Source organism: Pseudomonas entomophila (genome assembly GCF_029478665.1).
Classification (GTDB): Bacteria; Pseudomonadota; Gammaproteobacteria; order Pseudomonadales; family Pseudomonadaceae; genus Aquipseudomonas; species Aquipseudomonas entomophila_F.
Genome location: NZ_JARPQB010000043.1, coordinates 1 through 46,483 on the forward strand (window position 1 = coordinate 1; position 46,483 = coordinate 46,483).

Sequence of the window (46,483 nt, forward strand, 5' to 3'; positions counted from 1 at the left end):
TTCATGGTGTTCTGCGTGGGGCAGGCCTGGTGGTGCTGGAAGGCGCGTTCGGCCGCCGACGTACCGGGCTGGCGCTGGCTGGATGTGGTGTTGATCGCGGCCTTGGGCACGGCGCTGTATGCCGGCACCCAGATGCCCTCGCTGCGTTTCGAACCGCACAAGGTCATCGCGCCACCGGAGCAGCCGCGGGCGTTGTGACAATGGCCAGGCGCGGCAAATTCCTTGACGGCACCGGCCTCTTCGCCGGCAAAGCCGGCTCCTACAGGTGCGGTGCCGTTCTAGAGGTTGTCGCGGTCCCTGTAGGAGCGGGTTTACCCGCGAACACCGGCAAAGCCGGTGCCATGCACCGTGTCGCAGCAAAGTGCTTGCGGCGCAACCGGCTCAGCGCGCCGTTCCCCACTGCACCACCAGCATTCCCACAACGATCAGCCCCACCCCCGCCAGGCGTGCCAGGTTCACGGGTCGCTCCGGCAACCCCATCAGCCCGAACTGGTCGATCAGCAGCGACGAAAGCACCTGCCCGGCAATCACGCAGACGATGAACCCCGCCGCTCCCAGGCGTGGCGTGAGCACCAGCGCGGCGGTGATGTAGAGCACCCCGGCGACGCCGCCGAACCAGGCCCACCAGGGGGCGTTCGCCAGCTGCTGCACCTGCGGCACGGGCGCGCGCATCAGCAGCAGGGCCGGCACCAGCATCAACAGACTGACCAGCAGCGACACCCCCGCCGCCCACAGTGGGTGGCCCAGCAGGCGCCCAAGGGCGGCATTGCTGCCTGCCTGGAACGGCACGGCGGCACCGGCCAGCAGGGCCACGAGCAAGGGCAGGGCGGCAAGGAGGGTAGCGGGCATGGGTTGACTCCTGTTCAGTACCTGGCCCGAGTCTCAGCCATCCACGTGGATGATGGAAATTCAAATACCGTACAGGCTGTATTCGTGTGATGGATAGCGTTGCAGTGCTAGGCTGTGCGGCGTTCCCCCGCGATAAGGAAGAGCCATGTTCAAGCATCACCTGATCGGCGCCGCCGCCTTGCTGGCCATGGCCGGTGCCCAGGCCGACGACTATTCGCCCACCTACATCCAATGCATGGACAAGGCTTCCAGCACCCTGGCCATGGGCGCCTGCATCCAGGCCGAGACCAAGCTGCAAGACGATCGGCTCAACCGGGTGTACAAGCAATTGATGACCAAGCTTGAACCTCAGCAACAGAAGGATCTGCGCGAGGTGCAGCGTACCTGGGTGAAGTACCGCGACGGCAACTGCGCATTCCACGGCACACTGAGCAACGGCAGCCTCTACCGCATTGAAGGCGCGATGTGCCTGATGGACATGAGCAAGGACCGGGCCGCGGAGCTGGAGCGGGTGCTCAGCCCCGGGCTGTAAACGGGGGCGCTCTACTCTCTGTAGGAGCGGCTTCAGCCGCGATCACCCGCGAAGCGGGTGCCAGGTACGGTGTTGCCTGCATCGCTCTGTAGGAGCGGCTTCAGCCGCGATCACCCGCGAAGCGGGTGCCAGGTACCGTGTTGCCTGCATCGCTCTGTAGGAGCGGCTTCAGCCGCGATCACCCGCGAAGCGGGTGCCAGGCACCGTGTTGCCTGCATCGCGGCTGAAGCCGCTCCTACAGGGGCAAGTATCAGCCGAAGCGGTGCTGGCGTCGTGCCCGTGCTTTCAGGTACTCCCGCACCTCCACCCCATCCCCGGCAAACTCGATCCGCCCCGCCTTGGCCTCGCGCTGGTAGGCGTACATCGGGTCGTAGTACTCCTTGAGCAACCCCTCGATCCAGCCACGGTGCAGGCTCACGTCACCGCTGCGCAACTGCTCGCCCAGCGCCTGCCCCAGCAGCTCGGACAAGCGCTGGAAGCGTTCGCCACCCAGGCGCTTGTGGATATTCGCCATGCTCTGGCGCATGCGCTCGGCGAACAGTCGACGGCCGTCCTCTTCGCCATGCACCGCGACGAACTCGGCGCACAGGTTGATCACGTAATCGCGAAGGATGCGCTCGACGCGGTTGTCGAACGCGTCTTCCAGCCATACCAGCGGGTACCGCTGCATCCCTTGGTACAGCCCAAGCGGCACCGTGCAGCTGCCGACGATGCGCCCTTCGTCCTCCAGCACGAACTGCCCGATGCCCCGTGCGCGCTTTTTCAGCACATCGACGGCCAGGCCATTTTCGAAGTCGATCTGCGCCGGTTGCGCGGTGGCGCGTTTGCCGAAGCTCGAACCACGGTGGTTGGCATGGCCCTCGAGGTCCAACACGTTGTCCAGTTGCTGCAGCACGTCGGTCTTGCCGGTACCGGTCAGGCCCCCCAGCAGCACGAAGTCGCACTGTTCGACCGCCTGTTGCGTGGTGTCCAGCAGGAACGTACGCATGGCCTTGTAGCCACCGACCACTTTCGGGTACTGGATGCCGGCGTCCTTGAGCCAGCCCTGGACGATCTGCGAACGCAGCCCGCCACGGAAGCAGTAGAGGTAACCGTCGGGATGGGCCTGGGCGAAGGCCGCCCAGGCTTCCAGGCGCTGCTGCTTGAGCGCGCCGTTGACCAGCTGATGGCCCAGGGCGATGGCGGCCGCCTGGCCCTGCTGCTTGAAGCAGGTGCCGACCTTCTGCCGCTCCTGGTCGTTCATCAGCGGCAGGTTGACGGCGCCGGGGAAGGCGCCCTTGGTGAATTCGATCGGCGCGCGCATGTCCATCATGGGCACGTCGTCGAGGAACAGCGTGTTGAAGTCGGTGCAGTCGGGGCGCATCAGATCACCTCGACCGCGTGGCTCTGTCGCTCGACCAGCGCGCCGATCGGCGCCAGTGCCAGGCCCAGCTCTCCTGCCACCGCGAGGAATTCGGCCTCGCCTTCCGGGGTGACCGCCACTAGCAGGCCACCGCTGGTCTGCGGGTCGCACAGCAGGTGCTTCTGGTCGTCGCTCAGGGCGCCGATCTTGTCGCCGTAGCTGTCGAAGTTGCGCAGGGTGCCGCCGGGGATGCAGCCCTCGGCCAGGTAGTAGTCGACGCTGGGCAGGCGCGGCACGGCGTCGAACTCAAGGCGCGCGGTCAGGCCGCTGCCTTCGGCGACCTCGACCAGGTGGCCGAGCAGGCCGAAGCCGGTGACATCGGTCATGGCCGCCACGCCGTCGAGCTTGCCGAAGCGGCTGCCAGGGGTGTTGAGGGTGCACATCCAGTCGCGGGCCAGGCCCTGGTCCTGCTCGCGCAGCTTGGCCTTCTTCTCGGCGGTGGTGAGGATGCCGATGCCCAGCGGCTTGGTCAGGTAGAGCTTGCAGCCGATGCTGGCGGTGTCGTTGCGCTTGAGGTGGCGCTTGCTCACCACGCCGGTCACGGCCAGGCCGAAGATCGGCTCGGGGGCGTCGATGGAGTGGCCGCCCGCCAGCGGAATACCCGCTTCGGCGCACACCGCGCGGCCGCCACGGATCACCTCGCGGGCGACCTCCGGCGGCAGCACATTGACCGGCCAGCCGAGGATGGCGATGGCCATCAGCGGGTCGCCGCCCATGGCATAGATGTCGCTGATGGCGTTGGTGGCGGCGATGCGGCCGAAGTCGTACGGGTCGTCGACGATGGGCATGAAGAAGTCGGTGGTCGAGACCACGCCGCGCTCGTCGTCCAAGGCGTAGACCGCGGCGTCGTCGCGCGAAGCGTTGCCCACCCACAGCTTGGGGTCGAGTGCCTGGGTGCCGCTCTCGGCGAGGATCACATCCAGCACTTTCGGGGAGATCTTACAGCCGCAGCCAGCGCCATGGCTGTACTGTGTCAGGCGAATCGGCTCGCTCATACGCACCTCGGATTTTCGTGATGGGCGATTGTAGCAAAGCTGGCCTTTGCGCCTGTGCCTCTTATACTTGCCCCGATCAACGCATTGGCCGCGGGCTTGCCCCGCGATGCGATCTCGACTTCTTCCCCGCCCTTGAATCGGAGAACCCCCATGTTCAAACGCCCACTGGCACTGGCTGCCGGCCTCGTGCTGTCCTGCTGCGCCGTTGTCGCACAGGCCGCTGACGTACTGCGCGTCAGCGCCATCCCCGACGAAGCGCCGACCGAGCTGCTGCGCAAGTTCAAGCCGTTGGGCGAGTACCTCTCCAAGCAACTGGGGATGGACGTAAAGTTCGTGCCGGTGGCGGATTACCCGGCCGTGGTCGAGTCGCTGGCCAGCGACCGCCTCGACCTGGCCTGGCTGGGCGGTTTCACCTTCGTCCAGGTACACCTGAAGGATCCCAAGGCCACGCCGCTGGTGCAGCGTGAGCAGGACGCCAAGTTCACCTCCAAGTTCATCACCGCCAACCCGGACGTGAAGAGCCTGGCCGACCTCAAGGGCAAGACCTTCGCCTTCGGCTCGATCTCGTCCACTTCCGGCAGCCTGATGCCGCGCTACTTCATGCTCAAGAACGACAACATCAAGCCCGAGGCGTACTTCAGCCGCGTCGCCTATTCCGGCGCCCACGACGCCACCGCCGCCTGGGTCCAGGCCGGCAAGGCCGATGCCGGCGTGCTCAACGCCAGCGTCTGGGACAAGCTGGTCGCCGCCGGCAAGGTCGATACCAGCAAGGTGAAAGTCTTCGCCACCACCCCAGAGTACTTCGACTACAACTGGACCGTGCGCGGCAACATGGACCCGGCACTCAAGGAGAAGATCAAGCAGGCGTTCCTGCAGCTTGACCCGGCCAACCCCGAGCACAAGGCGATCCTCGACCTGCAGGCCGCCAGCCGGTTCATCGAAACCAAGCCGGAAAACTACGCGGGCACCGAACAGGCCGCGCGCGAGGCCGGCCTGCTCAAGTGAGTATTCGTCTCCAGGGGGCCGGCCTGCGCCATGGCCAGGTTCAGGCCCTGAACAATGTGGACCTGCACATCGACAAAGGCGAACGGGTGGCGATCATCGGCCCTTCGGGGGCTGGCAAGTCGAGCCTGCTGCACCTGATGGCCACCGCCGTGCGGCCTAGCGCCGGGCAACTGGACCTGCTGGGCAAACAACCCTGGTCGCTGGCGTCCGGCGCTCGCCAGCGCTTGCGGGCGCGGGTTGGCCTGGTGCACCAGGCGCCGCCATTGCCGCCCCGCCAGCGCGTGGTCACCGCCGTGCTGGCCGGACGCCTGGGGCAGTGGGGCACGCTACGCGGCCTGCTCAACCTGATCCACCCCAGCGATGTGCCAGGCGCCCGCGAGGTGCTGGCCGAGCTGGGCATGCTCGACAAGCTGTTCGTGCAGTGCGGGCAGTTGTCCGGTGGCCAGTTGCAACGGGTCGGCATCGCCCGCGCGTTGTACCAGCGGCCTGAAGTGCTGCTGGCCGACGAGCCGGTCTCGGCCATGGACCCGGTGCTCGCCGACCACAGCCTGGCGTTGCTCAATCGTCATGCCCAGGCCCATGGGGTGACGTTGGTGGCCAGCCTGCATGCGGTGGAGCTGGCCCTGGCGCACTTCCCAAGAATCATTGGTATTCGCGCGGGGCAGGTCGCCTTCGATTGTCCCGCCGAGGCTGTCACCCCAACCATGCTCGATGCGCTCTACGCCAATGAGCAACTGGGCTCGCCGGTAACGCCGACAGCGACCGTGCTGGTGCAGATCCCAAGATGCTGAGTGCCGACCGCCGCGACCCTGCCGCACTCCCAAGATTGTTGTTGACGCTGGCTTGCCTTGCGCTGCTGTGGCCGGGGCTGCACCTGAGCGAGCTCGACCCCGGCGTGCTGTTCCATGCCGAGAACCGCAAGCAGATGGCCAGTTTCGTCGGCGCGTTCTGGCCACCGGCCCATGACGCCGCTTTTCTCACGCTGCTGCTCGACGCCACGCTGCAGACCTTGGCGGTGGCCACGGCGGGCATGACCCTGGCGCTGTTGCTGGCCGTGCCGGCGAGCTTGCTGGCCAGCCGCGCGCTGTCGCTGCGAGCGGCCTCGAGCGCGGGGCGCCCGGGGTTGTGGTCGCGTACTTTGCGCCTGCCAGTGCGCGGCTTGCTGATCTTCCTGCGCAGCGTGCCCGAGATCGTCTGGGCGCTACTGTTCGTCCGCGCGGTGGGCCTGGGGCCGACGGCCGGGGTGCTGGCCATCGCCATCACCTACAGCGGCATGCTCGGCAAGGTGTATGCGGAAATCTTCGAATCGGTGGACCAGCGCCCGGCCCATGCGTTGTTGCAGGCGGGCAGCGGGCGGTTGTCCGCGTTCTTCTACGGGATCCTGCCCCAGGCTTCGACCGAGGTGGTGTCCTACACCGTCTACCGCTGGGAATGCGCCGTGCGCGCCTCGGTGGTGATGGGCTTCGTGGGTGCTGGCGGCCTGGGCCAGCAGATCGACCTGTCGATGCGCATGTTCGCTGGCGCCGAGGTGGCGAGCATGCTGCTGACGTTCCTGCTGCTGGTGATGCTGGCCGACCTGCTCAGCCGCTTCCTGCGTGGGAGGCTGGCATGAACCGGGTGATCAACGGGTTGGTGATCGTCGCGATCCTGGCGGCGGCGGTGGCGTCGTTCGCCTACCTGGAGCTCGACCTGGCCTCGGTGGTCGGTAATGGCGGGTTGGCGCAGATGGGCGAGTACGCCGCGCGCTTCCTGCATCCGGACCTGTCCGCCGAGCACTTGCGTGCGGTCGGGCGCGGGGCATTGGAGACGCTGGCCATGTCCGGGCTGGGCACGTTGCTGGCGATGGTGCTGGGAATGCTGCTGGCGCTGCCCGCCGCAGGCCGCTTTGGTTGGCCGCTGCAAGGGGCGGCGCGGTTGCTGCTCAATGGGCTGCGGGCGATTCCCGAACTGGTCTGGGCGGCGTTGACCGTGCTCGCGGCCGGCCTTGGCCCCAACGCCGGTACCCTGGCGCTGGCGCTGCACACGGCCGGCGTGCTGGGGCGGTTGTTTGCCGAAGCGTTGGAGAACGCGCCACCGGAACCGGCCGCAGCGATTCGCTTGCAGGGCGGCAGCCAGGTCGCGGCGTTCTGTTTCGGTACCTTGCCCAATCTGTGGCCGCAGTTGCTGGCGTACAGCTTGTATCGGTGGGAGAACAACATCCGCATGGCCAGCGTGCTGGGCTTTGTCGGTGCCGGTGGGTTGGGGCAGATGCTGTACGCGACCCTGAGCCTGTTCCAGGAAGCGCAGGCCAGCACGGTGATCATCGTCATGCTGGTGTTGGTGCTGTTGGTGGATGCGCTGAGCGATGTGTTGCGCCAGTGGTTCGTGCGTGCCTGACGGCAGGCCGTTACCGGCCCGAACACAAAAAACCTGACACTCCCCCATTCCTCTAGGAGCGGGTTTACCGGCGATGGGCTGCAAAGCAGCCACAATCCAGCCAACACAAAACGCAGGTGGTCACCACAAGCGTCAGCCCACTACCTGCTTCATTTGTACCAGCGCCACCCGCCCGCCATCCGGTGCCCGCCGTTCCTCAATCCTGGATAGCACGAAGCCCAGTTGTGGACAAAACAGCAACCCCGCAGTGTTGTGGTAGAAGCACGATACCCACATTTCCCTCGCTGCGAACAGTTCACGAGCCAGCCCGATCATGCTCTGCACCAGATTTAGAGCTACGCCGTTTTCTGAGCTGCCTATGCGGCAGTGAACAACGTGACCGGCATCTGCGCGGATGTGTTCTGTTTCCGAGCTGCCTACACGGCAGTGAACATCATGGCCATGTTGGTGCTGGTGCTGGTGGTTTTCTGAGCTGCCTACACGGCAGTGAACTCGCGCAGCTTTGCCCGGCAGGTACTGACGCTTTTCTGAGCTGCCTACACGGCAGTGAACCCATTTATGAGATGCCTTCGCGACATCATGAATTTCTGAGCTGCCTACACGGCAGTGAACGGCGTAGTAGCTGATCCCGTAGCGGTTGAGCATTTCTGAGCTGCCTACACGGCAGTGAACCCCGAGTCTAGGCGGAAGCCTGTCAGCGCGATTTTCTGAGCTGCCTACACGGCAGTGAACGGTCCAATCAAACAGCGTCTTGAGGAAGTCGATTTCTGAGCTGCCTACACGGCAGTGAACCAGTGATCGTCAGGGCCGCCGAAGCGCTTGTCTTTCTGAGCTGCCTACACGGCAGTGAACATATGCAATAGCGTTTAGCGTACCCACCCAATTTTCTGAGCTGCCTACACGGCAGTGAACGGCGACCAGGCGCGTCATCAGCGGTTGCAGCATTTCTGAGCTGCCTACACGGCAGTGAACCATACGTGAAACTCGGCATCTCAATACCTCCATTTCTGAGCTGCCTACACGGCAGTGAACATCGAGCAGAAGACCGAGGAAGACCGCGAGCATTTCTGAGCTGCCTACACGGCAGTGAACACCGAATCAGCAGGCGCCAGGCCACCTTTCACTTTCTGAGCTGCCTACACGGCAGTGAACCGAATGCCGTACTCGATATTGCCCCAGCACCTTTTCTGAGCTGCCTACACGGCAGTGAACATCGGGCAGGCTGCCGGCGAGATCGAGGTCGCTTTCTGAGCTGCCTACACGGCAGTGAACTGACTGAAGCAGAAGCCTTTGGTCTTGCCGGTTTTCTGAGCTGCCTACACGGCAGTGAACAATCCTCAAGGACTGGCCCCTGAGGCTTCATGCTTTCTGAGCTGCCTACACGGCAGTGAACTGAACCGTGGCGCGGCGGATGCACCCATGATTTTTCTGAGCTGCCTACACGGCAGTGAACATGAGTGCCAGCCCAACCTCGATCAAGGCGGATTTTCTGAGCTGCCTACACGGCAGTGAACCAGCTCAAGGTCGAGAACGAGGCCTTGCGCAATTTCTGAGCTGCCTACACGGCAGTGAACCCGATGGCGGCATCGTCCTCGGCGGCGCTGCATTTCTGAGCTGCCTACACGGCAGTGAACTCGACGATATGTGCGCCCTGTTTATGAGCATATTTCTGAGCTGCCTACACGGCAGTGAACCCGCTCTCACGCACGAACTCGATAGAGTTGGATTTCTGAGCTGCCTACACGGCAGTGAACGTCAGCCCATGGAGCTAGTCGGAAGGTGGTGTTTTTCTGAGCTGCCTACACGGCAGTGAACGCGCGTTGGCGTAAGGCTCGCTTGATCTTCCTTTTCTGAGCTGCCTACACGGCAGTGAACTCTTCTGGGCGCCCGTAGTTGAAGTTGCCGATTTTCTGAGCTGCCTACACGGCAGTGAACTAGAGCCCAAACAACCTAACTGACTGAATGGATTAAGGAATAACTCAGTTCATGTCCTAATACCCTTTTCGCGACCACCCCTGTAAGTAATTGATTTTACGTGGGTGACCACCTACTCAAGAAAAAAGGGTCAGAACCATGGCACGGTCGCGTTGCTACTCAGGCCATAACTCCCAAAGCTCCCTCTCTGTGGTTCATCGACAATTGGGCCGTGGCGCACAAACAGCTTGAACAGTTGCCCAGTTGTGTGACTGCGCAATTGTGCAAATGGGAGGTCACTCAGCTTGCGCTTGCTGTCCGGTATACGCTGCAAGGCCTCTTCTTCACTGATGCCGTGCCGCTTGACCAGCCGCCGACGCAGGCGCTCCGGGTTACTGTCGACCTGCGCGCGCGCGACGCAGCGATGCCGAGCGTCAGCTGGCACCGGTTCAGGGCCTGAGGCCTGAGTATGGTCGCGCATACCGGTGAGCCAGTTAAGCGCTTGCAGTTGTTCCAGCGCAGCATTGCATCCATGTACGCGCAAGCGCGTGCCAAGGGTTTGCGGTTTTGAGCGATGCTCCGGAAAGCTGATGCCGATATCGCTCCTCTGCAGTTGGTGCAGCGCTCGATGGAGCTTCGCCAGTAGTGCGCTCATCAGCATCGCCTGGGGGAAGTCAGGGTCTGGCAGTAGCGTCAGTTCGAGGTACTGATCCATGGTTCAGCCCGCCTCGCCAAACACACCGCCACGGATCAGGGTGGCAATGACAAAGTGCTGTTGCTCCAGGGCTGGCACCTTGTCCTTGAGTACCCAGGCGTCCAGTAGGGAGTAGAAGTCGTCCTTGCTCTTGTTGCGCGGCTGACGATAGGCCTTGCCCTGGGTAGTGACCGACCCATAGGGTTCGACGGCGATCGGACCGTTGCTGTCGGCCTCTTCATACCAGGTGTCGATGCTGCGCACGGCGTTGCCGACCTTCTGCGAGTGAAGCCCGGCAATGCCGCTCACGGTGTACAGGGTCTTGCTCTTGTCGCCACGGCCGCGGTCCATGATCAGTTCCTGGGATGGGAACACTTCCTGGCCGGCACCCAGGCGGGCGAGTGCGGTAATGCGCAGCAGCACATGCTGCTCACCGAGCAGACCGTTGCTGATGATCTGGGCCAGCGCCCTCAACGCCGTGGCATTGTTGCCATGGCTGTCGAAATGGCGCAGGGACAGGCTGAGGGCGTCGAAGGTCCAGGTTTCCCTGGCTTGGCCGTCCACCAGTTGTTCCACCTTGACTTCGACCTGCTCGGCACCAATACGGTTGCGCCAGAGGAAGCGGGCGTTGGCCAGGTTGCAGGCGTAGCGATAGGCCAGCTCGTTGAAGCCGTTCTGTTCGGCATAACCTTTCACGGTTGCTTGAAGTTTGTGCCGGTAAGCCGCGTCGTTACAGGCTGACGGTTGGTCGATACTGCCCAGTACCCGCAGGGTGAACGAAACCTGAAGGGTATCGGCGTCATGGGGCAGGGTGGCGACATCAATAGTTTGCAGGTTTGGTTTCTGTACTTCGGCATCCAGCTTGGCGGGGTCCAGGTCCTTGGTCTTCATGCGGTTGGAAATGGTGCCGCGCACGGACTTTTCACGTACCGCAATCGGCACCCAAGTGTCACGTTTCTCCCAACTGCCGGCATGGAACAGCGCGTCGGACGGGTCGAGCTTGCGCTCGAAAGCCAGAACGGAGGCGGTCTTGAGGGTGTCAGTGGTCATTGGCAAATCCTTCTGTAATGAGATGACGGCTTCAGTCGAAGTTGTATTCGATGTCGGGTTGGTAGTCGTTTCGGCAGCGATAGAGACCGCTTTCCACACAGGCAGTCGGGTACCAGAGCAGTTGCTCTACCGACTCCAGGCGGTGAGGGCTCAGCCATTCACCGATGCTGTAGAGGCTCTCCACCATTCGCATCGGTGTATCGCTGTCACGTGCATTGAGTACCGAACCTGCAGGTAGCAAAGGCGTCAGCGCGCCAAATCCAACCGGGATGGGTACGATCCAGCCGAGACCCTGGCGGTCATTACTCCAGGCTGTCTTGCCGCTTGCATCGGGTTCGCCGGCTCGCCAATTGATTCGTGCCAGTGACAGAAGTGCATCCAAGGCAGTGGAGCCCTGCTGTGAGTTTTGCAGTTCGTCTTGCCGTTGCCTCAACAGGTCATGGCGTTCGACCAGTGTGAAGCCGGGCAGCCAATTGGGCGCAGTGCTTGCAAACACTTCCTGGCGGTCGTCTTCACTGCCACTGAGGGGCATGAAGTAAGGTGTCAGATCGTCATCTGGTTGTATTGACGGTACGAAACTGCCACCTGCGAGTCGCAGGGAGTGGAGCAGGCCCGAAAGCTTTCGGGCGAGTGTATTAGCTTGGGCAGGATCATCCAGCGCAGCCCCCTTCACGCCCAGCAACAGCGTGAGTTCCAAATGAATCCGACCTTCTTCGATGATTGGAGAGGGGGTGCCGTTGCGGTCATTCGGGTTGCGTGTGAGGTGCAGGGCTTTTACATAGCGGTCCGAGCTGGCCTGCTCTTCGTGTTGGTGGACGACGACGCCAACTGCCGGGAACCTCAAGTCGATGCCTGCCGCACGTGCCTTGCGCTCCAGCGCGCACATCAGCCCAGTAAATGCCGTTATGGACGGGAAGCCGTGAGTCAGTGGGCTGGAGAGGGCATTAGCGTTTTGGATGCGCAAGTGAGGCAGAACCAGAAGTGCCTCCAGTTTTGCAAGTTCAGACACGGCTGGCCTCCTTCTGACGGGCTGTGAAGCCTAGGGTGTGCTCGAGCGCTTTACGGGCCCAATGGAAGTGCTCCGTATCGCTGACCGGGAAGCCTTTATGCCGGAGTAAATTGTTGAGCCAGAGCGCAAAGTGTTTTGCAACCTCATCTGGCCAGGTTTGCTGCTCGACCATTCGTTGAAACGCCAGATCCTCCTCCGTGAAGTTTGCGCGAATTTCCAGGCTCGCACGGCCGGGATCCAGCCAAACTTGTTCACACAGGGGGAGGTGGCATTCCGGGGTGCGGGTCCAGCCGGCAGGGAGTTGGGTGCGGATGTTCAACCCGAACGCATTCAGGGCAAGGCCGAGTGCTCGCTGAATACGGTCGAGGCGTTTGCGAGTGGCGAAGTCTGCGGCGGGTTCTTCCTTAAAATAGCCATACAGAGCATTCAGCTGGCGCTGTACGCCGTCGAAGCGATGGAAGCGTGAAAATGCGCAGTCGACCGACAGCAACGGCTTGAGTGCCAGGGATTTCCAGGTGGGGGGAAGGGAGGCAAGCAGGTAGTTCACTCCGCCTCGTTCGCTATTGAGCTGGCTGATGTTCTGCGGTTTGGTGCCACCCAGCTTGCGTGCGACGAGTTCACGGTACTCGCGGTAAGTGTCGCCGTGTTCTTCGTTGTTGCGTCGCGCTTGCCGGGCGAGCTTGTTGGCTTCACCAAAGCGCGCATCGTTGATCTCTGCGTGCACGGCATGCACCAGGCTGCTGGGAAACAGTGGTTGCAGCAAATGGAATGAGGCTGCCTGTGTTGGGTCGTCGCCTACACACCAGTACAGCTGCTTGGCTTTTTCATGGGAAACCACCGACTCACCTTGGCGTACCAGGCCCTTGAAGGCTGCAGCCCATGCCGTCGCCTGTTCGACATCGGGCGTTAGTGCACTCAGCAGATCGGGATCGTCGTGCTGCAGCCAGTCGAGTAGCGTACGATCCTCGACCTGCAGTTTGAGAAATTTGTAGACGTCCAGTGCGGCAGCGTTGCCGACAATGTCCGTGGCGTATTGATTGCCCAATGAGTGGCTACCGACTTCCTCATGGGAGGGGAGTGATTTCGGATCGACGAACAGGCTGCTGCCACGGGCGTCTGGGTGGGTTGCCTTGAGTACATGAGTCACGGCCTGGATCTGTGTCACGCGCCGGGCGGCGTCGGCGAGCCAGGTCGAGTACTCGTACTTGGCAGCGGTGACCGGGTCGTCCTTGCCGTTGAGCTTGGTGTCGCGGCGGTCGGTGATGAACCGGGTGATGGTGCTGCGGAATAAGCTTGATCGTGTGAGTTTTTCTTCCATAAGAAACTCTGACTCATTGCCAGCTTGGCAGTTTGTTGTGAACCAGCCTGGGTAAGGCTGGAATGTTTTTGAGCAGTCTTACCTGCTATTCACGAGTAGTGCCATTTAGCCATTAGTAACGGTTCGTGCTCTTCTTGGCAAACCCCAAGACCGGGTGATACCGCCATCCTGTCTTGCTGGAAGGAACGCTCACCGGGGTGAATCGCCTGGCACACTCCTCCAGTGAAATGTCCTGTGCCAATGCCATCTCTTCCAATTGAGCCATCAGGTCGACCTCGCCCCAAGGGCATATACCGCGTCCCAACCGTGCTTGCAGGTTCACCTTCTCCAGCATGCTTTCGCAGGCCAGGTAGTCCGGTGGTTTCCGATTATCGGATTGATGCAGGCTATGCAGGCAAAGTCGTTCCTCATCGTCATCGAGCTTGAACACCAGATCGACCATTGGCTGTGTCTGCTTGCGAAACGGTTGGTGCTGGGGCAGTGCCCAGGTCAGCGCTGCGTTGGGGTATTGCCAGGCGCAGGTGGCGTCCAGGTCGGGTTTGCCAACGCTAGGCAGCATCAGCTCCGTGAGGCGTCGATGCTCGAGGTCCACAAGGTTGTCCTTGGGTTTCAAGGCCGCGTCGGGGCGAGGCTGAATACGCGGGCGAGCGTTGAAGGGAACAAGGTCTTCCTGCGACAGCAGATGCTCAAGGCTGTGCTTGTTCAGGCGGAAGGCATGCCTGGGGTCCTTTGTGTCCTGTTCGAAGCCCGGATAGATGAAGGCGGCGCAGCTTGCCTTGTCCGGGGCCGATTTGTTCTCGAAGTGTTTCAGATTGAATTCGAACACCAGCAGATTCGGCGACGTGCAAGGCGTTCGTCGGTGCCGTTGCACGCGCCCTGCCAGCTGAACCAACGACCGAACGGAAGAAGGCTCGACGATTGCCCAGTCGTAGTCATGATCTCGGCCAACCTCCGTGACGGGCGAGCCAAGCACCACGAAAAGGTGGTCTTGTTCGGGGTGGGCATCCAGTGCCTGGCGGACCTCTGGCAGGTCGTACACGGCGTCCCGCTGCTTGCGATTGAGGCATCGATCCAGGCGCGTCTCGATGGCCGAGCGCAGGATCATGGGGAATCGTGAGTGATAGACGCACAGGTGAACACGCTGTCCCGGCGCAGCGCCTTGCGTGAACAACGCCAGGGCGACATCGAACAGCGGTTCGATATTGGCCATGCGTATCAGGCCAAAGCTCACACGCTTGGCGCTATGAGGGCAGACTTGCGCGTGGCGACCATGGGCCTGCTGCATCGCCTGAAACAACTGATCGGCGAAGTGTTCGCGAACGCGGGCTTCAGTGTAGGAGCCGTCCATTTTCCAGCGCAGTATCTCGACACTCCGTACGGGCTTTTCACTTTCGCTGTCCAATGCGCAAACGCGTCGAGACACGAAAAGTGCATGCTGTTCGGCGAGCGTGTCAGCACTGCCACAGTCGAAGTCCAGGGTTGAAAACTCGTCGACCCAAAGGCAGGGGATATCAATCTGCGGCTGCAATGCATGCAGAGGTTCGCCGCGATTGCGTCGATATTGCTGTCTGCCTGCCCGGTAAGCGTGGAACATGCCAGTCACCAGCGCTGGTGGCAGGGTCGCGGAGGAGAGCAGCACCCGCGATCCAAGCATGCCGGCCCAATGCATCAGGCGGGTGAGTGCCGGCAGGTCGTTGAGATCGAAGTCATCGAGTTCGTCCAGTACCAGGTCACCACTCATCAGCCTCAGCATCGGCGCGATCTGCCTCCCGGCACGTTGCGCTTCGGTCGCCGGCATCAGGTGGTCGATGGTGCAGACCAGCAGCGGTGCCGCGAGCATGGCGCGGATATGCGGGTCCCCCATGGCTTTGCCCAGAAGCCCATGGCCATCGGTGTTGCCTTCGTAGAACACATGGCTGTCTTCGTCGATCAGGTTCTGGATCGAGGCCGAACCATGGCGTTCATGCTGGGCTTCGAAATAGGCCTGCAGCAGCCCTGAGTCCGAGCCGCCCACACGAATGGCCAGTTCGTCATTACCCAGGTGCAGGTCATGGCGATAGCTTTCGCCTGTTTGCCGGGTGAGTGTCCGCAAGCCCAGGGCGAAGGCACAGCGCATGCCCAATTGCGGGTTGGCGAGGGCATTCATGATGCGCGCATTGGCCAAGGTCTTGCCGCAGCCGGTGGAGGCCATGTTGATGATGAAGGCACCGCGCTCGGCGCTGGCATCGCGCAGGCTGCTGGCCTTGTCGGCGGCTTTGTCTTGCCAGCGGAAGCGCTCTTCACTGCTGCGTTTGCGCAAGCCTTTGTGCTGGACCAGGCGTGGCAGATGGCGTTCGAAACGAGGCAGGCCGTGGACGATGCTGGCGCACATCCGGTCCACCCCCAGCAGGTGTTCATCGAGAGGTTGCTTGGGGCTACCGTCGCTGTTGGTGTTGGCATGCAGTGGTGTCGCACCGTCCCCCTTTACCCGCCGGCTATCGCCTGGACCGAGGCTGGAATAGTGGTGGTCTCCAAGCATCAGGCTCAAGCGTGCCAGGTGCATTACATAGGGGTTGTTCAGCCAGTCGCCTTTGCCGGGTTTGTTGCGCAGTGCCAGCAACTGGTTGGCCAGCCTGGCGGCTTTGGCTCGCCACTTCGGTTCGGTCACCGGGAGGCCATGGTCGAACTGCCAATAGCTGTCTGGTGATTCCGCGCTGTTCGGGTCTGGAATTTCGTTCCAGTGAGCGCTGATATTCTCCAGCAAGCGCTCCAACTGGCGGCGGTTCATGCCGAGGGTACGGCTACCGAGACGCGTGTCGGCACCTGTGCGCTCGTCTTCGAGGTTGGGCACCACGGGCAAACGGTGGTGGCTGACCACCAGCCAGCCAATGGCGGCTGCCAGGGGCGGAAGCAGGCGAAATGGTGGCGTGGTCTGCGCATCCAGGCCATCACGCATCAGCCTCCCTGGGGCAAGCCAACTGGCGTCGTCTTCCAAGGTCGGGGCCGCCAGGCGTTGCAGCCAGGCTTCATCGTCATCGTCCCCCACGAATGCCTGGAGCAAGCGAAGCGATATCCATTCGTGGCGATACAGGTTCCTGGTTTTGGGCGGGGTGCGCAGGCGTTTCTGGAACGAGGCACAGGATTTGCCGAGGTCATGCAGCAGCGCCGCCATGCGGGCAAGCAGTTGGATGTCTTCTGCCGTGTGCCAGTCGTTTTCGTCCTCCTGGCGCAGCACATCGCGTCGTGTGCTGTGGGTGGGGACCGTGCCCTGTGCATTGAAGCGGCTGGCATCGCCGACGATCCACAGCAATTCACTGTGGTCCAGGCCGCGAATCCAGTGGCAGGCGACAGAGGTGTTGCGCCTGGCGGTTTTCCTCAACAGGCGACGCAAGGTATCGAGGCCGGCCTTGGTGATTGGCGTTTGCCAGGTACGGTCACCGCGACGCTCGGCGTATTGATCGAGAATCCGGCGGGTTTCGGTGAGCGCGCGTTTGTCGCATTGGGAGATCAGCAGAATGTTCACGCCAGTGGTGCTCCCAGTTGTTCTGCGACTGCCTTCAGGCTATCGATCATGAAGTCCAGGGCTTCATTTCGCGTCAGGCTTTCGATACACGCTTGGCGGAAGGCTTGCTCGTCATCACCGCGCATCGCCGAGAGGAATGCCAGGGGCAGGATAAGGCCGTCCTTGATCAGGTCGGCTACATCGAACACCAACCCGCCACGGCGTGTCTTGCCATGCAGCACGGCAAGGCCGTGGGGCAAGCCAAGTACCCAAGTGGCCGTGGCGCCCAGGCCATAGGCGAGGTAGTTGCCATGGTCGAGAAAGCGATTGGCGGGGTCTGCGCCGCTGCCGCGCTTGGCACGGGTGAATTCACCGTAGCGGGTGGCATTGGCGGCGAGCTTGAACAGGCGTTTGGTCAGGCGGGCCTCTTCGGTCAACAACTCGTCGTGATTGCGGGCCTGCTCGACACGTGAGAGGGATTGGCCTAGCAGGTCATTGAGAGCGGAAGCATCAACGCTGAAGCCTGCCTTGTCGAATGATCGATTGCCGCACCATTGCTTGCCCAGGTAATCCAGGCGCAGGCGTTGGAACGCCTTCGCGGCGTCCAGGCGTTTTTCCGCGTCAAACCAGAATGAAACCCAGCGTTGCAGATACTCGGTGGGGCGATATTCGCTCTGGGGGGAGAACCAGGCGATATCGATGTCCACTTCGTTGGCGCTGAACAGCGGTGTGGCGCCGCTGCCGCAAAAGCCGACCAGCACGCCGGCACGGGCCAGTTCGCGCATGGCGGCCTGGGTGACCGAGGTACCGGTCCCTAGCAGCACGGTGGTGGTATTGGCGATGGGGATGTTCCAGTAAAGCGATTGCTTGCCGGCATCGGTGACGTACTCGACCCGGCCGCCTTTTACCAGCACCCAGCAGTGCTGGAGGTAGTAGATGTTGGCTCGTTTGGAGTGGAGGATGCTTTTGAGGTCTGACGAGGGGATGCCTTCCATGGTGGCCGTATGCTCGTGAGTGGATCGAGCTGGTGGTTATAGCTGAGTTGGAGGGCCACGTGCTTGTGGATTCTGTTGCGGGAGGATTCTGCCTTGCCGGGTGTGTTCGGGGGCAGGTAGGAGATTACGTATACCGCTGTGGGAGCGGGTTTGCCTGCGAATAAGGCAACGCGGTGTATGGCACCGGTTGCGCCGGTGTTCGCGGCGGTTCGACGCCTCGACAAACCCGCCCACATGCACCTCGCCAGCCTCGGTAACAGCACTGTACTTGTAGGAGCCGGCTTGCCGGCGAATGGGCCAGTGCGGCCAGCACAAGACAGTTGCTCCCATCGGGACCTGCTGAATCAATGGATTATGTGCTGGTACATGAGAGGAAGACTGACCCTCTTTTTAGGGGAGTGAGGTTGGGCTATATAAATCAATTGGTTGCGGAGGTTGGCGGGAAAAGGGTGTTTGGGCGTCTCCGGTGGTTTTGGTTTTTTACGTCAATGAGTTAAGGTTTTTGGGCTCTAGTTCACTGCCGTGTAGGCAGCTCAGAAATTCTGCGGCGTCGAGTAGCCGAAGTTGGTGAATGTTCACTGCCGTGTAGGCAGCTCAGAAATATATCCCCGAGCAGGACGTGAATGGCTGGACGTTCACTGCCGTGTAGGCAGCTCAGAAAAAGCGTCGACGAGAAAATCGGCTTTCGGCGTGGTTCACTGCCGTGTAGGCAGCTCAGAAAATCATCAGGTCGTCAGGGTGCGGCAGCAGGAGGTTCACTGCCGTGTAGGCAGCTCAGAAACCAGAGCCGGGAGCAGTATGGTTGGCACTAGAAGTTCACTGCCGTGTAGGCAGCTCAGAAATGGAGTGGAAGCCATCAGTCAGCGAGTACGCGGTTCACTGCCGTGTAGGCAGCTCAGAAATTGCACACGCCCAGCGCCTGGATGCCCAGCTTGTTCACTGCCGTGTAGGCAGCTCAGAAAAACGCCATTTCAACGACACCCGAAGCGCTCAAGTTCACTGCCGTGTAGGCAGCTCAGAAACAGGGGAATGGGGTCAGATTTCTTTCCAGGGGGTTCACTGCCGTGTAGGCAGCTCAGAAAAGGGCGAACAGCATCGCCAGCAGCCACAAGGCGTTCACTGCCGTGTAGGCAGCTCAGAAAAAGGACAACATGCAAGAGGTTCTTGGTTCTCTGTTCACTGCCGTGTAGGCAGCTCAGAAATACGCGTTGAATGCCTGCTGGGCCTCGCGCAGGTTCACTGCCGTGTAGGCAGCTCAGAAAAGTAAGGGTGATCGGTCAAATCGGCCTCCATGGTTCACTGCCGTGTAGGCAGCTCAGAAAATCCTGCAGGAGCCAATCCCCGGCATCGCTCAGTTCACTGCCGTGTAGGCAGCTCAGAAATTGTCCAGCTCGCTGCGGATCGCGGACGGCAGGTTCACTGCCGTGTAGGCAGCTCAGAAAATTGAGCGTGTCGCTCAGCAGCTTGCCGTAGGGTTCACTGCCGTGTAGGCAGCTCAGAAAAGCTCGCTGGCATCGCTGCCGTTGGCTTTGATGTTCACTGCCGTGTAGGCAGCTCAGAAATTGGGAAACGCTGGGCTTCAGCACGCCGCTGCGTTCACTGCCGTGTAGGCAGCTCAGAAATCGCCGGCCAGGTCTGCCGTCTTCACTTCGATGTTCACTGCCGTGTAGGCAGCTCAGAAAGTCAGCGACAGCGACGTAGAGCGATACATCGAGTTCACTGCCGTGTAGGCAGCTCAGAAAAAGGGCATGACCAACGCCCAGGTCGAGTATGTGTTCACTGCCGTGTAGGCAGCTCAGAAATTGAGGGTGACGGAGGTCTTGCCCTGGGCGTCGTTCACTGCCGTGTAGGCAGCTCAGAAATGGATGATCAGGTTGCTCAGCCCATTCACTCCGTTCACTGCCGTGTAGGCAGCTCAGAAAATTGCCTGGAGCAAGATGGACGACATCGCATTGTTCACTGCCGTGTAGGCAGCTCAGAAATATGCGGAGAAGGTGCGTGACCAGCGGTTGGCGTTCACTGCCGTGTAGGCAGCTCAGAAATGGTGGGTCGATGCCGAATACGAGGCCTACGGGTTCACTGCCGTGTAGGCAGCTCAGAAATTCCGGTTGGCCCCGTGGGCTGATGCTCTGTAGTTCACTGCCGTGTAGGCAGCTCAGAAAAGCTCAAGATGTACCGCGTGGTGAACGATACGGTTCACTGCCGTATAGGCAGCTCAGAAATGTAACGGTGATCTCGGTGATGTTCCGAGAGCGTTCACTGCCGTATAGGCAGCTCAGAAAAGGCAGCGCTTCAGGTGTTGCATAAGGGCGAAGTTCACTGCCGTATAGGCAGCTCAGAAAAACATGCTGCTGTATGCGCTAGGCGCCTCGGTGTTCACTGCCGTATAGGCAGTTCAGAAACAGATCGGCATGCTGCTGAGCACGAAGGTTACGGTTTACTGCCGCATAGGCAGCTCAGAAAATCGGCGGTGGGCTTACGCTGTTACCGCACATGTTCACTGCCGTATAGGCAGCCCAAATTTCAAGGCGTTTGCAAGCAAGGCTGCGCCTCGCATTCGCCAGCAAGGCTGGCTCCTACAGGGTGAGAGGCGGGGGCTGGAAGCCGGGCACAAAAAAACCGACCATAAGGTCGGTTTTTTCTGGATCTTGGTGCCCCGAGGGAGACTCGAACTCCCACTCCTTTCGAAAACGGATTTTGAATCCGCCGCGTCTACCAATTCCGCCATCAGGGCTTGTGGCGCCGCAGTATAGAGAGGTCGCACAAGCCGGTCAATCGGCTTTCATGGTCAATTTTCACGCATTGGGCTAAACTTCCCGGCCCTGTCGAACCGAACATCATCATGCGCGTCGCCGATTTCTCTTTCGAACTCCCTGACTCACTCATCGCCCGCCACCCACTGGCCGAGCGCCACGGCAGCCGCCTGCTGGTGCTCGATGGCCCCAGCGGCGAGCTGGCCCACAAGCAGTTCACCGACCTGCTCGAGTACCTGCGCCCGGGCGACCTGATGGTGTTCAACAACACCCGGGTGATCCCGGCGCGGCTGTTCGGCCAGAAAGCCTCCGGCGGCAAGCTGGAAGTGCTGGTCGAGCGCGTGCTCGACAGCCACCGCGTGCTGGCCCACGTGCGCGCCAGCAAGGCGCTGAAAGAGGGCGCGCGGATTCTCATCGACGGCGGTGGCGAAGCTGAAATGGTCGCCCGCCACGACACGCTGTTCGAGCTGCGCTTCAGCGAAGAGGTGCTGCCGCTGCTTGAACGCGTCGGCCACATGCCGCTGCCGCCGTACATCGACCGCCCGGACGAAGGCGCCGACCGCGAGCGCTACCAGACCGTCTACGCCGAGCGCGCTGGCGCCGTGGCCGCGCCTACCGCCGGCCTGCACTTCGACGAGGCGCTGCTGGAAAAGATCGCCGCCAAGGGCGTCGAGCGCGCCTTCGTCACCCTGCACGTGGGCGCGGGCACCTTCCAGCCGGTGCGGGTCGACAAGATCGAAGACCACACCATGCATAAAGAGTGGCTCGAAGTGAGCCAGGACGTGGTCGACGCGGTCGAGGCCTGCCGCGCCCGCGGTGGCCGGGTGATCGCCGTGGGCACCACCAGCGTGCGCTCGCTGGAAAGCGCGGCGCGCGATGGCGTGCTCAAGGCGTTCAGCGGCGACACCGACATCTTCATCTTCCCGGGCCGGCCGTTCCACGTGGTTGACTGCCTGGTCACCAACTTCCACCTGCCGGAGTCCACGCTGCTGATGCTGGTCTCGGCCTTCGCCGGTTACCCCGAGACCATGGCCGCCTACGCGGCGGCGGTCGAGCAGGGCTACCGCTTCTTCAGTTACGGTGATGCCATGTTCATCACCCGCAATCCGGCGCCACGCGGCCCAGAGGATCAAGCATGAGTCGCACCTGTCGAATGTCGTTCGAACTGCTGGCCACCGACGGCAAGGCCCGTCGCGGCCGGCTGACCTTCCCCCGTGGCACCGTCGAGACCCCGGCCTTCATGCCGGTGGGCACCTACGGCACGGTCAAGGGCATGCTGCCGCGCGACATCGAGGCCATCGGCGCCGAGATCATCCTCGGCAACACTTTCCACCTGTGGCTGCGCCCGGGCACCGAGGTCATCAAGAAACACAACGGCCTGCACGATTTCATGCAATGGAAGGGCCCTATCCTCACTGATTCCGGTGGCTTCCAGGTGTTCAGCCTGGGCGCCATGCGCAAGATCAAGGAGGAAGGCGTGACCTTCGCATCGCCCGTCGATGGTTCGAAAGTGTTCATGGGCCCGGAAGAGTCCATGCAGGTCCAGCGCGACCTGGGCTCGGACATCGTGATGATCTTCGACGAGTGCACGCCGTACCCGGCCGAGCACGACGTGGCGCGCACCTCCATGGAGCTGTCACTGCGCTGGGCCCAGCGCTCGAAGAACGCCCACGGCGACAACACCGCGGCGCTGTTCGGCATCGTCCAGGGCGGTATGTATGAAGACCTGCGCATGCGCTCGCTGGAGGCGCTGGTCAACATCGACTTCGACGGCCTGGCCATCGGCGGCCTGTCGGTGGGCGAGCCCAAGCACGAGATGATCAAGGTGCTGGACTACCTGCCCGCGCAGATGCCGGCTGACAAACCTCGTTACCTTATGGGGGTAGGCAAGCCGGAGGATCTTGTAGAGGGTGTGCGCCGCGGCGTCGACATGTTCGACTGCGTGATGCCCACGCGCAATGCGCGCAACGGCCATCTGTTCGTCGATACCGGGGTGATCAAGATCCGCAACGCGTTCCATCGCCACGATGATTCGCCGCTGGATCCGACCTGCGATTGCTACACCTGCACCAACTTCTCCCGCGCTTACCTGCACCACCTGGACAAGTGCGGCGAAATGTTGAGCAGCATGCTGAATACCATCCACAACTTGCGCCATTACCAGCGCTTGATGGCCGGTTTACGCGAGGCTATTCAACAGGGTAAATTGGCCGCCTTTGTCGACGCCTTCTACGCCAAGCGCGGGCTGCCTGTGCCGCCTTTGGACTGACTGTTCGCACCCATTATTAGAAATTCCATTAGGAGAGCCCAATGAGCTTCTTGATTCCCGCCGCCTACGCGGACGCTGCAGCCCCAGCCGCCGGCCCTGCCGGTACCGGCTTCGAGTGGATCTTCCTGGTCGGTTTCCTGGTCATCTTCTACCTGATGATCTGGCGCCCGCAGGCCAAGCGCGCGAAAGAGCAGAAGAACCTGCTGAGCAACTTGCAAAAAGGTGACGAAGTTGTCACCAACGGCGGTATCGCCGGCAAGATCGTCAAGGTTTCCGATGACTTCGTGGTCCTGGAAGTGTCCGACAACGTCGAGCTGAAGTTCCAGAAGGGCGCCATTGCCGCGACCCTGCCAAAAGGTACGCTCAAGGCTATCTGAGTTACCGGTTTCATTTTTCCAGTCGGGGCGCGCAAAGCGCCCCGCGTCTTGAACGGGCGGCGTGATGCTGAACAAATACCCTCTGTGGAAATACCTGCTGATCGTGGTGGTACTGGCGGTCGGCTTCATTTATTCCGCACCCAACCTCTACCCGGATGATCCGGCGGTGCAGATCAGCGGCGCCAGTTCCGCCCTGCATGTCAGCCAGGCCGACCTCGACCGCGTCACCAAGGCGCTGACCGATGCCGGCATCGCCGTCAAAGGCGGCAGCCTGGGCGTGAAGGGCAGTGCGCTGGTGCGCCTGACCAACCAGGAAGACCAGTTGCCGGCCAAGGATGTGGCGCGCAAGGCCCTGGGGGACGACTATGTCGTGGCCCTGAACCTGGCCCAGACCACCCCGCAGTGGCTGCGCAGCCTGGGTGCCAGCCCGATGAAGCTGGGCCTGGACCTGTCCGGTGGTGTGCACTTCCTGCTGGAAGTGGACATGGACAAGGCCATGACGGCCCGCATGAAAGTCTACGAAGGCGAGGTCAAGACCTTGCTGCGCAAAGAGCGCGTCCGCTACCGCAGCCTGCCCCAGCAGGACGGCGGCATCATGCTGGGCTTCGCCGACGACGCTACCCGCGAGCAGGCACGTGCCCTGATCCGCAAGAATTTCAATGATTTCGACCTGACCACCACCGAGCGCAACGAGCTCGCCGTGCTGCGTCTGGCGCTGACTCAGGCGAAAGTCGCCGAGATCCGCGAATACTCGATCAAGCAGAACCTGACCACCGTCCGCAACCGTGTCAACGAGCTGGGCGTGGCCGAGCCGCTGGTCCAGCGCCAGGGCGCCAACCGCATCGTGGTCGAGCTGCCGGGCGTGCAGGACACCGCCGAAGCCAAGCGTATCCTCGGCAAGACCGCCAACCTGGAGTTCCGCTTCGGCGCTGAACCCGGCGCGTCGAAAGCCACCACCGAAGTGTTCGAGTTCCGCGAAGGCGGCCGCTCCGCCGCGGTCGAGCGCGGCCTGATCATCACCGGTGACCAGGTCACCGACGCCCAGGCCAGCTTCGACGAACACGGTCGCCCACAGGTGAACATCCGTCTGGATGGCCACGGTGGCGAGCTGATGAGCCGTGCCACCCGTACCAACGTCGGGCGCAGCATGGCGGTGATCTTCATCGAGCAGAAGCCGGTCACCCGCTACGTCAAGCAGACCGTCGACGGCGTCGAGAAAGAAGTCGCGGTGCAGACCTTCCAGGAAGAGAAGAAGATCATCAGCCTGGCGACCATCCAGTCGCCGCTGGGCAGCCAGTTCCGCATCACCGGCCTGAACGGCCAGGGCGAATCGTCCGAACTGGCCCTGCTGCTGCGTGCCGGTGGCCTGGCCGCGCCGATGTACTTCGCCGAAGAGCGCACCATCGGCCCAAGCCTGGGTGCCGACAACATCACCAAGGGTATCGACGCGTCCCTGTGGGGCATGCTGTTCGTCTCGCTGTTCATCATCGCCATCTACCGTGGCTTCGGTGTGCTGGCCACCATCGCCCTGGCGGGCAACATGGTCCTGCTGCTGGCGCTGATGTCGCTGCTAGGGGCCACGCTGACGCTGCCGGGTATCGCCGGTATCGTGCTGACCATGGGTATGGCGGTGGACGCCAACGTGCTGATCTTCTCGCGTATCCGCGAAGAGATCGCCGCCGGCATGTCGGTGCAGCGCGCCATCCACGAAGGTTTCAACCGCGCCTACTCGGCGATCGTCGATGCCAACCTGACCACCTTGCTGGTCGGCGGTATCCTGTTCGCCATGGGTACCGGCCCGGTCAAGGGCTTCGCGGTCACCATGTCCCTCGGGATTTTCACCTCGATGTTCACCGCCGTCATGGTGACCCGTGCACTGGTCAACCTGACCTGTGGCGGGCGTGACATCAAGAAGCTGTGGGTTTGAGGGAGCTGCGATGAAAACCATCAACTTCATGGGCGTGCGCAATGTCGCGTTCGCCGTCACCGTGCTCCTCACCGTGCTGGCACTGTTCAGCTGGTGGCACAAGGGTCTGAACTTCGGCCTGGACTTCACCGGCGGCACGCTGATCGAGCTCACCTACGAGCGCCCGGCGGACCTGGAAAAGGTGCGTACCGAGCTGGTCAGCTCCGGCTTCCACGATGCCGTGGTACAAAGCTTCGGCGCTACCACGGACCTGCTGGTGCGCATGCCGGGCGACGACCCGCTGCTGGGCAATAAAGTAGCCGAGGCCCTGCAGAAGGTGGGCGGGGACAACCCGGCCACCATCAAGCGGGTCGAGTTCGTCGGCCCGCAGGTGGGTGAGGAACTGCGCGACCAGGGCGGCCTGGGCATGCTGCTGGCCCTGGGCGGCATCCTGATCTACCTGGCCTTCCGCTTCCAGTGGAAGTTCGCCGTGGGTGCGATCGTCTCGCTGATCCACGACGTGGTGGTCACCCTGGGTATCCTGTCGTTCTTCCAGATCACCTTCGACCTGACGGTGCTGGCGGCGGTGCTGGCGATCATCGGCTACTCGCTCAACGACACCATCGTCGTGTTCGACCGTGTGCGCGAGAACTTCCGGGTGATGCGCAAGGCCTCGTTGATCGAGAACATCAACATCTCGACCACCCAGACCCTGCTGCGTACCGTGGCCACTTCGGTATCCACCTTGCTGGCCATCGCCGCGCTGCTGTTCTTTGGTGGCGACAACCTGTTCGGCTTCTCCCTGGCGCTGTTCATCGGTGTCATGGCGGGTACCTACTCGTCGATCTACATCGCCAACGTGGTGCTGATCTGGCTGAACCTGAACAGCGAAGACCTGATCCCTCCGGTCAAGAACGAGGGTGTGGACGACCGTCCGTAAGGCTTCGTCCTACGCCGTTTGGCGTAAAGAGAGGCGCGAGTGTTGAACTCGCGCCTTTTTTTTTGCTCCAAGGCTGGGAAGAAGGCGGGCCGGAGCCCGCAGGTACGATCAGGAGGTTCACGTGAATAAATCAATGCTGGTGGGTGCGGTTCTGGGTGCTGTCGGTGTAACCGCCGGAGGTGCTGTGGCGACCTACAGCTTGGTGAACAAAGGGCCTGAATACGCCCAGGTCACCGACGTGCAGCCGATCAAGCAGCAGGTAAAGACGCCGCGTGAGGTCTGCAAGGATGTCGCCGTGACGCGCCAGGCGCCGGTCAAGGATCAGCACCAGATTGCCGGTACCGTGGTCGGTGCCATCGCCGGTGGCTTGCTGGGTAACCAGATTGGCGGCGGCACCGGCAAGAAGATCGCCACCGTGGCCGGCGCGGTCGGTGGCGGCTATGCCGGCAACAAGGTGCAGGAAGGCATGCAGGAGCGTGACACCTACACCACCACGCAGACGCGCTGCAACACGGTCAACGACATCAGTGACAAGGTCGTGGGTTACAACGTGACCTATACCATCGGTGACCAGGTGGGCAAGGTGAAGATGGATCACGAGCCGGGCTCGACCATTCCGCTGGACAAGAATGGCAAGTTGGTCCTGGGCCAGAACCAGCCGGGGCAGTAAGCCGTTTGCAGCCCGCTTTTCTGTAGGAGCGGCCTTGTGCCGCGAAAGGGGCGTGAAGCGGCCCCAGGGTATTGCGTCTTTCTCAAGGCTGTCGGGGCTGCTTCGCAGCCCTTTCGCGGCACAAGGCCGCTCCTACATGGGAAGGCGGTGTCAGGCTGAATTCAGGCACAAAAAAAGCACCCCGAGGGGTGCTTTTTTTGTGCTCGGCAATCGGCGCTTAGCGCTTCATGTGCTCGGGCAGGTGCGGCTGGATGGCGGTCAGCACAGCCTTGAAGCACTTGATGTTGCCCGCGACGATGTGGCCCTTCTCGAGGAAGTCGTGGCCACCGTTGAAGTCGCTCACCAGGCCACCGGCTTCCTGGATCAGCAGCACGCCTGCAGCCATGTCCCAATCGGACAGGCCCGACTCCCAGAAAGCGTCGAAGCGGCCGGCGGCCACATAAGCCAGGTCCAGGCTGGCGGAGCCGGCGCGGCGGATGCCGGCGGTCTGGCCGGTCAGGGCGCGGAACATGCCCAGGTAGTTGTCCAGGTCGGCCATCTGGTTGTCACGGAACGGGAAGCCGGTACCCAGCAGTGCGCCTTCCAGGCTGGTGCGCGAGCTGACGCGGATGCGGCGGCCGTTCAGCTGGGCGCCACGGCCACGGCTGGCGGTGAATTCTTCCTGGCGAACCGGGTCGAGGATGACGGCGTGCTCGAGGCGGCCGCGGTACTTGCAGGCGATGCTGACGGCGAAGTGCGGCACGCCACGCAGGAAGTTGGTAGTGCCGTCCAGCGGATCGATGATCCACAGGTAATCCTTGCCTTCTTCGCCTTTGCCGGCGTGCAGGCCGGTCTCTTCACCCTGAATCGAGTGGTTCGGGTAGGCTTTGCGCAGGGCGTCGACGATGACCTTCTCGGCGGCGCGGTCAACCTCGGACACGTAGTCCTTGGCCTGCTTTTCGTCGACTTTGATGCTGTCCAGGCGTTCGATGGAGCGGAAAATCAGTTCACTGGCGCTGCGAGCCGCGCGCAGGGCGATATTCAGCATAGGCTGCATGGGAAGGTCACCTGGAGATGTTAAAGAAGAAAGCCGACCATTCTAGCAGAAAACTTTAACGACTGAAGTGTCACATTTGCTTTCATGGCGTTACGCTGGTCGGTTCTGTAAGATCGAACCCTCATATTATCTGCATCCGAGAGCACGACACCTTGCTGCAAAATATTCGTGTTGTCCTGGTCAATACCAGCCATCCCGGCAACATCGGTGGCGCTGCGCGTGCCATGAAAAACATGGGCCTGTCGCGCCTGGTGCTGGTGCAGCCGAAGGCATTCCCCTCCGCCGAAGCCTCGGCGCGGGCCTCTGGCGCCGATGACCTGCTCGACAATGTCCAGGTGGTCGATACGCTCGAACAGGCGCTGGTCGGCTGCAGCCTGGTCATGGGCACCAGTGCCCGCGAGCGCAGCATCCCCTGGCCGTTGATCGACCCCCGTGAGTGTGGGGCCAAGGCCGTGGCGCATGCCGTCGGTGGTGAAGAGATCGCCCTGGTGTTCGGGCGCGAGCACGCCGGCCTGACCAACGAAGAACTGCAGCGATGTCACTTCCACGTGCACATTCCCTCGAACCCCGACTTCAGCTCGCTGAATCTGGCCGCCGCCGTCCAGGTGCTCTCTTACGAGGTGCGCATGGCCTGGCTGGCAGGGCAGGGCGCGGCGACCAAGGTCGAGAAGGTCGACGCCAGCGAGCTGGCGACCATGGACGAAATGGAGCTGTTCTATGACCACCTGGAGAAAACCCTGGTGGACATCGGCTTCCTTGACCCCGAGAAGCCCAAGCACCTGATGGCGCGCCTGCGCCGGTTGTATGGGCGAAGCTCGGTCGAGCGTCCGGAAATGAGCATTTTGCGCGGCATCCTCACCGAGACCCAGAAAGTCGCACGGGGCGAGCCGCATAAACGGAAGGACTGAACAGATGTTCGAGCGTCTGCGTGAAGATATCCAGAGTGTTTTCCATCGTGACCCGGCGGCGCGCAACGCCTTTGAAGTATTGACCTGCTACCCCGGCATGCATGCGATCTGGCTGCACCGGCTGGGCCATGCCCTGTGGGTGCGCGACTTCAAGTGGCTGGCGCGCCTGGTGTCGAACTTCGGGCGCTGGATGACCGGTATCGAGATTCATCCCGGTGCCACCATCGGTCGGCGCTTCTTTATTGACCACGGCATGGGCATCGTCATTGGCGAGACCGCCGAGATTGGCGATGACGTCACGCTCTACCAGGGCGTGACCCTGGGTGGCACCAGCTGGAACAAGGGCAAGCGCCACCCCACGCTGGAGAATGGCGTGGTGGTGGGGGCCGGTGCCAAGGTGCTGGGGCCGTTCACCGTCGGTGCCGGCGCCAAGATCGGCTCCAACGCCGTGGTGACCAAGGCGGTGCCGGCCGGCGCCACTGCGGTCGGTATTCCCGGGCGGGTCATCGTCAAGGTCGAAGACGATGCGGTCGAGGCCAAGCGCAAGGCGATGGCCGAGAAGATCGGCTTCGATGCCTATGGCGTCAGCGGCGACATGCCCGACCCGGTGGCGCGGGCCATCGGCCAGATGCTCGACCACCTGCAGGCAGTCGACGAGCGGTTGGAGGGGATGTGTGGTGCGATGACCAGGATGGGTAGCGACTACTGTGCCAAGGAACTGCCGGCACTGCCTGCCGACGACTTCGCTGAGGTGAAGCAGATGGCCCGGGGCGACACTCAGTCGCATTGATTCCGCCGGCCCGACACAAGGGGCGTGTGCTTGCGCCCCTTGTCTGCTACACTCGCGCCCGCCTTCCACATGCATACCCGACTAAAGCACTAGGTCTAATAGTTGACTTAAATGCTCGGGAATCGCATACTCGCACACATCTTGTAACTCCCGTGGTAACCACACGCCATGCGACTGACTACCAAAGGCCGATACGCCGTGACCGCCATGCTCGACCTGGCGTTGCACGCGCAGCATGGGCCGGTGTCTTTGGCCGATATTTCCGAGCGCCAGGGCATTTCCCTCTCTTATCTGGAACAGCTGTTCGCCAAGCTGCGCCGCAGCAGCCTGGTTTCCAGCGTTCGCGGCCCGGGCGGCGGCTACCAGCTGTCGCGTGGCATGGAAACCATCCAGGTGGCCCAGGTCATCGACGCGGTCAACGAATCGGTCGATGCCACCCGTTGCCAGGGCCTGGGGGATTGCCATGCCGGTGATACCTGCCTGACCCACCACCTGTGGTGCGACCTGAGCCAGCAGATTCATGAATTCCTCAGCGGCATCAGCCTGGCCGACCTTGTCATGCGCCGCGAGGTGCAGGAAGTCGCCCAGCGCCAGGACCTGCGCCGTGTCGCCGGCCGGATTGCCCAGCTGGACAAGATTGAGACGTCCGCCGTCGACTGAGATTACAGCGACGAGCGACGCCACCGCCTGATAGGAGATACTCAATGAAGTTGCCGATCTACCTCGATTACTCCGCGACCACCCCGGTCGATCCCCGTGTCGCCCAGAAGATGGCCGAGTGCCTGCTGGTCGACGGGAACTTCGGTAACCCGGCCTCGCGTTCCCACGTGTTTGGCTGGAAAGCCGAAGAGGCAGTCGAGAACGGCCGCCGCCAGGTCGCCGAGCTGATCAACGCCGACCCGCGCGAAATCGTCTGGACCAGCGGTGCCACCGAGTCCGACAACCTGGCGCTCAAGGGCGTGGCGCACTTCTATCAGACCAAGGGCAAGCACATCATCACCTCCAAGATCGAGCACAAGGCGGTCCTGGATACCGCTCGCCAGCTCGAGCGTGAAGGTTTCGAAGTCACCTATCTCGAGCCGGGCGAAGACGGCATCGTCACCCCGGCCATGGTCGAAGCCGTCCTGCGCGACGACACCATCCTGGTCTCGCTGATGCACGTGAACAACGAAGTCGGCTCGATCAACGACATCGCCGCCATCGGTGAACTGACCCGCTCGCGCGGCGTGCTGTTCCATGTCGACGCCGCCCAGTCGGCCGGCAAGGTCGAGATCGACGTGCAAAAGCTGAAAGTCGACCTGATGTCGTTCTCGGCGCACAAGGTCTACGGCCCGAAAGGTATCGGCGCGCTGTACGTCAGCCGCAAGCCGCGGGTACGCCTGGAAGCCATCATTCACGGCGGTGGCCATGAGCGCGGCATGCGTTCGGGCACCCTGCCAACCCACCAGATCGTCGGCATGGGCGAGGCCTTCGCCATCGCCAAGCAGGAAATGGCCGCCGAGAATGTGCGCATCAAGGCCCTGAGCGACCGCTTCTTCAAGCAGGTTTCGGACCTCGAAGAACTGTACGTCAACGGCAGCCAGACCGCCCGCGTGCCGCACAACCTGAACCTGAGCTTCAACTACGTCGAAGGCGAGTCGCTGCTGATGTCCCTGAAGGATATCGCCGTGTCGTCCGGTTCGGCCTGCACCTCCGCTTCGCTCGAGCCGTCCTACGTCCTGCGTGCCTTGGGCCGCAACGACGAACTGGCGCACAGCTCGATCCGCTTCTCCTTCGGCCGCTTCACCACCGAAGAAGAAGTCGACTACGCCGCGCAGGAAGTCTGCAAGGCCGTGAACAAGCTGCGCGAATTGTCGCCGCTGTGGGACATGTACAAAGACGGCGTCGACATCTCCAAGATCGAGTGGGCCGCCCACTAAGCAGTCGCCGGCAAGAGCGGCTCCCTGATGAGGAAGGAATTGCACCATGGCATACAGTGAAAAGGTCATCGACCACTACGAAAACCCACGCAACGTCGGCAAGATGAACGCCGAGGACCCGGATGTCGGGACCGGCATGGTCGGCGCCCCGGCGTGTGGCGACGTGATGCGTCTGCAGATCAAGGTCAACGAGCAAGGCATCATCGAAGACGCCAAGTTCAAGACCTACGGCTGCGGTTCGGCCATCGCCTCCAGCTCCCTCGCCACCGAGTGGATGAAGGGCAAGACGCTCGACGAGGCCGAGACCATCAAGAACACCCAGCTGGCTGAAGAGCTGGCGTTGCCGCCGGTCAAGATCCACTGCTCCGTGCTCGCCGAAGATGCCATCAAGGCCGCTGTTCGCGATTACAAGCAGAAGAAAGGCTTGATCTGAGTCGCCTGACGCAAGGTAAGGAGTTCTGATGGCTATCAGCATGACAGAAGCCGCCGCCAACCACATTCGCCGCTCCCTCGACGGGCGCGGCAAGGGCGAGGGCATTCGCCTGGGCGTGCGCACCACCGGTTGCTCGGGCCTGGCCTACGTGCTGGAGTTCGTCGATGAACTGGCAGAAGAAGACCAGGTGTTCGAGAACCATGGCGTGAAGGTCATCATCGACCCGAAAAGCCTGGTCTATCTCGACGGCACCGAGCTGGATTTCGTCAAGGAAGGGTTGAACGAAGGCTTCAAGTTCAACAACCCCAACGTGCGCGGTGAGTGTGGCTGCGGCGAAAGCTTCAATGTCTGAGGCTTGACGTGGGTACTCCTTGCCATTACGCCCTGTTCGACCTGCAGCCGGCCTTCCGTCTGGACCTCGACAAGCTGGCCGTTCGCTACCGCGAACTGGCCCGCGAGGTCCATCCTGACCGCTTCGCCGACGCTTCCGAGCGCGAGCAGCGGGTCGCCCTGGAAAAGTCCGCCGCGCTGAACGACGCCTACCAGACCTTGCGCAGCGCGCCGCGCCGCGCCCGTTACCTGCTGGCCATCGGTGGCCACGAAGTGCCCCAGGAAGTCACCGTGCACGACCCGGACTTCCTGCTGCAGCAGATGCAGTGGCGTGAAGAGCTCGAAGAGCTGCAGGACGAAGCCGACCTGGACGGTGTCGGTGTGTTCAAGAAGCGGCTCAAAGTCGCCCAGGACACATTGAACGATGACTTCGCCGACTGTTGGGATGACGCCGCCCAGCGCGACAAGGCCGAACGCCTGATGCGCCGCATGCAGTTCCTCGACAAGCTCGCCCAAGAAGTGCGCCAACTGGAAGAGCGCCTCGACGATTAATCCCGGCGTTGCCGTGACGACGCCTAAGGTACTCAGAAAAGCATGGCCCTACTGCAGATCGCCGAACCCGGTCAGAGCCCCCAGCCGCACCAGCGCCGCCTGGCGGTGGGCATCGACCTGGGCACCACCAACTCCCTCGTCGCCGCTGTACGCAGCGGGCGCAGCGAACCGCTGCCCGATGCGCAGGGCAATGTCATCCTGCCGTCCGCCGTGCGCTACCTCGACAACACCGTCGAAGTCGGCCTGGCTGCGCGCGAGGCCGCTCCCCGCGACCCGCTCAACAGCATCCTCTCGGTCAAGCGCCTGATGGGGCGTGGCCTGGCGGACGTCAAACAACTGGGCGAGCAGCTGCCGTACCGCTTCGTCGGTGGCGAGTCGCACATGCCGTTCATCGACACCGTCCAGGGGCCGAAAAGCCCGGTGGAAGTGTCAGCCGACATCCTCAAGGTGCTGCGTCAGCGCGCCGAGCAAACCCTCGGCGGCGAGCTGGTCGGTGCGGTGATCACCGTGCCTGCCTATTTCGACGACGCTCAACGCCAGGCCACCAAGGATGCCGCCAAGCTGGCCGGCCTCAATGTCCTGCGCTTGCTCAACGAGCCGACCGCGGCAGCCGTGGCCTATGGCCTGGATCAGAATGCCGAAGGCGTCGTGGCGATCTTCGACCTGGGTGGCGGCACCTTCGATATTTCCATCCTGCGCCTGACCGCTGGTGTCTTCGAAGTGCTGGCCACTGGTGGCGACACGGCCCTGGGTGGTGACGACTTCGATCACGCGATCGCTGGCTGGATCATCGAGCAGGCAGGTTTGTCCGCCGACCTCGACCCGGCCACCCAGCGCCTGCTGTTGCAGACCGCCTGCGCGGCCAAGGAAGCCTTGACCGACCGTGAAGCGGTCAGCGTCCAGCATGGCGCCTGGCAGGGCGAGCTGACCCGTAGCGCTTTCGACGCCATGATCGAGCCCATGATCGCCCGCAGCCTCAAGGCCTGCCGCCGTGCCGTGCGCGACAGCGGCATCGAGCTGGAGGAAGTCGGCGCGGTGGTGATGGTTGGTGGTTCGACCCGCGTGCCGCGTGTGCGTGAGGCGGTCGGCACACTGTTTGGCCGTACCCCACTGACCTCCATCGATCCGGACCAGGTGGTCGCCATTGGCGCCGCGATCCAGGCCGACACACTCGCCGGCAACCGCCGCGAGGGTGGCGAGCTGCTGCTGCTCGACGTCATCCCGTTGTCGCTGGGTCTGGAGACCATGGGCGGGCTGATGGAGAAGGTGATCCCGCGCAACACCACGATCCCGGTAGCGCGCGCCCAGGAGTTCACCACCTATAAAGATGGCCAGTCGGCCATGATGATCCATGTGCTGCAAGGTGAGCGCGAACTGGTCAGCGACTGCCGCTCGCTGGCGCGCTTCGAACTACGCGGCATCCCGGCCATGGTGGCGGGCGCGGCGAAGATCCGCGTCACCTTCCAGGTCGACGCCGATGGCCTGCTCAGTGTCGCCGCCCGCGAGCTGGGCTCGGGCGTCGAGTCGAGCATCCAGGTCAAGCCATCCTATGGCCTGACCGACGGTGAGATCGCCCGCATGCTCAAGGATTCCTTCGAGCACGCAGGCTCCGACAAGCAGGCGCGCCAGCTGCGCGAGCACCAGGTCGACGGCGAGCGCCTGCTCGAGGCGGTACAGGGCGCCCTGGATGCCGATGGCGAGCGCCTGCTCAGCAGCGACGAGCGCGAAGCCATTGAATTCCAGATGCAGGAACTACGTGATTTGCTGACCGGCACCGATGGCGCTGCCATCGAGCAACAGACCAAGCGTCTGTCGCAGGTGACCGATGCATTTGCCGCCCGTCGCCTTGATTCGACGGTCAAAGCCGCACTGGCCGGGCGCAACCTGAATGAGATCGAGGAGTAACCGATGCCGCTGGTGACATTCCTGCCGCATGAAAAATTCTGCCCCGAGGGGCTGACCGTGGAAGTGCCCGCCGGGACCAATATCCTGGAGCTGGCCCACGATCATCACATCGAGATGGAAAGCGCCTGCGGTGGCGTCAAGGCCTGCACCACCTGCCATTGCATCATCCGCAAGGGCTTCGACTCCCTTGAAGAAGCGGACGAGCTCGAAGAGGACATGCTGGACAAAGCCTGGGGCCTGGAGGCGCAGTCGCGCCTGGGTTGCCAGGTGGTCGTCGGTGATGAGGACCTCACCATCGAGATCCCCAAATACTCGCTCAACCACGCCGCCGAAGCGCCGCACTGAGGGCCTGTACATGAGTCTGAAATGGGTTGATGTACTTGAGATCGCCATCCAGCTTGCGGAAAGCAAGCCCGAGGTCGATCCTCACTACGTGAATTTCGTCGATCTGCGCGCTTGGGTCATGGCTCTGCCGGACTTTGATGACGATCCGTCGCGTTGCGGCGAGAAGGTTCTCGAGGCCATCCAGGCGGCCTGGATCGAAGAAGCCGACTGAGCGCACGCTGCAGGTTAGGCAATCCCCTGGAACCCGCGTATAATTCGCGGGTTTAATTTTTCGCAACACTCAATATTCTGGAGTTTTCCATGGCTGTTCAACGTACTTTCTCGATCATCAAGCCTGACGCCGTCGCCAAAAACGTCATCGGCAAGATCACCACTCGCTTCGAAGAAGCCGGTCTGAAAATCGTCGCTTCGAAAATCAAGCAACTGTCCAAGGCCGAAGCCGAAGGCTTCTACGCCGAGCACAGCGCTCGTGGCTTCTTCGGCGACCTGGTTGCCTTCATGACTTCCGGTCCGGTCGTTGTCCAGGTTCTGGAAGGCGAGAACGCCATCGCTCTGAACCGTGAGCTGATGGGCGCCACCAACCCTAAAGAAGCTGCTGCCGGCACCATCCGCGCCGACTTCGCCGAGTCGATCGACGCCAACGCCGTTCACGGTTCGGACTCCGAAGCCGCTGCCGCTCGCGAAATCGCTTACTTCTTCGCAGCTACCGAGGTAACCACTCGCTAAGCGAAAGCTTACGGGTGTGAGGGTGAATCCATGACGACATCGACTGGCAAGATCAACCTGCTGGGGCTGACCCTGGCGGAAATGGAACAGTTCTTCGACTCAATCGGGGAGAAGCGCTTCCGCGCCGGGCAGGTGATGAAATGGATTCACCATTTTGGCGTCGATGATTTCGCCGCCATGACCAATGTCGGCAAGGTCTTGCGCGAAAAGCTCGAGGCTGTTGCCGAGATCCGGGGCCCGGAAGTGGTCAGCGAAGACATTTCCGCCGACGGCACCCGCAAGTGGGTGGTTCGCGTTGCCTCCGGCAGCTGCGTCGAAACCGTCTACATCCCCACCGACGACCGCGGCACGCTGTGCGTATCGTCGCAAGCCGGCTGCGCCCTGGACTGCAGTTTCTGCTCCACCGGCAAGCAAGGCTTCAACAGCAACCTCACCGCCGCCGAAGTGATCGGCCAGGTGTGGCTTGCCAACAAATCCTTCGGGACCGTCCCCGCCAAGATCGACCGCGCCATCACCAACGTGGTCATGATGGGCATGGGCGAGCCCTTGCTGAACTTCGACAATGTCATCGCCGCCATGAAGATCATGATGGAAGATCTGGGCTATGGCATCTCGAAACGTCGCGTCACGCTCTCCACCTCGGGCGTGGTGCCCATGATCGACGAGCTGGCCAAGCACATCGATGTGTCGCTGGCACTGTCGCTGCACGCCCCCAACGATGAGCTGCGCAACAAACTGGTACCGATCAACAAGAAGTACCCGCTGAAGATGCTGCTGGAATCGTGCATGGGCTACATGTCCACGCTCGGTGGCAAGCGCGTGCTCACCATCGAGTACACCCTGCTCAAGGACGTCAACGACCAGCCCGAGCACGCCGCGCAGATGATCGAGCTGTTGCGCGATGTACCGTGCAAGATCAACCTGATCCCGTTCAACCCGTTCCCGCATTCGGGCTACGAGCGACCGAGCAACAACGCCATTCGTCGCTTCCAGGACCTGCTGCACCACGGTGGTTTCAACGTCACCACCCGCACCACCCGCGGTGACGACATCGATGCAGCCTGCGGCCAGCTGGTGGGCCAGGTCAACGACCGCACCCGTCGCAGCGAACGCTACATCGCCGTGCGCCAGCTCGCCGACGAACCGCAAGACAACGCCGCGCGCCCCTGACGAGCAGCCCGCCCATGACCCTGCGCACCGCGCTGTCGATCCTGACGCTTTCGCTGCTGGTTGGCTGCGTGTCCGGCGGCGCGGGCGATCCCTTGGCCAGCCGCCAGGGGCGTGAGGAGGCGGGGCGGGCCTACGTGCAGTTGGGGCTTGGGTATTTGCAACAAGGTTTGGCCGAGCAGGCCAAGGCGCCGCTGGGCAAGGCCCTGGCCTTGAACGAGCGCGATGCCGATGCCCACGCGGCATTGGCTTTGGTGTTCCAGGCGCAAGGCGAGCCCATGCTTGCCGACCGGCACTTCGAGAAAGCGCTGGCCATACGCCCGGGCGACACACGAATCCGCAACAACTATGGCAGTTTCCTATATGCTCAGGGCCGCTTTGGCGAAGCCCAGGCGATGTTCCGCCAAGCCGCCGCCGATACCCTGTATCCTGAACGCTCCCGGGTCTACGAGAACCTGGGGCTGACGGCCCTGAAGCTGGGGCAGGGCGAACAGGCCCGCGATCATCTGGAAAAAGCCCTTCGGCTCAATCAGCGGCAACCGAGGGCTTTGCTTGAAATGGCTGAGTTGTCCTACGAAAACAGGCATTATGTGCCGGCCCGGGACTACTACGATCGATTCAGCCAACTGAGCGACCAGAATGCCCGCAGCCTGCTGTTGGGCAGCCGTTTGGCCCGCGCCCTCGACGACCGGGGCGACGCGGCCCGTCTGGGCCAGCAATTACAACGACTTTATCCCGGTACGCCGGAATATCAGCAATACCTGTCGGAGCAACGATGAAAGCCGCGCACACTGAAGTAGCAGCAGCGACTCGCCAGAACCCCGGTGACGTCTTGCGCCAGGCCCGCGAGAAGCGGGACTGGAGCCAGGCCGAGGTCGCTCGCAAGCTCAACCTCACGGTATCTTCGCTGAACAACCTGGAAAACGGCGCCTTCGACAAGCTGCCGGGGCACACCTTCGCCCGCGGTTACATCCGTGCCTACGCCAAGCTGATGGACATGGACCAGGCACCGCTGGTCGAGGCTTTCGACCAGATCACCGGCACCCACGCCAAGGGCAGCGAAGTGCATGCCCTGGGCCGCATCGAGGAACCGGTGCGCCTGTCCCACAACATCCTGCGCGTGGTCAGCCTGTTGCTGCTGGTGGCTGTGGTCGGTGGCAGCTTCCTCTGGTGGCAGGACAACACCAGCCTGCGCGGCAAGGACCTGGCCAAGATCGCCCTGGAGCATGTCGAGGTCGAGAGCGCCGACGGCACCACCCAGATCCACCCGCTGGACGAGCCGGAAGACCAGGCCGTGAGCGAGGGTCAACAGCCGGAAAGCGAAGCGCTGCCACTTGAGCCGGCTGCCAGCGAACAGGCACCGGCCAGCACCGTCGAGGCGCCTGCGGCACCCGCGGCACCTGTAGCCGCGCCTGCGCCGGTCGCTCCGGCCGCCGCGCCACAAGCGCCGGCTGTCGCTTTGGCGCCGACCGCTCCGGCAGCGCCTGCCGCACCGGCCACTCCAGCCGCTCCCGTGGCCGCTGTTCCCGCCCCGGTTGCTCCGGCACCCGCTGTGGAAGCCGCCCCGGCCCCGGCTGGTAGCGGCAACGTACACATCCAGTTCACCGCCGATTGCTGGACCCAGGTCGCAGATGGCAACGGCAAGGTGCTGTTCAGCGCCATCAAGCGCAAGGGCGACAGCCTGGAACTGACCGGCAAGCCACCGTTCGCGGTGCGCCTGGGCTTCGCCCGTGGCGCCCAGGTGAGCTACAACGGCCAGGCGGTCGATGTCGCCCCGTTCACCAGTGGCGAAACCGCTCGCCTGAAGTTGGGACAGTAAGTCATGCACGGCGAATCTCCGATCAAACGTCGCGAATCCCGCAAAATCTGGGTCGGCAATGTGCCGGTGGGTGGCGATGCCCCCATCGCGGTGCAGAGCATGACCAACACCGACACCAACGATGTCGCCGCCACCGTGGCGCAGATCCAGCGCCTGGTCGATGCCGGCGTGGATATCGTGCGTGTCTCGGTGCCGGACATGGACGCCGCCGAGGCGTTCGGCAAGATCAAGAAGCTGGTCAGCGTTCCACTGGTCGCCGACATCCACTTCGACTACAAGATCGCCCTGCGCGTGGCTGAGCTGGGTGTCGACTGCCTGCGTATCAACCCGGGCAACATCGGCCGCGAAGACCGCGTGCGCGCGGTGGTCGATGCCGCCCGCGACCGTGGCATCCCGATCCGCATCGGCGTCAACGCCGGCTCCCTGGAAAAAGACCTGCAGAAGAAGTACGGCGAGCCGACCCCGGCCGCGCTGGTCGAGTCGGCGCTGCGCCACGTCGAGCACCTCGACCGCCTGGACTTCCAGGACTTCAAGGTCAGCGTCAAGGCCTCCGACGTGTTCATGGCCGTCGAGGCCTACCGCCTGCTGGCCAAGCAGATCATCCAGCCGCTGCACCTGGGCATCACCGAAGCCGGTGGCCTGCGCTCGGGGACGGTGAAATCCGCCGTCGGCCTAGGTATGCTGCTGGCCGAGGGTATCGGTGACACCATCCGCATCTCGTTGGCGGCCGACCCGGTCGAGGAAGTGAAGGTCGGCTACGACATCCTCAAGTCGCTGCACCTGCGTTCCCGTGGCATCAACTTCATCGCCTGCCCGAGCTGCTCGCGGCAGAACTTCGATGTGGTCAAGACCATGAACGAGCTGGAAGGGCGCCTGGAAGACCTGCTGGTGCCGCTGGACGTGGCGGTGATCGGTTGCGTGGTCAATGGCCCGGGGGAAGCGAAGGAATCGCACGTCGGCCTGACCGGCGGCACCCCGAACCTGGTCTACATCGACGGCAAGCCATCGCAGAAACTGAACAACGACAACCTGGTCGACGAGCTGGAGAAGCTCATCCGCCAGAAAGCGGCCGAGAAGGCCGAGGCCGACGCGGCGCTGATCGCCCGTGGCTGATACACAGAATTCGTAAGGACTACTCGTGAGCAAATCGCTGCAAGCCATCCGTGGCATGAACGACATCCTGCCCGATCAGTCGCCGCTGTGGCGCTATTTCGAGGGCACCGTGGCCGGCCTGCTGGACAGCTACGGCTACAGCCAGATCCGTACGCCGATCGTCGAGTTCACCGAGCTGTTCAAGCGCTCGATCGGTGAAGTGACCGATATCGTCGAGAAGGAGATGTACACCTTCCAGGACAACAAGGACTCGCTTACCTTGCGCCCGGAAGGTACCGCCGCTTGCGTGCGCGCAGTGCTCGAGCACGGCATCATCGGTAATGGCCAAGTGCAGAAACTCTGGTACGTGGGCCCGATGTTCCGCCACGAGCGCCCGCAACTGGGACGCTACCGCCAGTTCCACCAGATCGGTGTCGAGGTGTTCAACCTGGCCGGCCCCGATATCGATGCCGAACTGATCATGCTCACCTGGCGCCTCTGGGCGTTGCTGGGTATTCAGGATGCGGTGACGCTGGAGCTCAACAGCCTGGGCACCAGCGAAGCCCGAGCGCGTTATCGTGATGCACTGGTCGAATTCCTCTCCCAGCGCATTGATCAGCTGGACGAAGACAGCAAGCGCCGCCTGCAGAGCAATCCGCTGCGTATCCTCGACAGCAAGAACGCAGGCACCCAGGCTGCCCTGGTGGGCGCGCCGAAGCTCGAAGAGTACCTGGACGAAGAGTCCCGCGTGCACTTCGAGGGCGTGAAGGCCCGTCTTGACGCGGCTGGCATCCCGTTCGTGATCAACACCAAGCTGGTACGCGGCCTGGATTACTACAGCAAGACCGTGTTCGAGTGGGTCACCGACAAGCTCGGTGCCCAGGGCACGGTCTGCGCCGGTGGGCGCTACGATGGCCTGGTCGAGCAGATGGGCGGCAAGCCGACCGCTGGCGTTGGCTTTGCCATGGGTATCGAGCGCCTGCTGCTGCTGATCGAAACCCTGGGCCAGGTGCCTGAGTCGATCAGCCGTACCATCGACGTCTACCTGTGCGCCTTTGGCGAGCAGGCGGAGCTGGCTGGCCTGAAGATCAGCGAGCAACTGCGTGATCGTCTGCCGAACCTGCGCCTGGCGGTCAACGCCGGTGGCGGCAACTTCAAGAACCAGTTCAAGAAAGCGGACAAAAGTGGCGCGCTGTTCGCCCTGATCCTCGGCGACGACGAACTGGCCAAGCAAGAGATCGGCGTCAAGCCCCTGCGTGGCCAGGGCGAACAACAGAACATTGCCTGGGATGCGCTTGCCGCGCACCTGGAAACCGCGATCGCCCAGGCGTAACGCGGTTCAACAACGAATAGGCGAATAGGAGTATTGGGGTGTCGAGTACCGATGATGAAGGCCTGGCAGCGGCCAAGGACTGGTGGAACCGCAACGGCAAGCCGCTGCTGACCGGCGCCCTGCTGGCCGGCGTGGTGGTGATGGGCTGGCAGACCTGGCACAAGTACCAGGCCAACCAGTCGCAAGGCGCCTCGGCGTTGTATCAGGCCCTGCTGGAAACCTCGCTGACCCCGAGCGGCCAGCCTGACGCAGGCAAGGTCGCCGAACTGTCCGGCAAGCTCAAGAGCGAGTTCGGCGGCAGCGCCTACGCCCAGTACGGCAGCCTGTTCGTGGCAAAAGTGGCAGTGGACAGCGGCAAGCTGGACGACGCGGCCAGCGAACTGAAAGGCGTGATGGACAAGCCGGCCGACGCCACCCTGGGCGAGATCTCGCGCCAGCGCCTGGCCCGTGTACTGGCTGCCCAGGACAAGGCCGAAGACGCGCTGAAGCTGCTCGACGGCGACACCGACAAGGCCTTCCTCGCCAGCCGCGAGGAGCTCAAGGGCGACCTGCTGGTACAGCTGGGCCGTGCCGACGACGCGCACAGCGCCTACGAAAAAGCCAAGGCCGCGCTGTCCGACGACGCCGCGATCGGTGGCCTGCAACTGAAGCTGGATGACCTGGCCAAAGGGGACGCCTGAAGTGAAGGGTTGGAAACAAGCAGCAGTGCTCACCCTCGCCGTGCTGGCGGCGGGTTGCAGCAGCAACAGCAAGAAGGAACTGCCCCCGGCTGAGCTGACCAAGTTCACCGAGGAAGTGGTGCTGAAGAAGCAGTGGAGCCGTTCGATTGGTGACGGCCAGGGCGAGACGTACAACACCCTGGTACCGGCCATCGAGAACGATCGCATCTACGCTGCCGACGTCACCGGTGAAGTCTTCGCACTCGACCGCCTAAACGGTGACGTGGTGTGGAAGAAGGACCTCGAGCTGCCGGTTTCCGGCGCGGTTGGCGTGGGCTACGGCCTGGTCATGCTGGGCACGCTCAAGGGTGAGGTCATCGCCCTGGATTCGAGCACCGGCGAAGAGCGCTGGCGCTCGCGCGTCACCAGCGAAGTACTGGCACCGCCCGCCAACAACGGCGACGTGGTGGTGGTACAGACCCAGGACGACCGCCTGATCGGCCTCGACGCCGCCACCGGCGACCGTCGCTGGATCTACGAGAACACCCCGGCGGTGCTCACCCTGCGTGGCACCGGCGCGCCGATCGTCACCAACCGCCTGGCCGTCGCTGGCCTGTCCACCGGCAAGGTGGTGGCGGTGGACATCAATAACGGCGTACCCGTGTGGGAAAGCCGTGTGGCCATCCCGCAAGGCCGTTCCGAGCTGGACCGCGTGGTGGACATCGACGGCGGTCTGCTGCTGTCCGGTGGCACCTTGTACGTCAGCACCTACCAGGGCCGCGTCGCCGGCCTGGACCTGGAAAGCGGCCGTGTGCTGTGGCAGCGTGATGCCTCCAGCTACGTGGGTGTCGCCCAGGGCTTCGGCAACGTCTACGTGAGCCTGGCTTCGGGCACCGTCGAAGGTGTCGACGAGCGTTCCTCCAGCGCCTTGTGGAGCAATGACAGCATGGCCCGTCGCCAGCTGTCGGCGCCGGAAGTGTTCTCCAGCTACGTGGCGGTGGGTGACTTCGAGGGTTACCTGCACCTGCTGAGCCAGGTCGATGGCCGCTTCGTCGGCCGTGAGCGTATCGACAGCGATGGCCTGCGCGCCCGCCCACTCGTGGTCGGCGACACCATCTACGTCTTCGGCAACAGCGGCAAGCTCGAGGCACTGACCATCCGCTGAAGCTATGCTTGAGCCCGTTCGCGGGCTCAGGTAGCGGCGTAGGAAACGCCGCCCGAACTCCGGCCGCTGCCTTGCAGCGGCCTTTGCATTTTCAAGAATTCAAGAGTGGAGAGCCGCATGGTTCCCGTAATCGCCCTGGTGGGCCGCCCGAACGTCGGCAAATCCACCATGTTCAACCGCCTGACCAAGACCCGCGACGCCATCGTCGGTGACCTGTCGGGCCTGACCCGTGATCGCCAGTACGGCGATGCCAGCTGGCAGGGTCGCTCCTTCATCCTGATCGACACCGGCGGTATCACCGGTGACGAAGTGGGCATGGACGAGAAGATGGCCGAGCAGTCGCTGATGGCCATCGAAGAAGCCGACTACGTCCTGTTCCTGGTGGATGCCCGCGCCGGCATGACCGCCGCCGACCAGATGATCGCCGACCACCTGCGCAAGCGGAACAAGGCGGCCGTGCTGGTGGCCAACAAGATCGACAACATCGATCCCGACATCGCCCGCGCCGAGTTCTCGCCGCTGGGCATGGGCAACGCTATCCCGGTGGCCGGCTCCCAGGGCCGTGGCATCAACGCCCTGATGGAATCGCTGCTCGGCCACATCCCGCGTGATGCCGAGGAAGAAGCCCTCGACCTGAACGTCGCCGAAGGCGAAGAGGCCGTGCGTATTCCCGGCCCGAGCGAAAAGGACGGCATCAAGATCGCCATCATCGGCCGCCCGAACGTGGGCAAGTCGACCCTGGTCAACCGCATGCTCGGCGAAGAGCGCGTGGTGGTGTACGACCAGCCGGGTACCACCCGCGACAGTATCTACATCCCGTTCGAGCGTGATGGCGAAAAGTACACCTTCATTGACACCGCCGGCGTGCGCAAGCGCGGCAAGATCCACGAGGAAGTTGAAAAGTTCTCGGTGGTGAAGACCCTGCAGGCGATCAAGGACGCCAACGTGGTGGTCTTCGTCATGGACGCCCGCGAAGGCGTGGTCGACCACGACCTCAACCTGCTGGGCTTCGCCCTCGAAGCTGGCCGGGCCATCGTCATCGCGCTGAACAAGTGGGATGGCATGGAAGCGGGCGAGCGCGACTACGTGAAGACCGAGCTGGAGCGCCGGCTGTTCTTCGTCGACTTCTGCGACATCCACTTCATTTCCGCCCTGCACGGCACCGGCGTTGGCCACCTGTACAAGTCGGTGCAGGCCGCCTTCAAGTCGGCGGTCACCCGCTGGCCGACCAGCCGCTTGACGCAGATTCTCGAAGACGCCATCAGCGAGCACCAGCCGCCGCTGGTGAATGGCCGCCGCATCAAGCTGCGCTATGCCCACCTCGGTGGTGCCAACCCGCCGCTGATCGTGATCCACGGCAACCAGACCGAGAAGGTGCCCAAGTCGTACTCGCGTTACCTGGAGAACACTTACCGCCGCGTGCTCAAGCTGGTCGGTACGCCGATCCGCATCGAGTACAAGGGCGGTGAGAACCCGTACGAGGGCAACAAGAACACCCTCACCGACCGCCAGGTCAACAAGAAACGCCGCTTGATGTCGCACCACAAGAAGGCCGAGAAGAAGCGCCGCGACAAGCGCAAGTAACCGCTAGGCGTGCTCTCACAGACCATGCGCCCCCTGTAGGAGCGGCCTTGTGCCGCGAAAGGGCTGCGTAGCAGCCCCAGGGTTCAGAGAGCGCGCAAGGAAGCCGGGGCTGCTTTGCAGCCCTTTCGCGGCACAAGGCCGCTCCTACAGGGAAGTGCGTAAATCCTGATCTCCCCTACGCGTTGACCCAGGGCAATCCCCCTTGTGTTTCAACCTTTTTCCTGACTGCTCGATCCGCTATGCTCGGAGCCAACCCCGTGCCGGACAAACCCCAGGAAAGAGGGCTCCATGATCCGCAGCAAACTGCCGAATGTTGGCACGACCATCTTCACCACCATGTCGCAACTGGCCATGCAGACCGGTGCGCTCAACCTCTCCCAGGGCTTCCCTGACTTCAACGGCCCCCAGGCCTTGCTCGATGCCGTTGGCCGCCATGTGGCCGCCGGGCACAACCAGTACTCGCCCATGACCGGCTTGCCGGCCCTGCGTCAGCAAGTGGCCGCGAAAGTCGCCCGGTTGTATGGCGTGAGCGTCGACGCCGACCTTGAAGTGACCATCACCCCCGGTGCCACCGAGGCGATCTTCTGCGCCATCCAGGCGGTGGTCCACGCCGGTGACGAAGTGATCGTCTTCGACCCCAGCTACGACAGCTACGAGCCTTCCGTGGAGCTGGCCGGTGGCCGCTGCGTGCATGTGCCGCTCAGCGACGGCAGCTTCAGCATCGACTGGCAGAAATTCAGCGACGCGCTGAGCCCGCGCACACGCATGGTCATTCTCAACTCGCCGCACAACCCCAGCGGTGCGTTGATCAGCCGTGACGACCTGGACCAGCTGGCGACACTGATCGCTGACCGCGATATCTACCTGGTCAGCGACGAGGTCTACGAACACCTGATCTACGATGGCGTGCGCCATGCAAGCGTGCTGGCCCATCCGCAGCTGTACGCGCGTGCGTTCGTCGTCAGCTCGTTCGGCAAGACCTACCACGTCACCGGCTGGAAGACCGGCTACGTGATCGCGCCACCGGCATTGAGCGCCGAGCTGCGCAAGGTGCACCAGTACGTCAACTTCTGCGGGGTGACGCCCCTGCAATGCGCCCTGTCCGACTTCATGGCCGAGCATCCTGGGCACATCGATGAACTGCCGGCCTTCTACCAGGCCAAGCGCGACCTGTTCTGCGACCTGCTGCAGGATTCGCGCTTCACGTTTACCCGCACGCCGGGCACCTATTTCCAACTGGTGGACTACTCGCGGATCCGGCCCGACCTGAACGATGTCGACATGGCCCTGTGGCTGACCCGTGAGCACGGCGTGGCCAGTATCCCGGTCTCGGTGTTCTACCAGCACCCCATCCCCGAGCAACGCCTGGTGCGCCTGTGCTTTGCCAAACGTGAGGAGACGCTGCGACAGGCAGCGGAGAAACTATGCGCGATCTGAGCCAACTGCCGAACCTGAAAATCGCCCTGGTGCAGACCACCCTGGCCTGGCATGACCGCGAAGCGAACTATGCGCATTTCGAGGAACTGATCGGGCAGGCCGGCGAGGTGGACCTGGTGGTCCTGCCGGAAATGTTCACCACCGGTTTCTCGATGGAGTCCGAAAGCCTCGCCGAGCCTGAGAACGGCCCCACCTACAAGTGGCTCAAGGCCCAGGCGAAGAAAGCCAACGCGGTGATCACCGGCAGTGTGATCATCCAGGCCGCCGATGGCAGCCACCGCAACCGCCTGCTGTGGGCGCGGCCCGATGGCGAGATCCTGCATTACGACAAGCGCCACCTGTTCCGCATGGCCGGGGAGCACAAGCATTACACCCCGGGTGAGCGCCAGGTGCAGTTCGAGATCAAGGGCTGGCGCGTGCGCCCGCTGATCTGCTACGACCTGCGTTTCCCGGTGTGGAGCCGCGATGCCCAGGACACCGACCTGCTGCTGTACACCGCCAATTGGCCTGCAGCGCGGCGTCTGCACTGGAACCGCCTGCTGCCGGCGCGGGGCATCGAGAACCTGTGCTTCGTGGCGGCGGTGAACCGGGTGGGTACCGATGGCAAGGGTTTCGCCTATTCCGGCGACAGCCAGGTGCTGGACTTCCAGGGTGAGAGCCTGCTGAGCGCGGGGGAGGCTGACGGCGTGTTTACCGTAGTGCTGCGTGCGGCGGAGCTGGCGGCGTATCGTGCCCGGTTCCCGGCGAA

General features: G+C 62.8%; 42 protein-coding genes, 1 tRNA gene, 1 pseudogene and 2 CRISPR repeat arrays. Of the genes and pseudogenes, 33 read left to right on the plus strand and 11 right to left on the minus strand.

What is annotated here, in order from left to right:
* Nucleotides 1–198: pseudogene (locus P5705_RS20030) on the plus strand (hypothetical protein); the annotation flags it as partial.
* Nucleotides 199–381: 183 nt separating this feature from the next.
* On the opposite strand, the gene P5705_RS20035 reads toward P5705_RS20030, so the two are convergent.
* Nucleotides 382–849, minus strand: coding sequence for a DMT family transporter (locus tag P5705_RS20035; RefSeq protein ID WP_277462676.1), 468 nt, complete (start codon nt 847–849; stop codon nt 382–384).
* A 145-nt stretch (nt 850–994) separates the two neighbouring features.
* On the opposite strand from P5705_RS20035, the gene P5705_RS20040 reads away from it, so the two are divergent.
* Entirely contained in the window at nt 995–1,381 is a 387-nt protein-coding gene (locus tag P5705_RS20040; RefSeq protein WP_277462677.1) for a lysozyme inhibitor LprI family protein, read from the plus strand.
* 250 nt (nt 1,382–1,631) lie between these two features.
* Here the strand turns inward: P5705_RS20040 and mnmH are convergent, their stop codons facing one another.
* Together mnmH and selD are read right to left on the minus strand one after the other, a co-directional pair.
* Nucleotides 1,632–2,744 (minus strand): tRNA 2-selenouridine(34) synthase MnmH, encoded by a 1,113-nt coding sequence (gene mnmH, locus P5705_RS20045; RefSeq protein ID WP_277462678.1) that lies wholly within the window; start codon nt 2,742–2,744, stop codon nt 1,632–1,634.
* Nucleotides 2,744–3,778, minus strand: coding sequence for a selenide, water dikinase SelD (gene selD, locus P5705_RS20050; RefSeq protein WP_277462679.1), 1,035 nt, complete (start codon nt 3,776–3,778; stop codon nt 2,744–2,746). Before selD ends, mnmH begins: the two co-directional genes overlap by 1 nt.
* Before the next feature lie 150 nt (nt 3,779–3,928).
* Here selD and P5705_RS20055 point away from each other — a divergent pair, with 150 nt between their 5' ends.
* From P5705_RS20055 to phnE, 4 genes are read left to right on the plus strand one after another with little or no spacing between them, the layout of a single operon-like run.
* The gene (locus P5705_RS20055; protein ID WP_277462680.1) at nt 3,929–4,783 is read left to right on the plus strand and encodes a putative selenate ABC transporter substrate-binding protein; all 855 of its coding nucleotides are present in this window, start codon (nt 3,929–3,931) and stop codon (nt 4,781–4,783) included.
* Complete coding sequence (locus P5705_RS20060; protein ID WP_277462681.1) at nt 4,780–5,574, plus strand: phosphonate ABC transporter ATP-binding protein; 795 nt, start codon at nt 4,780–4,782, stop codon at nt 5,572–5,574. Before P5705_RS20055 ends, P5705_RS20060 begins: the two co-directional genes overlap by 4 nt.
* The gene (locus P5705_RS20065) at nt 5,568–6,395 is read left to right on the plus strand and encodes a PhnE/PtxC family ABC transporter permease (RefSeq protein WP_277462682.1); all 828 of its coding nucleotides are present in this window, start codon (nt 5,568–5,570) and stop codon (nt 6,393–6,395) included. The genes P5705_RS20060 and P5705_RS20065 overlap by 7 nt, the downstream gene beginning before the upstream one ends.
* Nucleotides 6,392–7,159, plus strand: coding sequence for a phosphonate ABC transporter, permease protein PhnE (gene phnE / locus P5705_RS20070; protein ID WP_277462683.1), 768 nt, complete (start codon nt 6,392–6,394; stop codon nt 7,157–7,159). Before P5705_RS20065 ends, phnE begins: the two co-directional genes overlap by 4 nt.
* 344 nt (nt 7,160–7,503) lie before the next feature.
* Nucleotides 7,504–9,094: direct repeats of the CRISPR family, unit length 28 nt; unit sequence TTTCTGAGCTGCCTACACGGCAGTGAAC.
* 130 nt (nt 9,095–9,224) lie between these two features.
* On the opposite strand, the gene cas6f is transcribed toward phnE, so the two are convergent.
* From cas6f to P5705_RS20105, 7 genes are all read right to left on the minus strand, one after another.
* Complete coding sequence (cas6f, locus tag P5705_RS20075; protein ID WP_277462684.1) at nt 9,225–9,788, minus strand: type I-F CRISPR-associated endoribonuclease Cas6/Csy4; 564 nt, start codon at nt 9,786–9,788, stop codon at nt 9,225–9,227.
* 3 nt (nt 9,789–9,791) lie between these two features.
* Nucleotides 9,792–10,817 carry a type I-F CRISPR-associated protein Csy3 gene (gene csy3 / locus P5705_RS20080; protein WP_277462685.1) on the minus strand — a complete coding sequence of 342 codons (1,026 nt, stop codon included), beginning with the start codon at nt 10,815–10,817 and terminating at the stop codon, nt 9,792–9,794.
* 31 nt (nt 10,818–10,848) lie between these two features.
* On the minus strand, nt 10,849–11,826 hold the full coding sequence (gene csy2 / locus P5705_RS20085; RefSeq protein WP_277462686.1) for a type I-F CRISPR-associated protein Csy2: 978 nt from the start codon (nt 11,824–11,826) through the stop codon (nt 10,849–10,851).
* Nucleotides 11,819–13,144 carry a type I-F CRISPR-associated protein Csy1 gene (gene csy1 / locus P5705_RS20090; RefSeq protein WP_277462687.1) on the minus strand — a complete coding sequence of 442 codons (1,326 nt, stop codon included), beginning with the start codon at nt 13,142–13,144 and terminating at the stop codon, nt 11,819–11,821. Before csy1 ends, csy2 begins: the two co-directional genes overlap by 8 nt.
* Nucleotides 13,145–13,256: 112 nt before the next feature.
* Nucleotides 13,257–16,646 carry a type I-F CRISPR-associated helicase Cas3f gene (gene cas3f / locus P5705_RS20095; RefSeq protein WP_277462688.1) on the minus strand — a complete coding sequence of 1,130 codons (3,390 nt, stop codon included), beginning with the start codon at nt 16,644–16,646 and terminating at the stop codon, nt 13,257–13,259.
* Complete coding sequence (cas1f, locus tag P5705_RS20100; protein WP_277462689.1) at nt 16,643–17,620, minus strand: type I-F CRISPR-associated endonuclease Cas1f; 978 nt, start codon at nt 17,618–17,620, stop codon at nt 16,643–16,645. Before cas1f ends, cas3f begins: the two co-directional genes overlap by 4 nt.
* Nucleotides 17,621–18,132: 512 nt before the next feature.
* Nucleotides 18,133–20,143: a CRISPR direct-repeat array (repeat unit 28 nt; unit sequence GTTCACTGCCGTGTAGGCAGCTCAGAAA).
* A 126-nt stretch (nt 20,144–20,269) separates the two neighbouring features.
* A tRNA-Leu gene (locus P5705_RS20105) sits at nt 20,270–20,354 on the minus strand.
* A 108-nt stretch (nt 20,355–20,462) separates the two neighbouring features.
* On the opposite strand from P5705_RS20105, the gene queA reads away from it, so the two are divergent.
* The 6 genes from queA to P5705_RS20135 all read left to right on the plus strand — a co-directional run bounded on the left by queA (nt 20,463) and on the right by P5705_RS20135 (nt 26,535).
* A complete protein-coding gene (queA, locus tag P5705_RS20110) occupies nt 20,463–21,512 on the plus strand; it encodes a tRNA preQ1(34) S-adenosylmethionine ribosyltransferase-isomerase QueA (protein WP_277462690.1) in 1,050 nt (349 codons plus the stop codon).
* A 14-nt stretch (nt 21,513–21,526) separates the two neighbouring features.
* Nucleotides 21,527–22,642 carry a tRNA guanosine(34) transglycosylase Tgt gene (gene tgt, locus P5705_RS20115; RefSeq protein WP_162042942.1) on the plus strand — a complete coding sequence of 372 codons (1,116 nt, stop codon included), beginning with the start codon at nt 21,527–21,529 and terminating at the stop codon, nt 22,640–22,642.
* A 41-nt stretch (nt 22,643–22,683) separates the two neighbouring features.
* Nucleotides 22,684–23,019: a preprotein translocase subunit YajC gene (yajC, locus tag P5705_RS20120; RefSeq protein WP_003259111.1), complete on the plus strand. Its 336-nt coding sequence runs from the start codon at nt 22,684–22,686 to the stop codon at nt 23,017–23,019.
* Nucleotides 23,020–23,083: 64 nt separating this feature from the next.
* Entirely contained in the window at nt 23,084–24,946 is a 1,863-nt protein-coding gene (gene secD, locus P5705_RS20125) for a protein translocase subunit SecD (RefSeq protein WP_248918778.1), read from the plus strand.
* Nucleotides 24,947–24,956: 10 nt separating this feature from the next.
* On the plus strand, nt 24,957–25,865 hold the full coding sequence (gene secF / locus P5705_RS20130; protein ID WP_277462691.1) for a protein translocase subunit SecF: 909 nt from the start codon (nt 24,957–24,959) through the stop codon (nt 25,863–25,865).
* A 121-nt stretch (nt 25,866–25,986) separates the two neighbouring features.
* Nucleotides 25,987–26,535, plus strand: coding sequence for a glycine zipper 2TM domain-containing protein (locus P5705_RS20135; protein ID WP_277462692.1), 549 nt, complete (start codon nt 25,987–25,989; stop codon nt 26,533–26,535).
* A gap of 217 nt (nt 26,536–26,752) precedes the next feature.
* Here P5705_RS20135 and suhB read toward each other — a convergent pair whose 3' ends face one another.
* A complete protein-coding gene (gene suhB / locus P5705_RS20140) occupies nt 26,753–27,571 on the minus strand; it encodes a type III secretion system regulator SuhB (RefSeq protein WP_277462693.1) in 819 nt (272 codons plus the stop codon).
* 152 nt (nt 27,572–27,723) lie between these two features.
* Here suhB and trmJ point away from each other — a divergent pair, with 152 nt between their 5' ends.
* The 21 genes from trmJ to P5705_RS20245 all read left to right on the plus strand — a co-directional run.
* Complete coding sequence (gene trmJ / locus P5705_RS20145) at nt 27,724–28,479, plus strand: tRNA (cytosine(32)/uridine(32)-2'-O)-methyltransferase TrmJ (RefSeq protein ID WP_277462694.1); 756 nt, start codon at nt 27,724–27,726, stop codon at nt 28,477–28,479.
* A gap of 4 nt (nt 28,480–28,483) precedes the next feature.
* Nucleotides 28,484–29,269, plus strand: a complete 786-nt coding sequence (gene cysE / locus P5705_RS20150) for a serine O-acetyltransferase (RefSeq protein WP_277462695.1) — start codon at nt 28,484–28,486, stop codon at nt 29,267–29,269.
* Between the two features lie 168 nt (nt 29,270–29,437).
* The gene (iscR, locus tag P5705_RS20155; RefSeq protein WP_240066656.1) at nt 29,438–29,929 is read left to right on the plus strand and encodes a Fe-S cluster assembly transcriptional regulator IscR; all 492 of its coding nucleotides are present in this window, start codon (nt 29,438–29,440) and stop codon (nt 29,927–29,929) included.
* 44 nt (nt 29,930–29,973) lie between these two features.
* Nucleotides 29,974–31,188 (plus strand): IscS subfamily cysteine desulfurase, encoded by a 1,215-nt coding sequence (locus P5705_RS20160; protein WP_277462696.1) that lies wholly within the window; start codon nt 29,974–29,976, stop codon nt 31,186–31,188.
* Between the two features lie 46 nt (nt 31,189–31,234).
* Nucleotides 31,235–31,621, plus strand: coding sequence for a Fe-S cluster assembly scaffold IscU (iscU, locus tag P5705_RS20165; protein ID WP_007929523.1), 387 nt, complete (start codon nt 31,235–31,237; stop codon nt 31,619–31,621).
* Between the two features lie 28 nt (nt 31,622–31,649).
* Nucleotides 31,650–31,973 (plus strand): iron-sulfur cluster assembly protein IscA, encoded by a 324-nt coding sequence (iscA, locus tag P5705_RS20170; RefSeq protein WP_011532338.1) that lies wholly within the window; start codon nt 31,650–31,652, stop codon nt 31,971–31,973.
* An 8-nt stretch (nt 31,974–31,981) separates the two neighbouring features.
* The gene (hscB, locus tag P5705_RS20175) at nt 31,982–32,503 is read left to right on the plus strand and encodes a co-chaperone HscB (RefSeq protein WP_011532339.1); all 522 of its coding nucleotides are present in this window, start codon (nt 31,982–31,984) and stop codon (nt 32,501–32,503) included.
* 42 nt (nt 32,504–32,545) lie between these two features.
* Nucleotides 32,546–34,408: a Fe-S protein assembly chaperone HscA gene (hscA, locus tag P5705_RS20180; protein WP_277462697.1), complete on the plus strand. Its 1,863-nt coding sequence runs from the start codon at nt 32,546–32,548 to the stop codon at nt 34,406–34,408.
* A 3-nt stretch (nt 34,409–34,411) separates the two neighbouring features.
* Complete coding sequence (gene fdx / locus P5705_RS20185; protein WP_217868435.1) at nt 34,412–34,753, plus strand: ISC system 2Fe-2S type ferredoxin; 342 nt, start codon at nt 34,412–34,414, stop codon at nt 34,751–34,753.
* Between the two features lie 10 nt (nt 34,754–34,763).
* The gene (gene iscX, locus P5705_RS20190) at nt 34,764–34,964 is read left to right on the plus strand and encodes a Fe-S cluster assembly protein IscX (RefSeq protein WP_028689593.1); all 201 of its coding nucleotides are present in this window, start codon (nt 34,764–34,766) and stop codon (nt 34,962–34,964) included.
* Between the two features lie 89 nt (nt 34,965–35,053).
* Entirely contained in the window at nt 35,054–35,479 is a 426-nt protein-coding gene (gene ndk / locus P5705_RS20195) for a nucleoside-diphosphate kinase (RefSeq protein ID WP_008092560.1), read from the plus strand.
* A gap of 30 nt (nt 35,480–35,509) precedes the next feature.
* Nucleotides 35,510–36,649 carry a 23S rRNA (adenine(2503)-C(2))-methyltransferase RlmN gene (rlmN, locus tag P5705_RS20200; protein ID WP_213659692.1) on the plus strand — a complete coding sequence of 380 codons (1,140 nt, stop codon included), beginning with the start codon at nt 35,510–35,512 and terminating at the stop codon, nt 36,647–36,649.
* A gap of 14 nt (nt 36,650–36,663) precedes the next feature.
* Nucleotides 36,664–37,425: a type IV pilus biogenesis/stability protein PilW gene (pilW, locus tag P5705_RS20205; RefSeq protein ID WP_277462698.1), complete on the plus strand. Its 762-nt coding sequence runs from the start codon at nt 36,664–36,666 to the stop codon at nt 37,423–37,425.
* Nucleotides 37,422–38,465 (plus strand): RodZ domain-containing protein, encoded by a 1,044-nt coding sequence (locus tag P5705_RS20210; protein ID WP_277462699.1) that lies wholly within the window; start codon nt 37,422–37,424, stop codon nt 38,463–38,465. The genes pilW and P5705_RS20210 overlap by 4 nt, the downstream gene beginning before the upstream one ends.
* 3 nt (nt 38,466–38,468) lie before the next feature.
* A complete protein-coding gene (gene ispG / locus P5705_RS20215) occupies nt 38,469–39,578 on the plus strand; it encodes a flavodoxin-dependent (E)-4-hydroxy-3-methylbut-2-enyl-diphosphate synthase (RefSeq protein WP_011532347.1) in 1,110 nt (369 codons plus the stop codon).
* Nucleotides 39,579–39,603: 25 nt separating this feature from the next.
* Complete coding sequence (gene hisS, locus P5705_RS20220; RefSeq protein WP_277462700.1) at nt 39,604–40,890, plus strand: histidine--tRNA ligase; 1,287 nt, start codon at nt 39,604–39,606, stop codon at nt 40,888–40,890.
* Between the two features lie 38 nt (nt 40,891–40,928).
* Complete coding sequence (locus P5705_RS20225) at nt 40,929–41,570, plus strand: tetratricopeptide repeat protein (protein WP_011532349.1); 642 nt, start codon at nt 40,929–40,931, stop codon at nt 41,568–41,570.
* Entirely contained in the window at nt 41,545–42,714 is a 1,170-nt protein-coding gene (bamB, locus tag P5705_RS20230) for an outer membrane protein assembly factor BamB (protein ID WP_110993493.1), read from the plus strand. The genes P5705_RS20225 and bamB overlap by 26 nt, the downstream gene beginning before the upstream one ends.
* Nucleotides 42,715–42,831: 117 nt before the next feature.
* Entirely contained in the window at nt 42,832–44,298 is a 1,467-nt protein-coding gene (der, locus tag P5705_RS20235) for a ribosome biogenesis GTPase Der (protein ID WP_277462701.1), read from the plus strand.
* Nucleotides 44,299–44,586: 288 nt separating this feature from the next.
* Nucleotides 44,587–45,735 (plus strand): pyridoxal phosphate-dependent aminotransferase, encoded by a 1,149-nt coding sequence (locus P5705_RS20240; protein WP_277462702.1) that lies wholly within the window; start codon nt 44,587–44,589, stop codon nt 45,733–45,735.
* Nucleotides 45,723–46,483: amidohydrolase (locus P5705_RS20245; protein ID WP_277462703.1), on the plus strand; the 761-nt coding region annotated here is incomplete at its 3' end. The genes P5705_RS20240 and P5705_RS20245, both read left to right, overlap by 13 nt.

What these genes read in the sequence shown, in the direction of transcription:
- P5705_RS20035 (WP_277462676.1), bottom strand. Translation starts at nt 849, where the DNA reads ATGCCCGCTACCCTCCTTGCCGCCCTGCCCTTGCTCGTGGCCCTGCTG.
- P5705_RS20040 (WP_277462677.1), top strand. Translation starts at nt 995, where the DNA reads ATGTTCAAGCATCACCTGATCGGCGCCGCCGCCTTGCTGGCCATGGCC.
- mnmH (WP_277462678.1), bottom strand. Translation starts at nt 2,744, where the DNA reads ATGCGCCCCGACTGCACCGACTTCAACACGCTGTTCCTCGACGACGTG.
- selD (WP_277462679.1), bottom strand. Translation starts at nt 3,778, where the DNA reads ATGAGCGAGCCGATTCGCCTGACACAGTACAGCCATGGCGCTGGCTGC.
- P5705_RS20055 (WP_277462680.1), top strand. Translation starts at nt 3,929, where the DNA reads ATGTTCAAACGCCCACTGGCACTGGCTGCCGGCCTCGTGCTGTCCTGC.
- P5705_RS20065 (WP_277462682.1), top strand. Translation starts at nt 5,568, where the DNA reads ATGCTGAGTGCCGACCGCCGCGACCCTGCCGCACTCCCAAGATTGTTG.
- phnE (WP_277462683.1), top strand. Translation starts at nt 6,392, where the DNA reads ATGAACCGGGTGATCAACGGGTTGGTGATCGTCGCGATCCTGGCGGCG.
- cas6f (WP_277462684.1), bottom strand. Translation starts at nt 9,788, where the DNA reads ATGGATCAGTACCTCGAACTGACGCTACTGCCAGACCCTGACTTCCCC.
- csy3 (WP_277462685.1), bottom strand. Translation starts at nt 10,817, where the DNA reads ATGACCACTGACACCCTCAAGACCGCCTCCGTTCTGGCTTTCGAGCGC.
- csy1 (WP_277462687.1), bottom strand. Translation starts at nt 13,144, where the DNA reads ATGGAAGAAAAACTCACACGATCAAGCTTATTCCGCAGCACCATCACC.
- cas1f (WP_277462689.1), bottom strand. Translation starts at nt 17,620, where the DNA reads ATGGAAGGCATCCCCTCGTCAGACCTCAAAAGCATCCTCCACTCCAAA.
- queA (WP_277462690.1), top strand. Translation starts at nt 20,463, where the DNA reads ATGCGCGTCGCCGATTTCTCTTTCGAACTCCCTGACTCACTCATCGCC.
- tgt (WP_162042942.1), top strand. Translation starts at nt 21,527, where the DNA reads ATGTCGTTCGAACTGCTGGCCACCGACGGCAAGGCCCGTCGCGGCCGG.
- yajC (WP_003259111.1), top strand. Translation starts at nt 22,684, where the DNA reads ATGAGCTTCTTGATTCCCGCCGCCTACGCGGACGCTGCAGCCCCAGCC.
- secD (WP_248918778.1), top strand. Translation starts at nt 23,084, where the DNA reads ATGCTGAACAAATACCCTCTGTGGAAATACCTGCTGATCGTGGTGGTA.
- secF (WP_277462691.1), top strand. Translation starts at nt 24,957, where the DNA reads ATGAAAACCATCAACTTCATGGGCGTGCGCAATGTCGCGTTCGCCGTC.
- suhB (WP_277462693.1), bottom strand. Translation starts at nt 27,571, where the DNA reads ATGCAGCCTATGCTGAATATCGCCCTGCGCGCGGCTCGCAGCGCCAGT.
- cysE (WP_277462695.1), top strand. Translation starts at nt 28,484, where the DNA reads ATGTTCGAGCGTCTGCGTGAAGATATCCAGAGTGTTTTCCATCGTGAC.
- iscR (WP_240066656.1), top strand. Translation starts at nt 29,438, where the DNA reads ATGCGACTGACTACCAAAGGCCGATACGCCGTGACCGCCATGCTCGAC.
- P5705_RS20160 (WP_277462696.1), top strand. Translation starts at nt 29,974, where the DNA reads ATGAAGTTGCCGATCTACCTCGATTACTCCGCGACCACCCCGGTCGAT.
- iscU (WP_007929523.1), top strand. Translation starts at nt 31,235, where the DNA reads ATGGCATACAGTGAAAAGGTCATCGACCACTACGAAAACCCACGCAAC.
- iscA (WP_011532338.1), top strand. Translation starts at nt 31,650, where the DNA reads ATGGCTATCAGCATGACAGAAGCCGCCGCCAACCACATTCGCCGCTCC.
- hscA (WP_277462697.1), top strand. Translation starts at nt 32,546, where the DNA reads ATGGCCCTACTGCAGATCGCCGAACCCGGTCAGAGCCCCCAGCCGCAC.
- fdx (WP_217868435.1), top strand. Translation starts at nt 34,412, where the DNA reads ATGCCGCTGGTGACATTCCTGCCGCATGAAAAATTCTGCCCCGAGGGG.
- iscX (WP_028689593.1), top strand. Translation starts at nt 34,764, where the DNA reads ATGAGTCTGAAATGGGTTGATGTACTTGAGATCGCCATCCAGCTTGCG.
- ndk (WP_008092560.1), top strand. Translation starts at nt 35,054, where the DNA reads ATGGCTGTTCAACGTACTTTCTCGATCATCAAGCCTGACGCCGTCGCC.
- rlmN (WP_213659692.1), top strand. Translation starts at nt 35,510, where the DNA reads ATGACGACATCGACTGGCAAGATCAACCTGCTGGGGCTGACCCTGGCG.
- pilW (WP_277462698.1), top strand. Translation starts at nt 36,664, where the DNA reads ATGACCCTGCGCACCGCGCTGTCGATCCTGACGCTTTCGCTGCTGGTT.
- P5705_RS20210 (WP_277462699.1), top strand. Translation starts at nt 37,422, where the DNA reads ATGAAAGCCGCGCACACTGAAGTAGCAGCAGCGACTCGCCAGAACCCC.
- ispG (WP_011532347.1), top strand. Translation starts at nt 38,469, where the DNA reads ATGCACGGCGAATCTCCGATCAAACGTCGCGAATCCCGCAAAATCTGG.
- bamB (WP_110993493.1), top strand. Translation starts at nt 41,545, where the DNA reads ATGACCTGGCCAAAGGGGACGCCTGAAGTGAAGGGTTGGAAACAAGCA.
- der (WP_277462701.1), top strand. Translation starts at nt 42,832, where the DNA reads ATGGTTCCCGTAATCGCCCTGGTGGGCCGCCCGAACGTCGGCAAATCC.
- P5705_RS20240 (WP_277462702.1), top strand. Translation starts at nt 44,587, where the DNA reads ATGATCCGCAGCAAACTGCCGAATGTTGGCACGACCATCTTCACCACC.